This is a genomic window from Pseudonocardia kongjuensis (assembly GCF_039526905.1).
In the GTDB taxonomy this organism is placed as follows: Bacteria; Actinomycetota; Actinomycetes; order Mycobacteriales; family Pseudonocardiaceae; genus Pseudonocardia; species Pseudonocardia kongjuensis.
In genome coordinates this window covers 1-41,432 of the sequence record NZ_BAAAJK010000060.1, presented here as the reverse complement: position 1 = coordinate 41,432, position 41,432 = coordinate 1, and the positions used below count along the sequence as shown (strand labels likewise).

Sequence of the window (41,432 nt, the reverse complement as noted above, 5' to 3'; positions counted from 1 at the left end):
GCGGCCGCCGCACCGACGCCGAGCACCCGCGCGCCGCGCACGGCCCCCGCACCGAGGGCAACCGCGGCGGCGACGCACCGGCCCGGGCCGGCCGGCCGAACCGGCGGCGCCGCGGCAAGGGCTCCGGCGCGCCACAGCAGTCCCGCGGGCCGGCCGCCCCGGCGAGCACCACCGGCACCGCGGACGTCCAGTGGACGGCCCCCGAGTCGGGCATGCCGTCGTTCGCCGAGCTCGGTCTGCCCGAGTCCCTGGTGAAGGCGCTGGCCGCCGAGGGTTTCACCGCACCGTTCCCGGTGCAGGCGGCCACCCTGCCGGACACCCTGGCCGGGCGCGACCTGCTCGGCCGCGGCCAGACCGGCTCCGGCAAGACGCTCGCGTTCGGGCTGGCGCTGCTCGCCCGGCTGACCGGTGAGCGGGCCCGCTCGCGGGCCCCGCTCGGGCTGGTCCTGGTGCCGACCCGCGAGCTGGCCGCCCAGGTGGTCGACGTCCTGACCCCGCTGGCCGGGCCGGCGAACCTGCGGCTCGCCACGATCGTCGGCGGGCTGTCGATGTCCAAGCAGGTCGCCGAGCTGCGGCGCGGGGTCGATCTGCTGGTCGCCACCCCGGGCCGGCTCACCGACCATCTCCAGCAGGGCACCTGCGACCTGTCCGAGGTCACCGTCACCGCGCTCGACGAGGCGGACCGGATGGCCGACATGGGCTTCCTGCCGCAGGTCCGCTCGATCCTGGACCGCACCCCGTCCGACGGCCAGCGGCTGCTGTTCTCCGCGACCCTGGACGGCGACGTCGATGCGCTCGTCCGCCGCTACCTGACCGACCCGGTGACCCGCTCGGTCGCCCCGGCGACGGCGAGCGTCGACACGATGGAGCACCACGTGCTCGTCGTCGGTCCGGACGACCGGGCCCGGGTGATCGCCGAGATCGCCGCCCGGGAGGGCCGGACGATCCTGTTCGTGCGCACCAAGCACGGCGCCGACCGGATGGTGCGGGTGCTGCGCCGCCAGGGGGTCGCCGCCGGGCCGCTGCACGGCGGGCGCTCGCAGAACCAGCGCAACCGGGCGCTCGACGACTTCCGCTCCGGTGAGGTGCCGGTGCTGGTCGCCACCGACGTCGCCGCCCGCGGCATCCACATCGACGACGTCGGCCTGGTCGTGCACGTCGACCCGCCGGCCGACCCGAAGGCGTACCTGCACCGCGCCGGGCGCACCGCGCGGGCCGGCGAGGACGGCGTGGTCGTCACGCTGGCGACGCCGGAGCAGAAGGCCGAGGTCGACACCCTCACCCGGCAGGCCGGGGTGAAGCCCGAGGTGGCCCGGGTCGGGCCGGGGCATCCGGACCTGGTCCGGGTCACCGGGTCGCGGGAGCCGTCCGGCGAGCCGATCCCGACCCCGCGCAGCCAGCAGCCCGCACCGGCCAAGGGCCGCGGGCGCGGCCGTCGGCGCTGACACCCGGCCGGCGGACGATCGCCGGTGCCGCCGGGGCGGCCCGGGAGCCTAGTGCTTCCGGGCCTCCCGGCGGAGCTGCAGGATCCGCCCGGTCCCCGGGACCGCGACCAGCAGGATCCCGGCGATCGCCGCGAACAGCAGCGCCACCCCGGTCGGCAGGGTGCCGCTCAGCCACAGGAAGTTGATCACCACCGGCGTCGTGTTCTGCACGATGAAGATCAGCAGGAAGATCAGCACGACGGCGGAGAGGATCAGCGCCGCCCACAGCCCGCCGGTGCGGCTGTGCGGGATGGAGCGGCGCACCGTCGTGCTGTCGTCGCCGGCGGGCTGCGATCCGTCGGTGGGCACCGCGACCGTCGGTTGCTCGGACGGCTCCAGCTCGGTCGACGGCTCCGGGACCCGCAGCGCGGGATGCGTCGCCGGGTCCGCGGTGGGGTCCTCCGGCCCGACCCGGCCCCACGCGGGCCGCTCGCCCCGTCGCTCGTCGCTCATCCGAACTCCGCCCCTCCCGGTCGTGGTCACGCGGGAGTATCGCGCACGACGCACCGGCGCCGGTGCCGACGCGCGAGCATGATCGCGACCCGATCCGGCGGTGCGGCCGTTCGGGGCAGCGGCGGTCCCGGGTCGCTCAGCCCGCCGGACGCGGCCGGAGCCGGAGGTCCTGCATCCCGCCGTCGACGGCGAGCGCGGTCCCCGCGGTCGATCCCGAGCGCGGGGAGGCCAGGTAGGCGACCGCGCCGGCCACCTCGTCGGCGGTGACCAGCCTGCCGTGCGGCTGGCGGGCCTCCAGCGCGGCCCGCTCGGCGGCCGGGTCCTCGGCGGCGGCCAGCAGCCTGCCGATCCACGGGGTGTCGGCGGTGCCGGGATCGACGCAGTTCACCCGGATCCCCTCGCCGAGGTGGTCGGCGGCCATCGCCCGGGTGAGCGCCAGCACCGCGCCCTTGCTGGCGCTGTAGAGCGCGCGCTGCGGCAGGCCGGCGGTCGCCGCGATCGACGAGGTGTTCACCACCGCGGCCGCCGGTGACCGGCGCAGCGCGGGCAGCGCGGCGCGGGTGGTGCGCACGACGCCGAGCAGGTTGACGTCCAGGACCCGCAGCCACTCGTCGTCCGGGTTGTCGGCGACGGTGCCCTGCGCGCCGATCCCGGCGTTGTTCACCAGCACGTCGAGCCGGCCCCACCGGTCGACGACGGCGTCGACGGCGCGGCGCACCGAGCCGTCGTCGGTGACGTCGGCGGCGAACCCCACGGTCCCCGCGGGGACCTCGCCGACGTCCAGGTCGAGCACCGCCACCCGGGCGCCGTCGGCGGTGAGCCGCCGGGCCACGGCGGCCCCGATCCCGGACGCGCCGCCGGTCACCAGGGCCACCAGGCCGTCGAACTCGCCCACCTCAGGCCCGCGACCGGGCCATCGGGACGTGCGGGATCCCGTCCTCGACGAACGGCTCCCCCGCGACCTCGAACCCGTGCCGCCGGTAGAAGGCGGTCTGCGCCTGCTGGGCGTCGAGCACGCAGTGCCCGTCGCCGACCTCGGCCAGCGCGGCGTCCATCAGCCGGTGCCCGAGGCCGCGGCCGCGGGCGTCGGACCGGGTGCAGACCCGCCCGATCCGGTAGCCGCCGCCAGGCTCCTTCAGCAGTCGGAGGGTGGCGAGGATCTCGACGTCGTCGCCGCGCTCGGCGGCCAGCCAGTAGTGCCGGGTCCGCGGTTCCAGATCGCGGCCGTCGAGCTCCTGGTAGGGGCATTCCTGCTCGACGACGAACACCTCGGTGCGCAGCGCGAGCAGCGCGTAGAGGGTGCCGGTGTCGAGATCGGGCGCCCAGCTGCGGCGCACCGTGGCGCCCGGGGTGTGCACGGTCACCGCCCCTGGGTACCAGACCGCGGAGCCGCCACGGAAGCGGTTAGCCTCGCGGTGTGTCCCACCACGATCTGGTCGTCATCGGCACCGGCTCCGGCAACACCTTCCTGGACGAGCGGTTCGCCGGGCTGGACGTGGCGCTGGTCGAGCACGGGGTGTTCGGCGGCACCTGCCTCAACGTCGGCTGCATCCCGACCAAGATGTACGTCTACGCCGCCGACGTCGCCGAGACCGTCCGGCACGCGCACACCTACGGCGTCGACGCGAGCATCGACAAGATCCGCTGGACCGACATCCGGGACCGGGTGTTCGGCCGGATCGACCCGATCTCCGCCGGCGGCCGCGAGTACCGGGTCGAGCGCAGCCCGAACGTCACCGTGTACTTCGGGCACGCCCGGTTCACCGGGGAGCGCGAGCTCGCCGTCGACCGGACCGACGGCTCCGGCACCGAGGTCGTCACCGCCGACCGGGTGGTGATCGCCGCCGGCTCCCGGCCCAGCATCCCGCCGGTGGTCGCCGCCTCCGGGGTGCCGTTCGAGACCTCGGACACCGTGATGCGGATCGACGCCGTCCCGCGCCGGCTCGCGATCCTGGGCAGCGGCTTCATCGGCAGCGAGTTCGCGCACGTGTTCTCCGCGCTCGGCGCCGAGGTCACCGTGATCGCCCGCGGCCCGCGGCTGCTGCGCCATCTCGACGACACGATCTCCGAGCGCTTCACCGAGATCGCCGCCGCCCGCTGGGACGTTCGGCTCGGCCGCCAGGTCACCGCGCTGTCCGGCGACGGGACCGGCGGCGGCGGCGAGGTCACGATCACCCTCGACGACGGCTCGCAGGTCGTCGCCGACACCCTGCTGGTCGCCACCGGGCGGATCCCGAACGGGGACCGGATGGACCTGGACCGGGCCGGGATCACCGTGCACGCCGACGGCCGGGTCGCCGTCGACGAGTTCCAGCGCAGCGTCTCCGCCGAGAACGTGTGGGCGCTCGGCGACGTCAGCTCGCCGCACCAGCTCAAGCACGTCGCCAACCACGAGGCCAAGATCGTCGGGCACAACCTGGGCAACCCGGCCGAGCTGCGCGCGACCAACCACGATCTCGTCCCGTCCGCGGTGTTCACCGAGCCGCAGATCGCCGCCGTCGGGCTCACCGAGTCCGAGGCCCGCGAGCAGGGCCTGGACGTCACGGTGAAGGTGCAGAACTACGGCGACGTCGCCTACGGCTGGGCCATGGAGGACCGCACCGGGCTCTGCAAGATCGTCGCGGAGAAGGGCACCGGGCGGCTGCTCGGCGCGCACATCCTGGGGCCGCAGGCGTCCACCCTGATCCAGCAGCTGATCCAGGCCATGGTGTTCGGGCAGGACGCGCGGGCGCTGGCGACCCAGCAGTACTGGATCCACCCGGCGCTGCCGGAGGTCGTCGAGAACGCCCTGCTCGGCCTGGAGATCTAGCTGTCACCTCCGGCTCGTCTCACTCGACGAGGACGACGTCCATCTCGAGCGCCCGGTAGGTCACGGGTGCTCGGCGGTCGCGGGTCACCAGCGGGACGGACGCACGCAGTGCGCACATCCCGACCGGCGCGTCGTAGACCGCACCACCGGATATCCCGACCTCCGGCAGCCGGGTCATCGGATCGGACGCGGCCTCGCTGTCGAGGAACACCGTGTGCGGGACGTTGTGTGCCAGGAGGACGGAGACGGCTCGGCCGGTCCGACGGGTCGGCGGTGGCAGCCGGGTGAGCACGGAGAAGGTCTCGAACGCGGCGTGCCCGGAGAGCCCCAGTCGACGCCCCTCGACCGCGGCCCGGCACCCGGAGCGCGCCTGATGATCGGCGATACTGAGCGCCACGGCGACGCTGGTGTCGACGAGGAGTTCGGGGTCAGCGTCGGTCGGCGTCAGCTCGCCGCGCGCTCGGCCGGATCCACCGGCTCCCCCGGGGACCCGCCGCGCCCACCCAGCTCCGGGTCGTACGGGGTGGCCGGGCGGGTCTCGTCGCGCATCTGCTCGAGCAGCGTGGTGACCTCGTCCATGATCTTCCTGGTGGCGGCGTCCAGGGTGCTGCGGGTCAGCGGCTTCCCCTCGAACTCCGACAGGTCGACGGGCGGGCCGAGGGCGATGCCGATCCGCTTGCGCGGGCGGAAGCGCGGCCGCCCCTCGGCGGGCAGGAAGTCCTGGGTGCCCCAGTTGGCCATCGGGATCACCGGCGCGCCGGAGCGCAGCGCGATCCGGGCGACGCCGTTCTTGGGCTTCATCGGCCAGCCGTCCGGGTCGGCGGTGTAGGTGCCCTCCGGGTAGACGGCGACGATCTCGCCCCGCTCCAGGGCGTCGATCGCGCCGGCGAACGACTCGGCCGCCCGCTTCGACGCCCGGTACACCGGGATGTGCCCGCCCCCGCCGAGCACCCACTTCACCACCGGCACGCTCCACAGCTCCGACTTCGCCATGAACCGCGGCATCCGGCCGTGCGTGGTGCCGAAGGCGATGTCGAAGATCGGGTCGGAGAACGAGACGTGATTGGCGACCAGCAGCGCGCCGCCGGTCCGCGGCAGGTGCTCGCCGCCCCGCCAGCCCGGCCGGGTGCCCCACAGCACGAACGGCCAGATGACCGCGATCGCCAGGCCGAACCAGAATCCCGACCCGCGCCGCCGGCGGCGCAGCGTCGCCGCGATCCGCTGCCGCACCGTCAGCTCCGGTGGCATGCCCATCGTTGCGCTCCTCGCGTCCGGTGTCCCCGATCGGGCCGGGGACGCCCCACATCCTCGTCGCTCCCCGGTCGCCGGATCCACCGGGCCGGGTGATGATTCCGGCGGCGCACCACGGTCGCGGCGCCCCACCGGGGGTGATCCTGCGACCCGTCCGGCCGCGCCGCGTCCGTACTCCCACGGAACCGGTGCGGCCGCCGGGGACCGTGCCTCCCGCATCCCACCGAGTCACCGGGCCGCGGTCCACCACTGCCGGTGTGATGCCGGTCCCAACCACCGGGCCGTCGGCGGCCCGCCGGACGAACCACCCGTGACATCCGCACCCGGCCCCGAGAGGTGAACCGTGCCCGACCCGACGCCGCAGCTGGACACGGTGGGCCGGGCCCGCCCGGAACCGGCCGGGGTGCTGCTGGTCGCGCACGGCGGGCGGGCGCACTCGACGGCACCGGCCCGCCGGCGCGGCCTGGCGTACCGGCGGATGTCGCCGTTCGCCCGCGCCGTGGAGCGCGCCGGGCGGGGGTACCGCACCGCGCTGGGCACCGGGATCGCCACCCATCTGCTCCGCTACCGGGTGCGCGGCTGGAACGGCCCCGCGATGGACGCCCTCCAGGACGTCCGGTGGGCGGTCCGGGAGCTGACCGACCGCCATCCCGGACGCCCGGTCGTCCTGGTCGGGCACTCGATGGGCGGGCGGGCCGTGCTGCGGGCCGCCGGCGCCCCCGGCGTGGTCGCCGTCTGCGCGCTGGCGCCCTGGCTGGACGGCACCGACCCGGTCGCGCAGCTGGCCGGGCGGGCCGTGCTGATCGCGCACGGCGACCGGGAGCGGATGACCGATCCGGCCGCGTCGTACGCCTACGCGCTGCGGGCCCGCGAGGTCACCGGCCGGGTGGCGCGCTTCGACGTGCACGGCGACGGGCACGCGATGCTCCGCCGGGCCGCGGACTGGACGGCGCTGGTGCGCCGGTTCGTGCTCGGCGAGCTCGGGGCCGAACCCCCGGACCCGGTCGTCTCGAACGCCATGACGGAACCCGCGCCCGCCGGGCTGCGGGTCGCCCTCGGACCGGCGCACCGGTGAGCCGCCGGTGCCCGACACGGACAGGAGCGAGACGATGACCGGTCGCCCGACCGTCGCGGTGGTGGGCAGCGGGGTGTCCGGCCTGACCGCCGCGCACCTGCTCGCGGGAACCCACGACGTCACCCTGTACGAGGCCGACGACCGGCCCGGCGGGCACGCGCACACCCACGAGCTCACCACCTCCGACGGCGGGATCACCGCCGTCGACACCGGCTTCATCGTGCACAACGACCGGACCTACCCGAACCTGCTGCGGCTGTTCGGCGAGCTCGGCGTCGCCACCCAGGAGTCCGACATGTCGATGTCGGTCCGGTGCGACGGCTGCGGGCTGGAGTACGCCGGTGCCCGCCGGATCGGCGGGCTGTTCCCGCAGGCGTCGAACCTGGCCCGGCCGCAGTACCTGCGGATGCTCGCCGAGGTGACCCGCTTCCACCGGCACGCCCGGCGGGTGCTGCACGACGAGCTGGCCGGTGACGTCACGCTCGGCGCGTTCCTGGCGATCGGCGGCTACTCCCGCTACTTCGTCGACCACTTCATGATCCCGGTGGTGTCCTGCGTGTGGTCGGCGGGCGCGGCGCTCTCGCTGGACTACCCGGCCCGCTACCTGTTCACCTTCCTCGACCACCACGGGATGCTCGCGATCGGCGGCTCCCCGCGGTGGCGCACCGTGACCGGCGGCTCCCGGTCCTACGTGGACCGGATCGTCAAGCAGCTCCCGGCGGTGCGGACCGGGACCCCGGTGCGCGCCCTGCTGCGGACCCCGGCCGGAGTCGAGGTCACCGACGACGCCGGCGGTGTCGCCGGGTTCGACAAGGTCGTCGTCGCCACCCACCCGGACCAGGCGCTGCGGATCCTCGGCGCCGACGCCACCGCGGCCGAGCGGGACGTGCTCGGCGCGTTCACCTACTCGCGCAACGAGACCTGGCTGCACCACGACACCTCGCTGCTGCCCAGGACCGCGGGCGCGCGGGCGTCCTGGAACTACCTCAAGCCGGCCTGCTCCCCCGACCCGGACGCCCCGGTGCTGGTCAGCTACGACATGAACCGGCTGATGCGGCTCACCGACCCGGACGACTGGGTCGTCACCCTGGGCGCGGCGGGCCGGGTCGATCCGGCGGCCGTCGTCGCCCGGATGAGCTACCAGCATCCGGTGTACACACCGGACTCGGTCGCCGCGCAGCGCCGGCTGCCGGAGCTGAACACGCCGGTCACCGCATTCGCGGGCGCCTACCACGGCTGGGGCTTCCACGAGGACGGCTGCGCGTCCGGCGTGCGCGCCGCCGCCGCGCTCGGGGCCGGCTGGGACGCCCGGTGACCCCGGCGCCCGCCATCTACGACGCGCAGGTGCGGCACGCCCGGCACCGCGACCTGCGGACCGCGTTCGCGCACCCCACCCAGCTGTGGCTGGTCGACCTGGACGCGCTGCCCGAGCTGCCGTTCTGGCTGCGCCCGTTCGCCCGGTTCCGGGCCGAGGACCATCTCGGTGACCCGGCCCGCAGCATCCGGGAGAACGTCGACGAGCTGCTCGCCGGGCACGGCGTCGACCTGGCGGGCGGCCGGGTGCTGATGCTCGCGCACGCCCGCGAGCTGGGCCACGTGTTCAACCCGATCTCGGTGTTCTGGTGCCATCGCGCCGACGGCAGCCTCGCCTGCGTCGTCGCCGAGGTGCACAACACCTACGGCGGACGGCACTGCTACCTGCTGCGGCCGGACGAGCGGGGCCGGGCCGGCGCCGACAAGGACTTCTACGTCTCGCCGTTCCTGGAGGTGCGCGGCCACTACACGATGTCGCTCCCGCCGCCCGGCGAGCGGCTCGCCGTCGCGGTCACCCTGCACCAGGACGGGCGGCCCGCGCTGGCCGCGACGCTGACCGGCACCCGCCGTCCGGCCACCACCCGGGAGATCGTCCGCAGCGTGCTGCGCAGGCCGCTGGTCACCCGCCGCACCTCGCTGCTGATCCGGCTGCACGGCATCGCGCTGTGGCTGCGCAGGCTGCCGATCGTGCCGCGCCCCACCGGACCGCCGCAGAACCGTCCGGCGCCGCCCGCCGAACACCCTCCACACCAGATCGTCGACGAGGAAGGGATCACCCGATGACCATGCAGCACGACGTGCCGGTGACCGGACCGGCCCGGAACGGGCGGCGCCGCGCGCACGCCGTGCCGCGCCCCAACGAGGGGGTCTGGCCCGGCCTGGCGACACCGCCCTCGGCACCGGTGAAGGCGCGGATCGCCGAGTCGCTGTTCCGCAACGCGGTCCGGAGCCTGCCGGTGCGGGTGGTGCTGCCCGGCGGCGAGCGGCTCGGCGCGGGCGGACCGGACAGCCCGGTCATGCGGATCGAGCGGCCCGCCGCGTTCTTCGCCCGGCTCGGCGCGAACTCCAAGATCGGGTTCGGCGAGTCCTACATGGTCGGCGACTGGACGACCACCGACCTGCCCGGCCTGCTGACGCCGTTCGCGGCCCGGCTGTCCACGCTGGTCCCGCCCGCGCTGCAGCGGCTCGGGCGGCGCTTCGCCGAGGCCCGCCAGCCGCGCGAGGAGCGCAACTCGCTGGAGGGGTCCCGGGAGAACATCCACCGCCACTACGACCTGTCCAACGAGCTGTTCGCGCTGTTCCTCGACGAGACCATGTCGTACTCCTCGGGCTGGTTCGCCGACGGCTCCGACGACCTGGTGCTCGCCCAGCAGCGCAAGATGGACGGCATCCTGGACATGGCGGGCGTCCGGGACGGGATGCACGTGCTGGAGATCGGGACCGGCTGGGGCGGCCTCGCGACGCGCGCCGCGCAGCGCGGCGCCCGGGTGACCACGCTGACCATCTCCCAGGAGCAGAAGGACCTCGCCGAGCGGCGGATCGCCGAGGCCGGCGTCGCCGACCGGGTGCAGGTGCTGCTGCGCGACTACCGGGAGGCGCGCGGCAGCTACGACGCCGTCGTCTCGGTGGAGATGGTGGAGGCGGTCGGCGAGGACTACTGGCCCACCTACTTCGCCGCGCTGGACCGGCTGCTCGCCCCGGGCGGCCGGGTCGGCCTGCAGTCGATCACCATGCCGCACGAGCGGATGGTCGTCTCCAAGGACGACTACACCTGGATCCACAAGTACGTCTTCCCCGGCGGCCTGATCCCCTCGGTCACCTCGATCGAGCAGAACCTGGCCGCCGACACCGGCCTGCGGGTCACCGAGCGGCGCAGCCTCGGCTACGACTACGCCCGCACCCTGGGGCACTGGCGGCGGGACTTCCTGGACCGCTGGGAGGACGTCGCCGCGCTCGGCTTCGACGAGACCTTCCGCCGGATGTGGGAGTTCTACCTGGGCTACTGCGAGGCCGGCTTCCGGGTCGGCTACCTCGACGTCTTCCAGTTCTCGCTGCAGCGCCGCCCGGGGGTGTCCTCGTGAGCGCCACCGCCGCCGACCGGCTCGCCGCCCTGCTGGAGGACGTGCTGCGCGCCCCGCTGCCGGTCCGGCTGCGCGCCTGGGACGGCAGCGAGGCGGGCCACCGCGGCACGGCCGAGGACCCGGACCCGCCCACCGTGGTCGTCCACCGGCGGCGCGCGCTGCGCAGGCTGCTGTGGGCGCCCGGCGAGCTCGGCCTGGCCCGCGCCTTCGTCTCCGGCGACCTGTCCGTCGACGGCGACGTCGCGGACGGGCTGTCCCGGTTCTGGGCGCTCGCCCGGCCCGGCTCCGGCGCGGTGCGCCCGTCCGGCCGGCAGAAGCTGGCGGCGGTCCGGACCGCCGCCCGGCTCGGCGCCGTCGGGCCGCCGCCGCGGCCGCCCGCCTCGGAGGCGCGGATCGGCGGCCGGCTGCACACCCGCGGCCGGGACCGGGCCGCGATCAGCCACCACTACGACCTGTCCAACGAGTTCTACGCCTTCCTGCTCGACCCGCAGATGGCCTACTCCTGCGGCTACTGGACCCGCGAGGAGGGCCCCGACTACGGCCTCGTCGACGCCCAGCGCGACAAGCTCGACCTGATCTGCCGCAAGCTCGGCCTCGGGCCCGGGATGCGGCTGCTCGACGTCGGCTGCGGCTGGGCGTCGCTGCTGGTGCACGCCGCCGAGCACTACGGCGTGCACGCCACCGGCGTCACGCTGTCCGCGCAGCAGCGCGACTACGGCGTGGAGCGGGTCCGCCGGGCCGGCCTGTCCGAGCGGGTGGAGATCCGGCTGCAGGACTACCGGCAGATCCCGGCCGAGCAGTTCGACGCGGTCGCGTCGATCGAGATGGGCGAGCACGTCGGGCAGGACAACTACCCGGTCTACGCCGCGCAGCTGCACCGCATGCTGCGCCCGCAGGGACGGCTGCTGCTGCAGCAGATGTCGCGCGGCGCGGCCGGCGCGAACACCGCCCCGGGCGGCGGCGCCTTCATGGAGTCCTACGTGGCGCCGGACATGTACATGCGCCCGCTCGGCGAGACGCTCGGCTTCCTGGAGCGGGCCGGGCACGAGATCGTCGACGTGCACTCGCTGCGCGAGCACTACGTGTGGACCGTCCGGCCGTGGCTGGACACGCTGCAGCGGCACCGGGAGACCGCGACCCGGATGATCGGCGAGGAGCAGTGGCGGATCTGGCTGCTGTACCTGGCCGGGGCGGCGCTGGCGTTCGAGCAGAACCGGATGGGCGTGCACCAGATCCTCGCCGTGCGGCCCGGCCCGGACGGCGCGTCCGGGCTGCCGCGCAGCCGCACCGGCGTGCTCGGGCTCGATCCGGCCCTGGACGGCGCGGCCGCCGCGCCCGGGCAGGTCACCCTCCGGTGACGCCGTTCCCGTGGGCGGCCTGGGGCGCGAACCTGGCGATCACCGCGGTCGCGGTCCTGGTGCTGGCCGTGGCCGGGTACGCGATCGGCGTGCGGCGCGGGCGGCACGACGGCGCGGACGTCCTCTGGGGGCTCGGGTTCGTCCTGGTCGCGCTGGTCACCGCGGTGTCGGCGACGGTGCTGGATCCGGCGGGCCCGGCCTGGCGGCGCTGGCTGGTGGTGCTGCTCGTCGCGCTCTGGGGCGGCCGGCTGGCCTGGCACATCGCCCGCCGCAACCGCGGCCGCGGTGAGGACCGGCGCTACGTCGAGCTGCTCGCCCGGTCGCCGGGCAGCGCGTTCCGGAAGGTCTACCTGACCCAGTGCGCGGTGATGTGGCTGGTGTCGCTGCCCGTCCAGGTCGCCGCCTACGGCGCCGTCGGCGGCTGGGGGCTGGTCGTGACGGTGGCCGGCGTGCTCGTGTGGGCGGTCGGGTTCGGCTTCGAGACCGTCGGCGACGCCCAGCTCGCCCGGTTCACCGCCGATCCGGCGAACCGCGGTGCCGTGCTCGACACCGGGCTGTGGCGCTTCACCCGGCATCCGAACTACTTCGGCGACGCCTGCGTGTGGTGGGGGCTGGGCATCCTCGCGCTGCACCACCCGGCCGGGCTGGTCGGGCTGGTCGGCGTCGCCGCGATCACGGTGAACCTGGTGCGCGGCACCGGCGCGGCGCTGCTGGAGCGCGACATCGCCGGGCGGCGGCCCGGCTACGCCGACTACGTCCGCCGGACCAGCGGGTTCCTCCCGCTTCCTCCGCGGGCGCCGCACCGTGCGGGATGAGAAACTGATCATCATCGAACCGGAGCCCCGCGCCGGGACGAACACCGGGTGAGTCCCCATCCGCGACGAGGAGAGACCATGGCCGTCGGCGATCTCGCGACCGACTTCGAACTGCAGGACGAGACCGGCACCCCGCGCAGGCTGAGCAGCCTGCTCGCCGCCGGTCCGGTGGTGCTCTTCTTCTACCCCGCCGCGATGACCAGCGGCTGCACCCAGGAGGCGTGCCACTTCCGGGACCTGGCCGCGGAGTTCGCCGAGCTGGGCGCGCAGCCGGTCGGGATCTCCAGCGACCGGGTCGACAAGCAGGGCATGTTCGCCGCCGCCAACGCGCTGTCGTTCCCGCTGCTGTCCGACGCCGAGCACACCGTGGCGAAGTCGTTCGGCGCGTGGCGGGCCTGGCTGCCGGGCAACTTCCACACCCGGCGGCGGACGTTCGTGATCGACACCGACCGCCGGATCCTGGCCGAGATCGGCTCCGAGACCGCGATGACCCGGCACGCCGACGACGCGCTCGCCGTGCTCCGGGAGCGCCGCGCCGCCTGAGGCCGTCCGCACCCGCCGGCCCCGGTCCGCACCCCCCGCAGCAGGTGCGGACCGCGGCCGGCGGGTGCGGGCTCAGGGCAGGGTCAGGATCTCCGCGCCGTCGTCGGTGACGACGATGGTGTGCTCGAACTGGGCGACCCAGGACCTGTCCTTGGTGACGACGGTCCAGTCGTCGTCCCAGGTGTCGTGCTCGATCCCGCCGAGGGTGATCATCGGCTCGATGGTGAAGGTCATCCCCGGCTCGAGGACGGTGTGCACGTCGGGCTCGTCGTAGTGCAGCACGACCAGCCCGGAGTGGAACTCGTGGGCGATGCCGTGCCCGGTGAAGTCGCGGACGACGCCGTAGCCGAAGCGCTTGGCGTAGGACTCGATGACCCGGCCGACGACGTTCAGCTCGCGGCCCGGGCGGACCGCCTTGATCGCCCGCATGGTGGCCTCGCGGGTGCGCTCGACCAGCAGCCGCGGCTCCTCGGCGACGTCCCCGGCCAGGAACGTGGCGTTGGTGTCGCCGTGCACGCCGCCGACGAAGGCGGTGACGTCGACGTTCACGATGTCGCCGTCGTTGATCACGGTGGTGTCCGGGATGCCGTGGCAGATGACCTCGTTGAGGCTGGTGCAGCAGGACTTCGGGAAGCCGCGGTAGCCCAGCGTCGACGGGTAGGCGTCGGAGTCGATCAGGAACTCGTGCACCACGCGGTCGATCTCGTCGGTGGTGACGCCGGGGCGGACGGCCTCCCCGGCCAGCCGCAGCGCCTCGGCGGCGACCTTGCCGGCGTGCCGCATGAGCTCGATCGTCTCCGGCGTCTGCACGTCGCCGCGGCGGCTGCGCGCCGGGGACGGCTTGCCGACGTACTCCGGCCGCGGGATGTGGGCCGGCACCTCGCGGATCGGGGTCGGCGTGCCGGGGACGAGCAACGTGCGGGTGGCCATGCGTTCCATGGTATGCCTCGCCGCGCGGTGCCGACCGGGCCGCGGGGTGTGACCCCCGGGACGGGCCCGTCCCGGTCAGCCGTGGGACGGCTCCCGGGGGCCGCGCAGCCGGGCCACCACGCCGGACAGCCCGCGCCAGCCGAGCAGCAGCACCGCCAGCGACACCAGGGCGACGACCGCGAACGACAGCGGCAGCCGCCCGAGGAAGCCCAGCCGCAGCGCGAACCCGATGCCCGCGGTGCAGGCGAGCACCACGGACCCGGCCCACAGCGACGCCGGCGAGGCACGCACCCAGGGTGTCGCCCAGGCGACCCCGGCGCCGATCAGGAACGGCAGCGCGGTACCGGCGAGGCCGACGAGACTGTCCGACTCGGCATGGCTGATCCGGCCGACGGCGGCGAACACCACGACCGCGACGAGGTCGGCAGCGAGCGCCAGGGCGGGGATCCGGCTCGGGTGCACGCCGACCAGGGTAGGCGCCGGGGCAAGAGCGCTCCCCCCGGCCGTGATCGCGAATCGGGAACCGGGCCGGTCGCCCGGCGGACGTCCCGGTTCCGGATCGGTGATCAGCGGGGCACGTCGGCCAGGAACCGGGACGAGAGCTGGACGGCCGGGCCGGACGAGCCGCCGTCCACGATCAGCGTCGCGAACGCCAGGTCACCGCGGTAGCCGGTGAACCAGCCGTGTGCGCGGTTGGTGCCGTCCGGGCCCGCGTACTCGGCGGTGCCGGTCTTGCCGAACACCTCGCCCTGCCCGTTCGCCGCGGTCGCGGTGCCGGAGGTGACGACGGCCCGCATCATCGGCCGGAGCTGGTCGAGCACGGCCGGGTCCGGGGTGCCGGGGGCGATCGTCGCCTCGGTGGGCAGGCCGCGGATCAGCGCCGGGGTGACCGGTGCGCCGTGCGCGATCGTGGCCGACACCAGCGCCATCCCGAACGGGGAGGCCAGCACGTCGCCCTGCCCGATGCCGTCGACGGAACGCTGCAGGTCGTCGGTGGCGGCGTCGACCGAGCCGGTGATCGTCGTCATGCCGGGGATCGTCCAGTCCGCGCCGAAGCCGAGCTCCCGGCCCGCCTCGGGCAGGCCCTCGGGCGGCAGGCCGAGCGCGAGCCGGGAGAACGTCGTGTTGCAGGAGCGGGCGAACGCCTGCTGCAGCGGGACGGTGCCCAGCACGAACGAGTCCTCGTTGGGGATGGTGCGGCCGTCGATCACCGTGGTGCCGGGGCATTCCACCGGCGTCTGCGGGGTCAGGTTCTCGGCCGGCATCGCCGCGTAGGCGGTCACCATCTTGAAGGTGGAGCCCGGCGGGTAGCGGCCGGTCAGCGCGAGCGTGCCGTCCCGGTCGGCAGCGGCGTTCTGGGCGACCGCGAGCACCGCCCCGGTCGACGGCCGGACCGCGACGATCATCGCCTGCCGCGACTCGCCGTCCACGGCGTCCTGCGCGGCGTCCTGCACGGTGCGGTCCAGTTCCAGGGTGACCGGCTGCCCGGGTGCGGGCGGCGCTCCGGTCAGCGACGACGCGGTGGCACCGTCGGCCCCGACCGCGTCGACCGACCAGCCCGGGGTCCCCCCGGCGGCCCGGTCGATCTCGGTGCGCGCACCCTGGATCACCTGGCCGGCGAACCCGGAGTCCGGCGGCAGCAGCCGGGTGGAGCGGACGAACCGCACCCCGGGCAGGTCCTCGATCCGGTCGCGGACCCGGTCGTAGTCGGGTTCGCGCAGCACGACGACGGTGTACGCCTGGTCCTCCGGGGTGTTGTTCGCGCCGTCGGTGATGCTGCGCGCGGTGATCGCCGGGTCGACGTCGCCGAGTGCCGCGCCGAGCGTCGACGCCGTCCGCGCGAGATCGCCCTGCCTGCGGTCGAGGGTGACCGACACGACCGGGACGGGCGCCAGCAGGGTCGCCCCGGAGGCGTCGAGCACCGGGGCGGGTTCGGCGTTCACGGTGCGGGCGACCGGGCGCTGCCCGTCGCCGAGGCCCGGCGCGAACGCGGCGGGCGACCAGTCGACGGCCCAGCCGGTGTCGTTCGCCGCCGTCCCCGGCGCGGCGAGGAGCGGCAGCTCCAGGGTGTAGGCCCAGCGGCGGCCCTGCCCCAGGTCCCAGTCGACGTCCACGGTCGAGGTGGCCCGGCCGTCGTCGGTGCGGGTGCCGGTGACCCGGGCCGTCATCGACGTCGCGTCCAGGTCGGTGCGGGCCCGCTCCAGGTAGGCCCCGGCGGCCTCCGGGTCGCTGGTCAGCCCCGCCGCGGCGGGGGCGTCGCCGGCCGCCCACGCGGTGACGTAGCGCTCCGCGGCGCTGCCCGCGCCGTCCCAGGGGCGCCACAGTGCGACGACCACCCCGGCCGTCGCCAGGACGGCGATCACCACGGCGAGCACGACCGGTCGGTTCCGCAGGGAGCGCAGCACGGTCGCCGAGTATGACGGGCCGGGGATCACACCGGCCGGACGGCACCGCTCACCGCGGCGCCGCGGCTCACTCCTCGACGGCGGCGAGGTGCTCCCGCACGGTCCGCAGCATCGCGACGAGCTCGGCGGACCGCCGATCGTCCAGCCCGGTCGACGAGGGCGCGTTGAACGCCTCCACCAGGGGCCACGCCCGATCCAGCGCCGCGGAACCCGCGGCGGTCAGCACCAGCCCGGTCCGGCGCCCCCGGCCCGCAGGCCCGTCCCGCCGGATCAGCTCGCGCCCGACGAGATCGGTGACCAGCTCGCCGACGCTCTGCGGCCGCAGCAGCACCACCCGCGCCAGCTCGGCCTGCGACGGCGACGGGGCGCCCGTGCGCTCCCGGTCGCGCAGTTCGGCGAGCACCCCGAACTGGGTCGGGGTCAGCCCGGCCGCCGCGAACACCCGGTGGAAACCGCGGGAGACGACGTGGGCGGTGCGGATCAGCTCCCAGAGCGGGATGTCGGCATCGTGCACCGGCCGAAACTATCAGGTACCTTATTTTTATCAGGCTCCTGATACCGGAGGTGCGGGATGCGGGTCGTGGTGGCGGGCGGCGGGATCGGCGGGCTCGCGCTCGCCCAGGGACTGCACCACAACGGGATCGAGGTGGTGGTGCACGATCGCGATCCGCGCCCGGAGTGCACCGGCGGCTACCGGCTCCATCTCGACGACGGTGCCCGGTCCGCGCTGGCCCGGCTGCTCCCGCCACCCGTGCTGCAGGCGGTCCTGGCCTCCGCGGGCGGCGGCACGGCGTTCCACCGGTTCACCGTCACCGACCACCGGCTGCGGGCACTCACCACGCAGACCCTCCCGGCCGGCGACCGGTTGATGATCGGGCGGATCCCGCTGCGCACCCTGCTGGCACACGATCTCGACGTCCGGTGGGGGTCGTCGTACACCGGGCACACGACGATCCCGGACGGCCGGGTGCGGGCGGAGTTCATCGGCGGCCCGGAGATCGGCGACGTGCTCGTCGGCGCCGACGGCGCCGGATCGGCGCTCGCCCGCGCGCTCGCCGGGCGTCCGCTGTCGGCACCGACCGGGATCGAGGGCCTCGCCGGCCGGATCCCGCTCGACGACGACCTGCGCGGGCTGCTCCCGGACGCCCTGCGGCACGGTCCGCTGCTGGCGCTCGGGCCGGGCGGGCTCGGACTGTTCCTGAGCGTGCACGACCCGGCGAGCAGCCCGGTCGCGGCGTCGTCGTGCACCGCGCCGCCGGCGATGGTGGAGCCGGCCTCGCTGGTGTGCGGCCCGATGCTCCCGGCCGCGCGCTTCCCCGTCGATCCGCGCGGATCGGACGGGCCCGATCTCGTCGCGCTGACCGGCGAGCTCCTGCGCGGCTGGCATCCGGACCTGTGCGAACTCGCCGGACACATCGACCCGGCGAGCACCGCGCACTTCCGGTTCCTGGCCGCCGACCCGGACGCCGATCCCACGCCGTGGCCGGTCGGCCGGGTCACCGCCCTCGGCGACGCGGTGCACGCGATGCCGCCGACCGGCGGCCGGGGCGCGGCCACCGCGATCCGGGACGCCGACGTGCTGGCCCGCGAGCTCGTCCGGGCGCGGGACGGGGCGACGACCGTGCCGCTCGCTCTGCTCACCTACCAGCGCGAGATGGCGGCCTACGGCCCGGCGGCGGTCGGCGAGTCGCTGGTGCCGCTGACCTGGCTGCGCCGGCTGGCCGGCCGCACCGGCACCGCGGCGCTGCACGCGGCGGGCGCCGCCGCCGGTCTCCGTGCCCGGGCGTGCCGCCCGTGGCGGGACGGTGCGCCGCCGCGGCTCAGAACAGGACGGTCGCGAACTGCGCGACCTGCGTGAACCCCACCCGCCGGTAGGCGGCGCGGGCGGGCGAGTTGAACGCGTTGACGTACAGGCTGGCGCAGCGCCCCATCGCCCCCAGCGCCACCGCGACCGACGCGGTGCCCGAGGTGCCGAGCCCGTGCCCGCGCCACGCCGGGTGCACCCAGACCCCCTGGATCTGCCCGACCTGCCGGGACAGCGCGCCGATCTCGGCCTTGAACACGACCTCGCCGTCCTGGAACCGGGCGAACGCCCGGCCGGAGGTGATCAGCTCGGCGACCCGGGCGCGGTAGCCGGCGCCGCCGTCGCCGTCCCGCGGGTCGACGCCGACCTCCTCGGTGAACATCGCGACCGCGGCGGGCAGGTAGCGGTCCAGCTCCTCGATCCGGACCGGCCGCACCTGCGGGTCCGGCGGGACGGCGGGCATGCCGGTCAGCGTCATCAGCGGCTGGTCCGGGCGGACCTCGCGGGCGGGCCCCCAGACCGAGGACAGCTCGTCCCACATCGGCAGCACCAGCTCGGCCCGGCCGACCAGCGACGAGCAGGCCCGGCCGGCGCGCCGGGCCCGGTCGGCGAACGCGCGCAGCGCGGACCGCTCACCGCGCAGCGGCACCAGGTTCGCCCCGGAGAAGCAGAGCCCCTCGGCCGGGCCGCCGTGCGACCACAGCTCCCCGCCCAGCCGCCACGGGTCCAGACCGACCGCCTCGACCCGCGCCGCGACCATGCAGGAGGCGACGGGGTCGGCGTCCAGCACGTCGTGCACCCCGGAGCGGTGACGATCGTCGAGAAGCCGTGCACCGGCCACCCTCAGCACGTGACTCATGATGCCACGCCGTACAACGATCAGCCGACCGTCACCTGTGGTTCGCCCGGGACGGTCTCGCCCATGTCCTCGGCGAGCCGCATGGCCTCCTCGATCAGGGTCTCCACGATCTTGTGCTCGGGGACGGTCTTGATGACCTCGCCCTTGACGAAGATCTGGCCCTTGCCGTTGCCGGAGGCGACCCCGAGGTCGGCCTCGCGGGCCTCCCCCGGCCCGTTCACGACGCAGCCCATGACGGCCACCCGCAGCGGCACCTCCATGCCGGTCAGACCGGCGGTGACCTCGTCGGCGAGCTTGTAGACGTCGACCTGGGCGCGCCCGCAGGACGGGCAGGAGACGATCTCCAGCCGGCGCGGGCGCAGGTTCAGCGACTCCAGGATCTGCTGGCCGACCTTGATCTCCTCGACCGGCGGGGCGGACAGCGACACCCGGATCGTGTCGCCGATCCCCTGGCGCAGCAGCGCGCCGAACGCGACCGCCGACTTGATGGTGCCCTGGAACGCCGGCCCGGCCTCGGTGACGCCCAGGTGCAGCGGGTAGTCGCACTGCTCGGCGAGCAGCTCGTAGGCGCGCACCATGACGACCGGGTCGTTGTGCTTCACCGAGATCTTGATGTCGTGGAAGTCGTGCTCGGCGAACAGGCCCGCCTCCCACAGCGCGGACTCGGCGAGCGCCTCCGGGGTGGCCTTGCCGTACTTGTCCATCAGCCGCTTGTCCAGCGAACCGGCGTTGACCCCGATCCGGATCGGGGTGCCGTGGTCCTTGGCCGCCTGGGCGATCTCCTTGACCTGGTCGTCGAACTTGCGGATGTTGCCCGGATTGACCCGGACGGCCGCGCAGCCGGCCTCGATCGCGGCGAACACGTACTTCGGCTGGAAGTGGATGTCGGCGATCACCGGGATCTGCGACTTCTTGGCGATCGCGGGCAGCGCCTCGGCGTCGTCGGCGGACGGGCAGGCCACCCGCACGATGTCGCAGCCGGACGCGGTCAGCTCGGCGATCTGCTGCAGCGTCGCGTTGATGTCGGAGGTCAGGGTGGTCGTCATCGACTGCACGGAGATCGGGTGCTCGGAACCGACACCGACCGGGCCGACCTGCAGCTGACGGGTCCTGCGCCGCGGGGCGAGGGTCGGGGCTGGCGCGGACGGCATACCCAGGGAGACGCTCACGACCACCACTATCCCATCGCCGCGGGCGGGCCGCCGTTCCCGGTGAGCGGACGCACCCCGGTCAGGTGCGGCCGTGCTTCTCCTGGGCGTCCTGCAGGGTCGACGAGTGCGGCAGCCAGGTGGCCAGCTCGACCGGCCAGCCGTCGTCGGCCAGCACCCGCACGACGGCCGGGTCGTCGTCGATGATCATCGCGATCTCCCGGTCCCGCGCGAGCCGGCGCAGCACCTCGCGCTTGACGTAGCGGGCCGGGCGGTGGTCGTCGTCGGGCCGCATGTACAGCGGCCCGGTGGCCAGGCCGAACCCGGCCAGCCAGTCCTCGGTGAGCCGCCGGTTCCGCTCCGGGCGCCCGGTCAGGTAGACGACGTCGTAGCGCTCCAGCGCCGCCGCCAGCCGCTGGGCACCCTCCTCCAGCAGCGGATCGGCGTGCGCGGCGGCGAAGAACTTCTCCCACCGGTGCACGTCGAGGAAGTGCAGCCGGTGCGAGACGTCGGCCAGCACGCCGTCGATGTCGAACACCGCCAGCGGGCGGAGGTCGTGCTCCGGGCTCATCCGAAGATCCGCACCGGGTTGACGATGTCGGCGACCGCGACCATCAGGCTGAAGCCCAGGAACACGAGGACGAACACGTAGGCGAAGGGCAGCAGTCTCGCCGCGTCCACCGGCCCGGGATCGGGTCTGCCGAGCGCCTGCGCGGTGTTGCGTTTGATCGACTCCCAGATCGCCGGGACGATCTGGCCGCCGTCCAGCGGCGGGATCGGCAGCAGGTTGAGCAGGAACAACGAGATGTTGACCGCGGCCAGCATGCTGAGGAACAGCCCGAGATTGTCCTGCCAGGGCACGCCCTCCTGGGACAGGATCTCGCCGCCGATCCTTGACACCCCGACCACGCCCATCGGGCTGTCCTGGGCCCGCTCCTCGCCGAGGAACGCCGCGCCGAACAGCGCGGGCACCCGGGCCGGGATCTGGGTGATCGCCTCGGCGGTGCCGGTGATCATCTCGCCGACCCGTTCGACGACCTGGTCCGGCCCGAGCCGGTAGTAGCCCTGGCTCAGCTCCACGCCGAGGAAGCCGGCGGTCACCGTCTGGCCGCGGTTGCGCGGGTTCAGGTCGGCGAGGGTGTTGTCGATGACGTCGACGGTCAGGTTCAGCTGCTGCCCACCGCGCTCGACGGTGATCGGCATCGGCCCGGACGACGCCCGGATCGACTCCTGCAGGCCGGGCCCGGCGTTCTCGGCGACCGGACGGCCGTCGAAGGCGACGATCCGGTCACCCGGCTGGATGCCGGCGGCCAGCGCCGGGGTGGGCGGGGCACCGGCCGGGCACTCGGCCGGCGGCGCCTCCTGCTCGGCGACGACCGCCGCAGGCACCACGCACTCGTTGACCGCCGCCACCTGGGTGCCGACCTGGAACGTCCCGACGCCCATCAGCACCGTCGCGAACAGGGCGACCGCGAGGATCAGGTTCATGAACGGCCCGGCGAACATGACGACGATCCGCTTCCACGGCGAGCGGGTCCAGAACTGCCGGTCGGCGTCCTCGGGCCGCACGTCCATCTGGGACTGGGCCCTGGCGTCGTCCATCAGGCCCTGGAACGGCCCGGTGCGCCGGCTGCGGCCGAGCCGGCCACGGCCCGGCGCCGGGGGCAGCATCCCGATCATCCGGACGTAGCCGCCGAGCGGGATCGCCTTGATCCCGTACTCGGTCTCGCCGCGGCGGACCGACCAGACCGTCCGGCCGAAGCCGACCATGAACTCGGGCACCTTGATGCCGAACCAGCGGGCGGTCGCGAAGTGCCCGAGCTCGTGCCAGGCGATCGAGATCAGCAACCCGACGAAGAAGATCGCGATCCCGACGATCGTCCAGAAGATGGTCACGAACCCGCCTTCTCCCTCGCATGGGCGCGGGCCCATTCCTCCGCCGCCAGCACGTCCGCAACGGTAGCCGGGTCACCCGTCCAGGCGTCGGCCGCCTCCAGGACCTCGGCGAGCAGGTCGGTGATCCCGAGATAGCCGATCCGGCCGCGCACGAACGCCTCGACGAGCTCCTCGTTCGCGGCGTTCAGCACGGCGGGCAGGCAGCCCCCGGCGCTCCCGGCGGCGCGGGCCAGCCGGACGCCGGGGAACGCGTCGTCGTCGAGCGGCTCGAAGGTCCAGCTCTGCGCCCGGCTGAAGTCGCAGGGGGTGGACGCGCCGGGCAGCCGGTCCGGCCAGCCCAGCGCCAGCGCGATCGGCAGCCGCATGTCCGGCGGGGACGCCTGGGCCATCGTCGAGCCGTCGGCGAAGGTGACCATCGAGTGCACGATCGACTGCGGGTGCACGGTGACGTCGATCCGGTCGTAGCCGATACCGAACAGCAGGTGCGCCTCGATCACCTCCAGGCCCTTGTTGACCAGGGTCGCCGAGTTGATCGTGATGACCGGGCCCATCGCCCAGGTCGGGTGCTGCAGCGCCTGCTCGACGGTGACGTCGGCGAGCGAGGCCCGGGTGCGGCCGCGGAACGGCCCGCCGGACGCGGTCAGCACGAGCCGGTCCACCTCGGTGGCCCGCTCGCCGCGCAGGCACTGGGCCAGCGCCGAGTGCTCGGAGTCGACCGGCACGATCTGCCCGGGCTGCGCCGCCGCCAGCACCAGCGGCCCACCGGCGACCAGCGACTCCTTGTTCGCCAGCGCCAGCCGGGCGCCGGTCGCCAGCGCGGCCAGGGTCGGGCCGAGCCCGCGGGACCCGGTGACCCCGTTCAGCACGACGTCGGCGCCGCAGGCGGTGACCAGCTCGGTGGCGGCCTCCGGGCCGTCGAGCACCTCGACGCCGGGCAGCGCGGCCCGCAGCTGCGCAGCGGCCCCGCGCGAGGACACCGCGACCCGGGGCACGTCGTGCGCACGCACCTGGGCGACCAGCGCGGGCACGTCGGACCCGCCCGCGGCCAGCCCGGAGACGGTGAACCCGCCGGCGCGGGTGATCACATCGAGGGCCTGGGTGCCGATCGAACCGGTGCTGCCCACCACGACGAGTGACTTCATCACTGCCCATCATCCCCGGTGCGGTCGCTGTGCGACGATGGCCCCGGTCTGCGGCGGGACGTAACGGGAGGAAGCACGTGGCGAGCAACACACGCGAGGTCGCGGTCCGGTCGGGCGTCGATCCCGAGGCGGAGCCCTCGGTCGACTGGGGCTGGCACCAGAACTTCACCAAGGGCCTGCCGATCGCGGCCGGTCTCGTCGGGATCACGCTGCTGCTGTTCACGATCGGGCACCCGATCAGCTGGACCGAGTTCCTCTTCATGGGTGTCCCGGCCCTGGTCTGCCTGGTCGGCGCCGTCGCACACCCGATCTACAAGCGGCGCAGCTGGCGCCACTGATCCCGCCGTGGCCACCGATGCGGGTGCGCCGGTCGAGCTGACGATCGGCGACCGCGTCGTGCGGCTGTCCAGCCCGGACCGGGTCTACTTCCCGGCCCGCGGCGAGACGAAGCGGGACCTGGCCGCGTACTACACCGCGGTCGGCGACGGCGTGGTCCGCGCCCTGCGCGACCGGCCGTGCATGCTGCACCGCTTCCCCACCGGCGTCACCGGGGAGAAGGTGCACCAGAAGCGGCTGCCGCGCGGCGCGCCGGACTGGGTGCGCACCGTGCGCGTGCACTTCCCGCGCTACCACCGCACCGCCGACGAGCTGTGCGTCGCGCACCTGGCCGACGTGATCTGGGCGGTCCAGATGTCCACCGTCGAGTTCCACCCGTGGAACTCCCGCGCCGCCGACGTCGAGTCCCCCGACGAGTGGCGGATCGACCTGGACCCGATGCCGTCGTCGTCCTGGGCGGACGTCCGGCGGGTCGCCGGTGTGGTGCACGAGGTGCTCGACGAGCTGGGCGCGACCGGCTACCCGAAGACCTCCGGCGGCGCCGGACTGCACGTGTACGTGCGGATCCCGGCCGATCACGGGTTCGCCGACGTCCGCCGGGCCGCGCACGCGTTCGCCCGCGAGGTGGGCCGGCGCTGCGATCGCGTCGACCTGTCCTGGTGGCGCAAGGACCGGGACCCGTCGAAGATCTTCGTCGACTACAACCAGAACGCCCGCGACCACACGATCGCCTGTGCCTACTCGGTGCGCGGCACCCCGGACGCGCGGGTCTCGGCGCCGGTCCGCTGGGACGAGATCGACGCCTGCGAGCCCGGCGACTTCACGATCGCGACGATGCCGGCCCGCTACGCCGAGCTCGGTGACCTGCACTCCGGTATCGACGACTCCGCGTTCCCGATCGACCCGCTGCTGGAGTGGGCCGACCGGGACGCCCGCGACGGCCCGCCCGACCTGCCCGACCTCGACGATCCGGGCACGTAGGGCCGGGCCGTGGAGGAGAACCCGGGGATCGCGTGGGGCGTGGCGTTCGGGCTGCTCGCCGGGGGCGCGCTCGCGGTGCTGTCCGGCAACTGGTGGCTGTTCCCCGGGCTCGGTCTGCTGGCCGGGCTCCTGATCGGGATGATGGTCGACCGGCGCGGCTCCGCCTGATCCGCACCGCGAACGGGAGGGGACAGCGGATGGACGACGAGCACCGCCGCAACCAGCTGCACCGGCTCGGCTACGGCATCGGCGGCGGGCTGGTGGTCGGCGCCGTCGTCTGGACGCTGACCGACACCTGGTGGTGGGTGCCGGTGTTCCTGGTCGTCGGGTTCGGCGTGGGGCTGTTCCTGCGCGCGACGACGCCGCCTGCCTCCTAGCCGCGCGCGCCGGACCCCGGCTCCCCGGCGCGCCCGCGCAGCCTGCCGAACTCGGCGGCCATCGCCGCGCGGCTCCAGTGCGCGTTCAGCCCGGACGGGTTGGGCAGCACCCACACCCCGGTGTCCCCGAGCCGGTCGGGCTGCTCCCCCACCCGGGCGTCGCGGCGCCCGAACGCGGTCCGGTAGGCGCCGATCCCGACCACCGCGAGCCATCCCGGCCGGTGCCGCGCGACCAGCTCGCGCAGCCGCCTGCCACCGGCGACCAGCTCGTCGTCGGTGAGCTCGTCGGCGCGGGCGGTGGCCCGCGGCGCCATGTTCGTGATCCCCAGGCCGAGCCCGGCCAGCTCGCCCTGCTCGCCGGGACGCAGCAGCCGCGGGGTGAACCCGGAGTCGTGCAGCACCGGCCAGAAGCGGTTCCCGGGCCGCGCGAAGTGGTGGCCGGTGGCGGCCGAGAGCAGGCCCGGGTTGATCCCGCAGAACAGCACCCGCAGCGGCGGGTCGCCGGGGCCGGGGAGCACGTCGGGGATCGTCCGGTCGCGGGCCCGCTCGAGCTCGGCCCGGGACGGCCCCGGATCGTGACCGTCGGCGCGTCCCATCGGGGCAGTCCAGCACGCCGCCGATCAGTTCGCGCCGCCGGGCCGGTCCACCCGGGTGGGTGCGCCGTCGTGCCGTCGCGCCCGACCGAGAGGAGACTGCCCGCCGTGGACCTGCCCGTGATGCCCCCGGTGAAGCCGATGCTGGCCAAGCCCGCGCCGTCGATCCCGGACGGCCGGCTCTACGAACCCAAGTGGGACGGCTTCCGCTCGATCGTCTTCCGGGACGGCGACGAGGTCGAGATCGGCTCCCGCAACGAGCGACCGATGACCCGCTACTTCCCCGAGGTCGTCGAGGCGGTGCTGGCGAACTTCCCGCCGCGCGCGGTGATCGACGGGGAGATCGTGGTCGCCGACCGGGCGAACAACACCCTCGACTTCGAGGCGCTGCAGCAGCGGATCCATCCCGCCGCCAGCCGGGTCACGCTGCTCTCGAACGAGACACCGGCGTCGTTCGTCGCGTTCGACCTGCTCGCGCTCGGCGACGAGGACCTCACCGGGCTGCCGTTCGCGCAGCGCCGGGCCCGGCTGGAGGAGGCGCTCGCCGACGCCGCCCCGCCGGTGCACCTCACCCCGATCACCGACGACACCGGCACCGCGCGACGCTGGTTCGAGCGCTTCGAGGGCGCCGGCCTGGACGGGCTGATCGCGAAGGACCCGCAGGGCACCTACCAGCCGGACAAGCGGGTGATGACGAAGGTCAAGCACGAGCGCACAGCGGACTGCGTGCTCGCCGGGTACCGGGTGCACAAGTCCGGGCCGGACGCCGTCGGGTCGCTGCTGCTCGGCCTGTACGACGAGCGCGGCGTGCTGGCGTCGGTCGGCGTGGTCGGCGCGTTCCCGATGGCGCGGCGGCGCGAGCTGATGACCGAGCTGGCACCGCTGGTCACCGACTTCGACTCGCACCCGTGGGCCTGGGCGAAGCAGCTGGAGGGCGAGCGCACGCCGCGCAAGTCGGAGGGCAGCCGGTGGAACGCGGGCAAGGACCTGTCGTTCGTGCCGCTGCGCCCGGAGCGGGTGGTCGAGGTGCGCTACGACTACATGGAGGGGGCCCGGTTCCGGCACACCACCCAGTTCGTGCGGTGGCGCCCGGACCGGGAGCCGGGGTCGTGCACCTACGAGCAGCTGGAACGCCCGGTGCGCTTCGACCTGGACGAGGTGCTGGCCGGCCGCGGCTGACCCCGGGCCCGTCGCTCCGGCGAACCCGTTCCGCCGATCCCGCCCGCCCCGCGACGCCGCGCTGCGCGGATCACGCTCCAGGACTCCCGGAACAGGGATCATGGTCGGGCCGGGGTCCCGCTCAGGACCGGCAGCCGCAGGACTCGCGGTGCACGAACCGGGTCGGCAGCCGCACCGACCGCGGCTCGGCGTCGGGCTCGGCCATCCGGCGCAGCAGCAGCCGCACCGCCTCCCGGCCGATCCGGGCGAACGGCTGCGCGACCACGGTCAGCCGCGGGCTGAACGCGTCCGCCCACGGGAAGTCGTCGAACGCGGCGAGTGCGATGTCGCCGGGGATGCGCAGGCCGACGTCGTGCGCGGCCTGCACCGCGCCGATCGTCATCGCGTTGTTCCCGGTGACCAGCGCGGCCGGGCGGTCCGGCCGGTCCAGCAGCCCGCGGACCGCCCGGCGGGCCGGTTCCGCCTCCGAGTGGCCCTCCACGACCAGCGAGTACGTCAGTCCGGCGCGCTGCAGCCCGAGCCGGTACCCGGCCAGCCGCTCGACCGTGGTGGCCAGCCCGGCGTGCCCGGCGACGTAGCCGATCCGGCTGTTGCCGGCCGCCGCGAGGTGCTCCACCAGCCCGGCCACCGGCTCGACGTTCTCGGTGCCGACCTCGTCGTGCCCGCCGCCGAGCATCCGGTCCACGAGCACCGTCGGCACCTTCTGCGCGGCGAGCGCGGCCAGGGTGCCGGCCGAGTCCGCGGACGGCGCGAGCAGCACCCCGTCGACCCGGCTGCGCAGCCGGGCGACGGCGGTCGCCTCGTAGCCGGGGTCGTCGTGCGGGTCGGCGAGCAGCAGCGTGTATCCGGCCGCGGCGGACTCGTCCTCCACCGCGTGCAGCAGCTCCCCCAGGTACGGGTTGGAGATCGCGGACAGCGCGAGCCCGAGCGTGCGGGTGCGGGCGGTGGCCAGCGACCGGGCCGCCGCGTTCGGCGTGTACTGCACCTTCTCCATCGCCGCCAGCACCTGCCTGCGGGTGTCCTCCCGGACCGGGCGGGTGCCGTTCAGGACGTGCGAGACGGTCGCGGTGGACACCCCGGCGAGCCGGGCGACCTCGGCCATGGTCGCGATGGTGCACCTCCGGTCACGGTTCGACCGCCCAATGCAGGCAAGCGCTTGCGCAAGCGGTTACTTCGCGCATACCGTACACGAGTCCGCCGAATGGACGTGTGCAGAATCACAGTGTTTACCAGAAGATCACACCCCTCGACGACGAGGAGAGCGCCGTGAGGAACGGCCGAGCCGAACGGAACCAGTCGCCGTGACCCCCGGGACCACAACCCGCCGCCGCCGACGGCCCGCCGTCGCCGCCGCCCTGCTCGCCGCCCTCTCACTGGTCCTCTCCGCGTGCGCCGGCGCCGGTGCGCTGGGCCTGCCGGAGGGCGCCCGGGTGGTGACCATCGCGATCGTCTCCAACCCGCAGATGGAGGACGCGATCGCGCTCACCCCGCGCTTCGAGGCCGAGAACCCGGACATCCGGCTGCGCTTCGTGAGCCTGTCCGAGAACGAGGCCCGCGCGAAGATCACCGCGTCGGTCGCCACCGGCGGCGACGAGTTCGACGCCGTGATGATCTCGAACTACGAGACCCCGCAGTGGGCCGAGAACGGCTGGCTGGTCGATCTCGACCCGCTGATGGCCGACACCCCGGGCTACGACCAGGACGACTTCACCCCCAGCATCCGGGACGCGCTCTCCGGCCCCGACGGCCACATGTACTCGGTGCCGTTCTACGGCGAGTCCTCGTTCCTGATGTACCGCACGGACCTGTTCGCCGAGGCCGGGCTGACCATGCCCGAGCAGCCGACCTGGCCGCAGGTCGCCGAGTTCGCCGACCGGCTCACCGACCGGGACCAGAACCGCTCCGGGATCTGCCTGCGCGGGCTGCCCGGCTGGGGCGAGGTGATGGCCCCGCTGGACACCGTGATCAACGCCTTCGGCGGCCGCTGGTACGACGAGCAGTGGAACGCCCAGCTGACCTCGCCCGAGGTCCGCGAGGCCGTCCAGTTCTACGTCGACCTGGTGCGCGAGAACGGCATCCCCGGCTCGGCGCAGGCCGGCTTCTCCGAGTGCGGCACCCAGTTCAGCCAGGGCAACGCCGCGATGTGGTACGACGCCACCGTCGCCGCAGGCCTGGTGGAGAACCCCGAGGAGTCCCAGGTCGTCGGGAACGTCGGCTACGCCCCGGCCCCGGTCGGCGACGACGGCCGCCCGTCCGGCTGGCTGTACTCGTGGGCGCTGGCCATCCCGCAGACCACCGCGGACAAGGGGCCCGAGCAGGTCGACGCGACCTGGAAGTTCCTGTCCTGGATGACGTCGAAGCCCTATCAGCAGCTCGTCGGCGAGGAGTTCGGCTGGACCTCGGTGCCCCCGGGGGCCCGCCGGTCGACCTACGAGATCCCCGAGTACATCGAGGCGTCGGCGGCCTACGCGCCGCAGACCCAGCGGGCGATCACCGACGCCGACCAGGAGAACCCGACCCGGGACCCGGTCCCCTACACCGGCGTGCAGTTCCTCGCGATCCCGGAGTTCCAGGACCTCGGCACCCGGGTCAGCCAGCAGATCTCGGCCGCGATCGCCGGTCAGCAGACCGTCGATGAGGCCCTCGAACAGGCCCAGAACTACGCCGAGACCGTCGGCGAGAGCTATCAGGAGCAGGAGGGGGTGAACCCGTGAGCACCTCGGAGACGAGCACCCCGCGCAGCGGCACGGCCGATGTCGCCGAACCCGCGCCGTCGAAGCCCGGGCGGCCCGCGGCCGGTCCCGGCTCGCGCCGGGACGGCTGGATCCGGCGCGGGCCGCTGCTGCCCGCGCTGATCTTCACGATCGTCGTCACGCAGCTGCCGTTCCTGTTCACGATCTACTACTCGACGCAGTCCTGGAACCTGGTCAACCCGGGCAGCCAGCGGTTCGTCGGCTTCGACAACTACGTGACGGTCTTCACCGACTCGCAGTTCCGCGGCGTGGCGCTGAACTCGATCGTGCTCACGCTCGGCTCGGTGCTGATCGCGATGGTCCTCGGGCTGGCGATCGCGCTGCTGCTCAACCGGAGCTTCCCGGGGCGCGGCCTGATCCGGACGCTGATCATCACGCCGTTCCTGATCACCCCGGTGGCCGGCGCGCTGATCTGGCAGACGGTCATGTTCGACCCGACCTACGGCCTGGTGAACTTCGTCCTCGGGCCGTTCGGGGCCGGCACCACCGACTGGATCTCCAGCTACCCGCGGGCCGCGGTGATCGTCGCGCTGGTGTGGCAGTGGACGCCGTTCATGATGCTGCTGCTGCTCGCCGGGCTCGGCTCGCAGCCGCCCGAGGTGGTCGAGGCCGCCCGGATGGACGGGGCAGGCGGCTTCGCGGTGTTCCGCGAGGTCACCCTGCCGCACCTGCGCCGGTTCATCGAGCTGGGCGTCGTGCTCGGCGCGATCTACCTGGTGAACACGTTCGACACGATCTACATGATGACCCAGGGCGGCCCGGGGACGGCGAGCGCGAACCTGCCGTTCTACATCTACCAGCGCGCCTTCCTGGGCTTCGACATCGGCGAGTCGGCCGCGATGGGCGTGGTGACCGTGGTCGCGACGATCATCGTCGCCACCCTGGCCCTGCGCCTGATCTTCCGTAGCTTCTCCACCGAGGAGGCGTGATGACCGCGGTCTCCGACGACGCCCGGGACACCCGCACGACGCCGGGCGCGGGCACCCCCGCCCGGCCGACCGGCCGCGCCACCGGCACCCTGCTGACGGTGCTGGCCTGGGTCGTCGGCATCGGCTTCTTCTTCCCGGTGCTGTGGATGGTGCTCACCGCGTTCAAGCAGGAGCGCGACGCCTACACCGACCCGCCGACCCTGTTCTTCACCCCGACGCTGGACCAGTTCGCCGGGGTGTTCGGCGGCGGCGTCACCCCGTACCTGCTGAACTCGCTGTTCGCGACGCTCATGTCGACCGCGCTGGTGCTGCTGCTCGGCACGCCGGCGGCGTTCGCGCTGAGCCTGCGCCGGGTCAAGCGCACCCAGGACGTGCTGTTCTTCTTCATCTCGACGAAGATGCTGCCGATCGTCGCGGCGATCGTGCCGATCTACGTCGCGGTGAACTTCATCGGCGCGCTGGACAACATCTGGACCCTGGTCGTGCTCTACACCGCGATGAACCTGCCGATCGCGGTCTGGATGATGCGCTCGTTCTTCCTGGAGGTCCCCAAGGAGCTCCTGGAGGCCGCCAGCATGGACGGCGCCTCGCTGTGGCGGTCGCTGCGCGAGGTCGTGCTGCCGATCATCTCGCCCGGCATGGCCGCCACCGCGCTGATCTGCATGATCTTCAGCTGGAACGAGTTCTTCTTCGCGGTGAACCTGACCGCGTCCCAGGCCGCGACCGTCCCGGTCTACCTGGTCGGCTTCATCACCTCCGAGGGCCTGTACTTCGCGAGCCTGTGCGCCGCGGCCACGGTGGCCGCGCTGCCGGTCGTCATCATCGGCTGGATCGCGCAGAACAAGCTGGTGCAGGGCCTGTCCTTCGGGGCCGTCAAGTGAGCCCCCGTCCCGTTCAGAGAGGAACCCGCCGTGGCTGACGTGGTGTTCGACCAGGCGAGCCGGATCTACACCCCGGGCGCCAAGCCGGCGGTCGACCGGCTGGACCTGACCGTGGAGGACGGCGAGTTCGTCGTCCTGGTGGGGCCGTCCGGCTCCGGCAAGTCGACCGCGCTGCGGATGCTGGCCGGGCTCGAGGAGATCGACGGCGGCGCCATCCGGATCGACGGCGAGAACATGGTCGGCGTGCCGTCGAAGGACCGGGACATCGCGATGGTGTTCCAGAACTATGCGCTCTACCCGAACAAGACGGTCGGCGAGAACATGGCGTTCCCGCTGAAGATGGCCGGCCTGGACAAGGACGCGCGGGCGACGAAGGTCCGCGAGGCGGCCGAGATCCTCGGGCTCACCGACTTCCTCGACCGCAAGCCGCGGGCGCTGTCCGGTGGGCAGCGGCAGCGGGTCGCGATGGGCCGGGCGATCGTCCGCGAGCCGCGGGTCTTCCTGATGGACGAGCCGCTGTCCAACCTGGACGCCAAGATGCGGGTGTCGACGCGCACCGAGATCGCCGCGCTGCAGCGCAGGCTCGGGGTGACCACCGTCTACGTCACGCACGACCAGGTCGAGGCGATGACGATGGGTGACCGGGTCGCGCTGCTCGCGGACGGCAAGCTGCAGCAGTTCGCCACCCCGGCCGATCTCTACGACCGGCCGGACAACGCCTTCGTCGCGGGCTTCATCGGCTCGCCGTCGATGAACCTGTTCACCGTGCCCGTCACCGAGCGCGGCGTGCGGCTGGCCGGGCACGAGATCGGCCTGCCGCAGGACGTGCGGTCGACGATCGGCGCCCAGCAGCTCACCACGGTGACCCTCGGCATCCGGCCCGAGCAGTGGAGCGTCGGCTCCGACGGCGGCGAGGGCATCCCGGCCCGGGTGGACGTCGTCGAGGAGCTGGGATCGGACGCCTACCTCTACGGCACCCTCGCCGAGTCGTCCGGGGACCTGTCCGCGACCGCGTCGCTGACCGGCTCGAAGGACGACGCGGTCGTGGTCCGGACCGGCGGCCGGTCCGGGGCGCGCCGCGGGGACCGGGTGGCGCTGACGCCGTCGGTGGAGGGGCTGCACCTGTTCCACCCGGAGACCGGCGCCCGCCTGTGAGCACGCCCGCCCGGCGGCGCGAGGGGGCCGCCGGGCGGTGCCGTCACCGGTCGTTGATCACGCCGATCGCGATCGCCAGGATCGCGGCGTTGTAGAGGAACGCCAGCACGCTGTGCGCCAGCAGCCGGAACCGGACGGCCGAGCCGTTGGTCTGCACGTCGGAGACGTTGAACGAGGTGCCGACGCCGAACGAGAAGTAGGCGAAGTCGACCAGCGTCGGCCGGTCGGTGCCGGGGAAGACCAGGATCCGCTCCGGCAGCGCCGCGTAGTAGTCGCGGGCGTACCGCTCGGCGTAGCCGAAGTGCAGGATCGCCCAGGCCAGCAGCACCGCGGGCACGGCGGCGAGCTGACCGGCGAGCTCCAGGTCCGGGTCCGGGTCGCCGATCACGATCATCAGTCCGGCGGTGATGCCGGCCAGGCTGGTGATGGTGGTGAGCAGGAACCCGCTGCGCCCGCCGAGCGCGGACCGCAGCCAGCCGCCGTCGGTCCCGCCGCGGTCGCGGGCGCTGCGGACCAGCCGCCGCACCCGGATCGTCAGGTAGAGCACGGCGAGCAGGTCCCAGAGCAGCAGGATCGCCAGGTTCTCGTCGATGAACACGGCGACGCCGAGCAGCACCAGTGCGAACTCGATCACCCGGGAGGTGATCAGGGACAGCCGTGCGCTCACGGACCGTTCCTCGTCGGGTGCCGCACCGGACCAACCTAGCCCGGCGACGGCCGCCGGTCGCCGGGGATCACCCGGCCGGGTGCGAGGCGGCGAGCTGGCCGCAGGCGGCGTCGATCTCCTGGCCGCGGGTGTCCCGCACGGTGCAGGCGACGCCTGCGGCCCGCACCCGGCGCACGAACTCCTCCTCGACCGGTTTCGGCGAGGCGTCCCACTCGCTGCCCGGGGTCGGGTTGAGCGGGATCAGGTTGACGTGCACCCGGGAGGTGCCGATCCGCTGCCGGAGCAGCTTCCCGAGCAGGTCGGCGCGCCACGGCTGGTCGTTGACGTCCCGGATGAGCGCGTACTCGATCGAGACGCGGCGGCCGGTGGTGGTGGCGTAGCGGCGGGCGGCGTCGAGCACCTCGCCGACCTTCCACCGGTTGTTGACCGGCACCAGGGTGTCGCGCAGCTCGTCGTCCGGGCAGTGCAGGGAGACCGCCAGGGTGACCGGGATGCCCTCCTCGCGGAGCCGGTCGATCGCCGGGACCAGCCCGACCGTGGAGACGGTGACGCCGCGGGCGGAGATGCCGAACCCGTCCGGGGCGGGCGAGGTGATCCGGCGGACGGCGGCGACCACCCGCTTGTAGTTCGCCAGCGGCTCGCCCATGCCCATGAACACCACGTTCGACAGCCGGGTGGGCTCGTCCAGCACGCCGTCCCGGGCGTCGGCGGCGGCCCGGCGCACCTGGTCGACGATCTCGGCCGTCGACAGGTTGCGCTGCAGACCGCCCTGGCCGGTCGCGCAGAACGGGCAGGCCATCCCGCAGCCGGCCTGGCTGGAGATGCAGACGGTGGCCCGGTCCGGGTAGCGCATCAGCACCATCTCGGCGAGCACGCCGTCGTGACCGCGCCACAGCGTCTTGCGGGTGGCGCCGCCGTCGCAGGCCTGCTCGGTGAGCGGGGTGACCAGCGGCGGCAGCAGCGCACCGAGCTTGCCGCGGGCGTCGGCGTTGAGATCGGTCATCGCCTCGACGTCGGCGGTCAGCCGGCCGAAGTAGTGCCGGGACAGCTGGTCCAGGCGGAACTTCGGCACCCCGAGGTCGGCGGCGGCGGCCGCCCGTTCCGCCGGGTCGAGATCGGCGAGATGGCGGGGCGGCGTGCCGCGGCGGGGGGCGTCGAAGACGAGCGGGAGGCTGGACATGGCACCCACCAGTGTGCCAGCCCGGCGCCGGGCTACCGCAGGCCGGGGATCCGCAGGTTGTAGCGCCGTGCGAGGTCCTCCAGGATCCCGAGCCTGCGCAGCGCCGCCACCCACAGCACGATGCCGGCGCCGAGCCCGATCACCGGCTGCGACGAGCCGGTGCCCTGGCCGGTCCAGGTCAGCGCGAGGAACGCGCCGAACGCGGCGATCAGCAGCACCAGGGCGCCGGTGGCGACCAGGCTGCGCTCCTCCAGCACGGTGGACGCCTGGATGAGCAGCACCCCGACCAGCGCGGCGGACACCGCGATCGAGATCTCCCGGTAGCCGACCAGCCCCAGGATCGCGGGCAGCAGCACGAGGCCGGCGACACCGATCAGGATCAGCCGCTGCATCCGGCGCTTGCGCTCCGGGTGCAGGGTGACGGCCATCGCGGCGTTGCGCCGCCGGACGACCCACATGTAGGCGGCGAGGAACAGGCCGAGCGCGACGAGCACGGTGCCGAACCCGCTGGCCAGACCGCCGGCGCCGACCGTCCAGGCCAGCGTGCCGAGGACGATCTCCAGGCTCGGGGCCGGCACACCGAGCGAGGGCTGACGCGTGGTGTACGGCATGGGTCCACGGTAGCGAGACCGGTCGCCCGTTCGCCGCCACTCCCCCGCCGCCGGTGAGCGGTCGGGCTTGACGCCCACCCCACCGGAAATCGGACATCGTGGGACGCTGACCGCTCGGGTGGGCCCCGAACCCCGCCCGGCACACCACCACCGACGCCGGACCGGTCCGGCGCACGTCGAGGAGCACGATGACCCACCCCGAGAAGGCACGACCGGTGACCGACGACGCCCCCCGCGCGACCCGGCCCGGAGTCGGCAGGCGCACCGTGTTCGCCGGCGCCGGCGCGGCGGTCGCGATCGGCGCGGTCGCGGCCTGTGGCGGCGGCACCACGACCACCGACGACGGCGGCGGCCAGCAGCAGACCGGCGACGTCCCCGACGGCGCGCCGGGCACCGAGCTCGGCCCGGCCTCGGAGGTCCCGGTCGGCGGCGGCACCATCTACTCCGACGAGCAGATCGTGGTCACCCAGCCGACCGAGGGCGAGTTCACCGGCCTGTCCGCGGTCTGCCCGCACCAGGGCTGCGCGGTCGGCTCGGTGGCCGGCGGGGTGATCGTGTGCCCGTGCCACGACAGCCGGTTCGGCCTGGACGGTGCGGTGCTGCAGGGCCCGGCCCGGCAGCCGCTGGAGTCGCGGCCGGTGACCGTCGCCGACGGGACGATCACCCTCGCCTGAGCCCGCCCGGGCCCGGCGTCAGGGCAGGATCAGCCCGGCCGGGCCGGTCGTGGCCCGGCGCCGGGTGTGCACCCGGTAGCCGACCCGGAGGGTCAGCCCGGCGACGTCGTCGATGGCGCGGCGGGCGGTGCGCTTCGAGAACTCGATGCGCAGCACCTCCTCCAGGTCGGAGCGCTGCTCGAAGCGCCAGGTCGCGACGACCCGGCGCAGCGCGAACCCGTGCCGGGCGAAGAACCGGTCCACCGCGGGCGGGTCGTAGCGGGGCAGCTCGGCCCGCAGCCAGGTGCCGTACGGCCGGGACGTGAAGTCCAGGTCGACGACGGCGAGCACGCCGCCGGGGCGCAGCACCCGCTGCGCCTCGGCCAGGCCCGGCTCGCAGCCCGGCCCGAAGAAGTACGCGGTGCGGGCGTGCACCAGGTCGGCGGAGGCGTCCGGCAGCGGCAGCGCCTCCGCCCCGCCCTCGAGCACGGTGATCCGGTCGTCGCCGGCGCACCGGCGGCGGGCCCGCTGCACCAGCGGCGGATGCGGTTCGACGCCGGTGACGGTGGCCGCGTCGTCGGCGAACCGGGGCAGGTGGAACCCGTCACCGCAGCCGACGTCGACGACGTCCCGCCCGGCCCAGCCGCCGGTCTCCTCGCGCAGGGCGGACCAGAGGGTGCCGTCGGCGTCCTGCGCGCGGTTCTCGATCTCGTAGATCTCGGGCCAGTTCCAGATGTTCGGGCTCGGGATGGCCGGGCCCGGCCGCGGCTGCCCGCCGAAGCCGGCGTAGCTCCGGCTCACGCGACCGGGACGACGAGCCCGAGCACCGCCCAGGCGACGAACGCGGTGGGCAGCAACGAGTCCAGCCGGTCCATCAGGCCGCCGTGGCCCGGCAGCAGGGTGCCCATGTCCTTGATCCCGAGGTCGCGCTTGACCAGCGACTCCACCAGGTCGCCGAGGGTCGCGGTGGCGACCAGCAGGGCGCCGACCAGGATCCCCCAGTACCAGGGGACGCCGAAGAACAGCGCCACGCACAGCGACCCGGCGATCATGCCCGCGACCAGCGAACCGGCGAAGCCCTCCCAGGACTTCTTCGGGCTGATCGTCGGCGCCATCGGGTGCCGGCCGGCGACCACCCCGGCGGCGTACCCGCCGACGTCGGAGGCGATCACGCAGAGCAGGAAGGTCAGCACCCGGCCGACGCCCTGCGGGGCGACCGTCAGCTGGACCGCGAAGGCGACCAGCAGCGGCACGTAGACCGCGACGAACAGCGACGCCCCGATGTCCCGGACGAAGTGGGCGGCGCCCTCGCGCATCCGCCAGATCAGGCAGCCGAGGACGGTCGCGGTGAGCGCGATCGCGGCGCCGCGCACACCGAACGGCCAGGACAGCCAGACGACGGCCTGCCCACCGGCCAGCAGCACCGGCAGCGAGACCCGGATCCCGGCGCCGCGGCGCAGCGCGCCGGCCAGCTCCCAGGTGCCGATCGCGGTGACCGCGGCGAGCACGACGACGAAGCCCTCGGGCACGATCAGCAGGCTGAGCAGGATGATCGCGCCCAGCCCGACACCGACGGCGATCGCCGCGATCAGGTTGCGGCCCAGCCGGGACCGCTTGTAGCCCTTCATCCCGCGGACCAGCTGGGGCTCGCCGGCCGTGGCCGCGGCGCCCGCCGGTGCCTCACCGGGCAGGTCGGACGTCACGGGGACGGCGGCGTCGGGAGAAGGGGTCACCGGGCGTCAGACCTCGAGGAGCTCGGATTCCTTGTTCTTCACCAGCTCGTCGACCTGGGCGACGTACCGGTCGGTGAGGTTCTGCAGCTCCTTCTCGGCGCGCACGACCTCGTCCTCGCCGGCCTCGCCGTCCCGCTGGATGCGGTGCAGCTCGTCCATCGCCTTACGGCGCAGACCACGGACGACGACCCGGGCGTCCTCGCCCTTGCCGCGGGCGACCTTGACCATGTCGCGGCGGCGTTCCTCGGACAGCGCGGGGATGATCACCCGGATGATCTGTCCGTCGTTGCTGGGGTTGACGCCGAGATCGGACTCGGCGATCGCCTTCTCCATCGCCTTGAGCTGGCTGGCGTCGTAGGGCTTGATGACGGCCATCCGGGCCTCCGGGATGGAGACCGACGCGAGCTGGTTCAGCGGGGTCGCGGCGCCGTAGTAGTCGACGACGATCCGGGAGAACATGTTCGGCGTCGCCCGGCCGGTGCGTACGGACGTCAGGTCGTCCCGCGCGACGGTGACGGCCTTCTCCATCTTCTCCTCGACGTCGAAGAGGGTTTCGTCGATCACGGTTGCTTCACCCCGGCCTGTCGTACTCGCTGTTCCCACACCGATCCTCTCACCCTCCGCCCGGGCGGCGCGTACCGCACCGCCCGGGCGGGGTGAGACCGGATCAGTCCTGGCCGACCTCGAAGCGGACGAAGTCCTTGACCGTCAGGCCGGCCTCGTCGGCGACCGCCTTGACGGACTTCTTCGGGTCGAGCACGGACGCCTGCTCCAGCAGCACGATGTCCTTGAAGAAGCCGTTCACCCGGCCCTCGACGATCCGCGGCAGCACCTGCTCGGGCTTGCCCTCCTCGCGGGCGGTGGCCTCGGCGATGCGCTTCTCGTTCTCGACGAGATCGCCGGGGACCTGCTCGCGGGTGGTGTACTGCGGGCGCGCGGCGGCGACGTGCATCGCCAGGCTGCGGGCCGCCTCGTCGTCGCCGCCCTCGTAGGACAGCACGACGCCGATGCCCGGGGGCAGGTCGGTCGAACGCTTGTGCAGGTAGACGGCGGTCGGGCCGTCGACGTTCACGTAGCGCTTGAGCTCGAACTTCTCGCCGATCCGGGCGGACAGCTCCTGGACGGCCTCGCCGACGGTCTTGTCGTCGAGCTTCGCCTCGGCCAGCCCGGCCAGGTCGGCGGGCTTCTGCTCGACGGCGGCCTTCAGGATCTTCTCGGCCAGCACGATGAAGTCGTCGGACTTGGCGACGAAGTCGGTCTCGCAGTCCAGCTCGACCATGATGCCGCCCTCGGCGACGACCAGGCCGTTGGCCGTGGCGCGCTCGGCGCGCTTGCCGACGTCCTTCGCGCCCTTGATGCGCAGGAGCTCGACGGCCTTGTCGAAGTCGCCCTCGGACTCCTCCAGGGCCTTCTTGCAGTCCATCATCCCGGAGCCGGTCAGCTCCCGGAGCCGCTTGACGTCGGCGGCGGTGTAGTTCGCCATCAGGTGTCTCTCGTCCTCTGGGTCGTGACGGGAATGGGTCGCCCGGGAATCACCGGCAACGGCACCGGGGATCGGGCCCGGTGGTCACCGGGCCCGATCCCCGGACGGTCAGTTCTGGGTGCCGTTGCTGGAGGTGGCGGGCGCGGTCGCGGCGGAGGCGCCGTCGCCGCCGGTCGCGGCGGCACCGTCGCTGCCCGCGGCGGCGATGGCGGCACCGTCGGTGGCGACCTCGGTGCCGGCCAGCACGTCCTGCTCCCACTCGGCCAGCGGCTGCTCGGTGGCGGCCTCGCCCTCGCCGCGGCGGGCACCGCGGGCGACCAGGCCGTCGGCCGCCGCCTTCGCGATCACCTTGGTGAGCAGCGCGGCGGAGCGGATCGCGTCGTCGTTGCCCGGGATCGGGAAGTCGACCTCGTCCGGGTCGCAGTTGGTGTCCAGGATGGAGACGACCGGGATGTTCAGCTTCCGGGCCTCGCCGACGGCGATGTGCTCCTTCTTGGTGTCCACGATCCAGACGGCGGACGGGACCTTGGACATGTCGCGAATACCGCCGAGGGTCTTCTCGAGCTTGTCCTTCTCACGGGTCAGCGTGAGGATCTCGCGCTTGGTGCGACCCTCGAACCCGCCGGTCTGCTCCATCGCCTCGAGCTCCTTGAGGCGCTGCAGCCGCTTGTGCACGGTCTGGAAGTTGGTGAGCATGCCGCCCAGCCAGCGCTGGTTCACGTACGGCATGTTGACCCGGCCGGCCTCGTCGGCGATGGCCTCCTGGGCCTGCTTCTTGGTGCCGACGAACATGATCGTCCCGCCGTGCGCGACGGTCTCGCGCACGAACTCGTAGGCGCGGTCGATGTACGACAGCGTCTGCTGGAGGTCGATGATGTAGATGCCGTTGCGCTCGGTGAGGATGTAGCGCTTCATCTTCGGGTTCCAGCGACGGGTCTGGTGCCCGAAGTGCACGCCGCTGTCGAGCAGCTGCTTCATGGTGACGACGGCCATGGCCTGCGTTCACCTCTCTTCTCGGGCGCGGCGGACGCCGCGCGTGCGGTTCACTGCGGGACCCCCGGTGGGGTGGACCGCCCTGGCGCCCGCGGCGGGACCGGACCCGGTTCCCCGATCATCGAGACGAGCTCGACGACCGGATCCGCGGGACCGCCCGGCCTCCGCTCCCGGCGCCGTACCCTGCAGGGACACTGCAACGACGGCGACGCGGGCACGCGGGCGCGCGAAGTCACCACACAGAGCGTGGTGCGGGTACCAGTGTACGCCCGGCCCGTCCGGGCGATCGCGGCGGAGCCCGTTCGGCGCCACACGGTCCCCGCGGGGGTGTGTCCACAGGTGCGGGATCCGTCCACAGCTGCGCGGTCCGCCGGTCGCAGGGGCCGCGGTGGCCGCAGGCTCGTGGGGTGGATCCGGCACCGCTGACCTCGCGTCCTGCGCCCGGCCCGCCGGGGCGGGCCCGGGTGGGCGGGGTGTGCCGTGGGTCCGGGCCGGGTGCGGGCGGAGGGCTGCCCGGGTGGTCGCGGTCGGGGTGGCCGTGGTGGTCACGCTGGCGGCCGCGGCGGGGCCGTGGTCCGCACACGCCGGTTCGTGGTCCGCGCCGTCCGCGCACGCCGGCTCGCGGTCCGCGCACGCGGGGCCGTGGTCAGCACACGCGGGCCCGCTCCGGGATCGCGGCTCGGCGGCCCCGGCCGGACCGGTTGCGCCGGTTCCTCCGGCCGGCTCCGCCACCCCGGCTCCCCCGGCTCCCCCGGCCGGCTCCGCCACCTCGGCTCCCCCCGCTCCCCCGGCCGACTCGGCCACCTCGGCTCCCCCCGCTCCCCCGCTCGGCTCCGCCATCCCGGCTCCCCCCGCTCCCCCGGCCGGCTCCGCCATCCCGGCTTCCCCGGCTCCCCCTGATCCCGCTGCCGGCTCGGAGCTCCCTGCCGGCCCGGTTCCACGCCCCGGTCCGGCGCTCCCGGACGCTGCGGGGACGGCGGTCACCTCCGTCGCCCCGCCCGCACCGCCGCGCCCGGCGGGTGCCGGGATCCCGGCTCCCGGCGCGCGGTACGCCTGGCCACTGCATCCGCCCCCGGTGGTGACCGGGGCGTTCCGGGCTCCCACGTTCCGCTACGGGCCGGGGCACCGCGGCGCCGATCTCGCGGGCGGGCCGGGACAGGCCGTGCTCGCCGCGAGGGAGGGGACCGTCGTCTTCGCCGGGCCGGTCGCGGGGCGCGGTGTCGTGTCGGTCGACCACCCGGACGGCCTGCGCAGCACCTACGAGCCGGTGACGGCGACCGTGGCCGCGGGCACCGTCGTCGCACCGGGGGATCCGCTCGGGGTGCTGGAGGCCGGCCACCCCGGGTGCCCGGTCGCGGCCTGCCTGCACTGGGGTGTGCGACGCGACCGGCTCGACCATCTGGATCCGCTGGTGCTGCTGCGCCCGCCGCGGGTCCGGCTGCTGCCCTGGGCGGGCGCGGCGCCCGGGTGACGCGGGGGCCGGGCAGGTCAGGCGCACGGACAGGGGCCGGCGGCCCGGCGCGGCGCGGCGCGGCGCGGCGCGGCGCGGCGCGGCGCGGCG

The 41,432-nt window shown here is 74.1% G+C and carries 45 protein-coding genes; 21 read left to right on the top strand and 24 right to left on the bottom strand.

Annotation, left to right across the window (positions count from 1 at the left end; all coding sequences use genetic code 11):
* Window positions 1-1,445, top strand: a 1,445-nt coding sequence (locus ABD160_RS32420; protein WP_425563702.1) for a DEAD/DEAH box helicase, incomplete at its 5' end; no start/stop codon positions are given.
* Between the two features lie 48 nt (window positions 1,446-1,493).
* Here ABD160_RS32420 and ABD160_RS32415 read toward each other — a convergent pair.
* The 3 genes from ABD160_RS32415 to ABD160_RS32405 all read right to left on the bottom strand — a co-directional run bounded on the left by ABD160_RS32415 (window position 1,494) and on the right by ABD160_RS32405 (window position 3,301).
* Window positions 1,494-1,937 (bottom strand): LapA family protein, encoded by a 444-nt coding sequence (locus ABD160_RS32415; RefSeq protein ID WP_344030301.1) that lies wholly within the window; start codon window positions 1,935-1,937, stop codon window positions 1,494-1,496.
* A gap of 136 nt (window positions 1,938-2,073) precedes the next feature.
* Window positions 2,074-2,832 carry an SDR family NAD(P)-dependent oxidoreductase gene (locus ABD160_RS32410; RefSeq protein WP_344030298.1) on the bottom strand — a complete coding sequence of 253 codons (759 nt, stop codon included), beginning with the start codon at window positions 2,830-2,832 and terminating at the stop codon, window positions 2,074-2,076.
* Between the two features lies 1 nt (window position 2,833).
* Window positions 2,834-3,301 carry a GNAT family N-acetyltransferase gene (locus ABD160_RS32405; protein WP_344030295.1) on the bottom strand — a complete coding sequence of 156 codons (468 nt, stop codon included), beginning with the start codon at window positions 3,299-3,301 and terminating at the stop codon, window positions 2,834-2,836.
* Between the two features lie 53 nt (window positions 3,302-3,354).
* On the opposite strand from ABD160_RS32405, the gene ABD160_RS32400 reads away from it, so the two are divergent.
* The gene (locus ABD160_RS32400; RefSeq protein WP_344030292.1) at window positions 3,355-4,746 is read left to right on the top strand and encodes a mycothione reductase; all 1,392 of its coding nucleotides are present in this window, start codon (window positions 3,355-3,357) and stop codon (window positions 4,744-4,746) included.
* 19 nt (window positions 4,747-4,765) lie between these two features.
* On the opposite strand, the gene ABD160_RS32395 is transcribed toward ABD160_RS32400, so the two are convergent.
* On the bottom strand, window positions 4,766-5,194 hold the full coding sequence (locus ABD160_RS32395) for a type II toxin-antitoxin system VapC family toxin (protein WP_344030309.1): 429 nt from the start codon (window positions 5,192-5,194) through the stop codon (window positions 4,766-4,768).
* Window positions 5,191-6,000, bottom strand: coding sequence for a lysophospholipid acyltransferase family protein (locus ABD160_RS32390; protein ID WP_344030289.1), 810 nt, complete (start codon window positions 5,998-6,000; stop codon window positions 5,191-5,193). The genes ABD160_RS32395 and ABD160_RS32390 overlap by 4 nt, the downstream gene beginning before the upstream one ends.
* Before the next feature lie 340 nt (window positions 6,001-6,340).
* Here ABD160_RS32390 and ABD160_RS32385 point away from each other — a divergent pair, with 340 nt between their 5' ends.
* From ABD160_RS32385 to ABD160_RS32355, 7 genes are all read left to right on the top strand, one after another.
* Window positions 6,341-7,072, top strand: coding sequence for an alpha/beta hydrolase (locus ABD160_RS32385; protein WP_344030286.1), 732 nt, complete (start codon window positions 6,341-6,343; stop codon window positions 7,070-7,072).
* Between the two features lie 34 nt (window positions 7,073-7,106).
* Window positions 7,107-8,387 carry an NAD(P)/FAD-dependent oxidoreductase gene (locus ABD160_RS32380; RefSeq protein WP_344030284.1) on the top strand — a complete coding sequence of 427 codons (1,281 nt, stop codon included), beginning with the start codon at window positions 7,107-7,109 and terminating at the stop codon, window positions 8,385-8,387.
* On the top strand, window positions 8,384-9,169 hold the full coding sequence (locus ABD160_RS32375) for a DUF1365 domain-containing protein (protein ID WP_344030281.1): 786 nt from the start codon (window positions 8,384-8,386) through the stop codon (window positions 9,167-9,169). The genes ABD160_RS32380 and ABD160_RS32375 overlap by 4 nt, the downstream gene beginning before the upstream one ends.
* A 2-nt stretch (window positions 9,170-9,171) precedes the next feature.
* Window positions 9,172-10,467: a class I SAM-dependent methyltransferase gene (locus ABD160_RS32370; RefSeq protein WP_344030306.1), complete on the top strand. Its 1,296-nt coding sequence runs from the start codon at window positions 9,172-9,174 to the stop codon at window positions 10,465-10,467.
* Window positions 10,464-11,825 carry a class I SAM-dependent methyltransferase gene (locus ABD160_RS32365; protein ID WP_344030278.1) on the top strand — a complete coding sequence of 454 codons (1,362 nt, stop codon included), beginning with the start codon at window positions 10,464-10,466 and terminating at the stop codon, window positions 11,823-11,825. Before ABD160_RS32370 ends, ABD160_RS32365 begins: the two co-directional genes overlap by 4 nt.
* On the top strand, window positions 11,822-12,640 hold the full coding sequence (locus ABD160_RS32360; RefSeq protein WP_344030275.1) for a DUF1295 domain-containing protein: 819 nt from the start codon (window positions 11,822-11,824) through the stop codon (window positions 12,638-12,640). The genes ABD160_RS32365 and ABD160_RS32360 overlap by 4 nt, the downstream gene beginning before the upstream one ends.
* 78 nt (window positions 12,641-12,718) lie before the next feature.
* Window positions 12,719-13,183, top strand: coding sequence for a peroxiredoxin (locus ABD160_RS32355; protein WP_344030272.1), 465 nt, complete (start codon window positions 12,719-12,721; stop codon window positions 13,181-13,183).
* A gap of 72 nt (window positions 13,184-13,255) precedes the next feature.
* Here ABD160_RS32355 and map read toward each other — a convergent pair whose 3' ends face one another.
* From map to ABD160_RS32335, 4 genes are all read right to left on the bottom strand, one after another.
* Window positions 13,256-14,113, bottom strand: coding sequence for a type I methionyl aminopeptidase (map, locus tag ABD160_RS32350; protein WP_344030269.1), 858 nt, complete (start codon window positions 14,111-14,113; stop codon window positions 13,256-13,258).
* Between the two features lie 75 nt (window positions 14,114-14,188).
* Window positions 14,189-14,575 carry a DUF3054 domain-containing protein gene (locus ABD160_RS32345; protein WP_344030266.1) on the bottom strand — a complete coding sequence of 129 codons (387 nt, stop codon included), beginning with the start codon at window positions 14,573-14,575 and terminating at the stop codon, window positions 14,189-14,191.
* Window positions 14,576-14,679: 104 nt separating this feature from the next.
* Entirely contained in the window at window positions 14,680-16,518 is a 1,839-nt protein-coding gene (locus tag ABD160_RS32340) for a penicillin-binding transpeptidase domain-containing protein (RefSeq protein ID WP_344030263.1), read from the bottom strand.
* Between the two features lie 67 nt (window positions 16,519-16,585).
* On the bottom strand, window positions 16,586-17,032 hold the full coding sequence (locus ABD160_RS32335; protein WP_344030260.1) for a MarR family winged helix-turn-helix transcriptional regulator: 447 nt from the start codon (window positions 17,030-17,032) through the stop codon (window positions 16,586-16,588).
* 57 nt (window positions 17,033-17,089) lie between these two features.
* Here ABD160_RS32335 and ABD160_RS32330 point away from each other — a divergent pair, with 57 nt between their 5' ends.
* Window positions 17,090-18,376, top strand: a complete 1,287-nt coding sequence (locus ABD160_RS32330; protein ID WP_344030258.1) for an FAD-dependent oxidoreductase — start codon at window positions 17,090-17,092, stop codon at window positions 18,374-18,376.
* Here ABD160_RS32330 and ABD160_RS32325 read toward each other — a convergent pair.
* From ABD160_RS32325 to dxr, 5 genes are all read right to left on the bottom strand, one after another.
* Window positions 18,339-19,172: a GNAT family N-acetyltransferase gene (locus tag ABD160_RS32325; protein ID WP_344030255.1), complete on the bottom strand. Its 834-nt coding sequence runs from the start codon at window positions 19,170-19,172 to the stop codon at window positions 18,339-18,341. The two genes, ABD160_RS32330 and ABD160_RS32325, sit on opposite strands and share 38 nt — an antisense overlap.
* Before the next feature lie 29 nt (window positions 19,173-19,201).
* The gene (ispG, locus tag ABD160_RS32320; protein WP_344030252.1) at window positions 19,202-20,350 is read right to left on the bottom strand and encodes a flavodoxin-dependent (E)-4-hydroxy-3-methylbut-2-enyl-diphosphate synthase; all 1,149 of its coding nucleotides are present in this window, start codon (window positions 20,348-20,350) and stop codon (window positions 19,202-19,204) included.
* A 61-nt stretch (window positions 20,351-20,411) separates the two neighbouring features.
* Window positions 20,412-20,900 (bottom strand): phosphatase domain-containing protein, encoded by a 489-nt coding sequence (locus ABD160_RS32315; protein ID WP_344030249.1) that lies wholly within the window; start codon window positions 20,898-20,900, stop codon window positions 20,412-20,414.
* Window positions 20,897-22,225 (bottom strand): M50 family metallopeptidase, encoded by a 1,329-nt coding sequence (locus ABD160_RS32310; protein WP_344030246.1) that lies wholly within the window; start codon window positions 22,223-22,225, stop codon window positions 20,897-20,899. Before ABD160_RS32310 ends, ABD160_RS32315 begins: the two co-directional genes overlap by 4 nt.
* Entirely contained in the window at window positions 22,222-23,367 is a 1,146-nt protein-coding gene (dxr, locus tag ABD160_RS32305) for a 1-deoxy-D-xylulose-5-phosphate reductoisomerase (RefSeq protein WP_344030243.1), read from the bottom strand. Before dxr ends, ABD160_RS32310 begins: the two co-directional genes overlap by 4 nt.
* Window positions 23,368-23,444: 77 nt before the next feature.
* Here dxr and ABD160_RS32300 point away from each other — a divergent pair, with 77 nt between their 5' ends.
* The 4 genes from ABD160_RS32300 to ABD160_RS32285 are packed head-to-tail and all read left to right on the top strand — an operon-like array spanning window position 23,445 to window position 25,061.
* Window positions 23,445-23,705, top strand: a complete 261-nt coding sequence (locus ABD160_RS32300; RefSeq protein ID WP_344030240.1) for a DUF2631 domain-containing protein — start codon at window positions 23,445-23,447, stop codon at window positions 23,703-23,705.
* Window positions 23,706-23,712: 7 nt separating this feature from the next.
* On the top strand, window positions 23,713-24,684 hold the full coding sequence (gene ligD, locus ABD160_RS32295) for a non-homologous end-joining DNA ligase (protein ID WP_344030237.1): 972 nt from the start codon (window positions 23,713-23,715) through the stop codon (window positions 24,682-24,684).
* Between the two features lie 9 nt (window positions 24,685-24,693).
* Window positions 24,694-24,852 (top strand): hypothetical protein, encoded by a 159-nt coding sequence (locus ABD160_RS32290; protein ID WP_344030234.1) that lies wholly within the window; start codon window positions 24,694-24,696, stop codon window positions 24,850-24,852.
* A 29-nt stretch (window positions 24,853-24,881) separates the two neighbouring features.
* Window positions 24,882-25,061 (top strand): hypothetical protein, encoded by a 180-nt coding sequence (locus ABD160_RS32285; RefSeq protein WP_344030231.1) that lies wholly within the window; start codon window positions 24,882-24,884, stop codon window positions 25,059-25,061.
* On the opposite strand, the gene mug is transcribed toward ABD160_RS32285, so the two are convergent.
* Entirely contained in the window at window positions 25,058-25,657 is a 600-nt protein-coding gene (gene mug, locus ABD160_RS32280) for a G/U mismatch-specific DNA glycosylase (protein WP_344030228.1), read from the bottom strand. The genes ABD160_RS32285 and mug overlap by 4 nt on opposite strands.
* A gap of 105 nt (window positions 25,658-25,762) precedes the next feature.
* Here mug and ABD160_RS32275 point away from each other — a divergent pair, with 105 nt between their 5' ends.
* The gene (locus ABD160_RS32275) at window positions 25,763-26,833 is read left to right on the top strand and encodes an ATP-dependent DNA ligase (RefSeq protein ID WP_344030226.1); all 1,071 of its coding nucleotides are present in this window, start codon (window positions 25,763-25,765) and stop codon (window positions 26,831-26,833) included.
* Window positions 26,834-26,954: 121 nt separating this feature from the next.
* Here the strand turns inward: ABD160_RS32275 and ABD160_RS32270 are convergent, their stop codons facing one another.
* A complete protein-coding gene (locus ABD160_RS32270; RefSeq protein WP_344030224.1) occupies window positions 26,955-27,935 on the bottom strand; it encodes a LacI family DNA-binding transcriptional regulator in 981 nt (326 codons plus the stop codon).
* A gap of 199 nt (window positions 27,936-28,134) precedes the next feature.
* Between ABD160_RS32270 and ABD160_RS32265 the strand changes: the two genes are divergently transcribed.
* Genes ABD160_RS32265 through ABD160_RS32250 form a run of 4 tightly spaced genes read left to right on the top strand, consistent with a single transcriptional unit; the run spans window position 28,135 to window position 32,551 of the window.
* Complete coding sequence (locus tag ABD160_RS32265; protein ID WP_344030221.1) at window positions 28,135-29,547, top strand: ABC transporter substrate-binding protein; 1,413 nt, start codon at window positions 28,135-28,137, stop codon at window positions 29,545-29,547.
* Window positions 29,544-30,515 (top strand): carbohydrate ABC transporter permease, encoded by a 972-nt coding sequence (locus tag ABD160_RS32260; RefSeq protein ID WP_425563701.1) that lies wholly within the window; start codon window positions 29,544-29,546, stop codon window positions 30,513-30,515. Before ABD160_RS32265 ends, ABD160_RS32260 begins: the two co-directional genes overlap by 4 nt.
* Window positions 30,515-31,396, top strand: a complete 882-nt coding sequence (locus ABD160_RS32255; RefSeq protein ID WP_344030219.1) for a carbohydrate ABC transporter permease — start codon at window positions 30,515-30,517, stop codon at window positions 31,394-31,396. Before ABD160_RS32260 ends, ABD160_RS32255 begins: the two co-directional genes overlap by 1 nt.
* 30 nt (window positions 31,397-31,426) lie before the next feature.
* Window positions 31,427-32,551 carry an ABC transporter ATP-binding protein gene (locus tag ABD160_RS32250; protein ID WP_344030216.1) on the top strand — a complete coding sequence of 375 codons (1,125 nt, stop codon included), beginning with the start codon at window positions 31,427-31,429 and terminating at the stop codon, window positions 32,549-32,551.
* Between the two features lie 43 nt (window positions 32,552-32,594).
* Here ABD160_RS32250 and ABD160_RS32245 read toward each other — a convergent pair whose 3' ends face one another.
* The 3 genes from ABD160_RS32245 to ABD160_RS32235 form a co-directional block, all read right to left on the bottom strand.
* The gene (locus ABD160_RS32245; protein WP_344030213.1) at window positions 32,595-33,218 is read right to left on the bottom strand and encodes a DUF1345 domain-containing protein; all 624 of its coding nucleotides are present in this window, start codon (window positions 33,216-33,218) and stop codon (window positions 32,595-32,597) included.
* A gap of 67 nt (window positions 33,219-33,285) precedes the next feature.
* On the bottom strand, window positions 33,286-34,398 hold the full coding sequence (gene rlmN / locus ABD160_RS32240; protein ID WP_344030210.1) for a dual-specificity RNA methyltransferase RlmN: 1,113 nt from the start codon (window positions 34,396-34,398) through the stop codon (window positions 33,286-33,288).
* A gap of 32 nt (window positions 34,399-34,430) precedes the next feature.
* Window positions 34,431-35,009 (bottom strand): hypothetical protein, encoded by a 579-nt coding sequence (locus tag ABD160_RS32235; protein WP_344030207.1) that lies wholly within the window; start codon window positions 35,007-35,009, stop codon window positions 34,431-34,433.
* 188 nt (window positions 35,010-35,197) lie between these two features.
* Between ABD160_RS32235 and ABD160_RS32230 the strand changes: the two genes are divergently transcribed.
* A complete protein-coding gene (locus ABD160_RS32230; RefSeq protein ID WP_344030204.1) occupies window positions 35,198-35,683 on the top strand; it encodes a Rieske (2Fe-2S) protein in 486 nt (161 codons plus the stop codon).
* 18 nt (window positions 35,684-35,701) lie between these two features.
* On the opposite strand, the gene ABD160_RS32225 is transcribed toward ABD160_RS32230, so the two are convergent.
* The 5 genes from ABD160_RS32225 to rpsB all read right to left on the bottom strand — a co-directional run bounded on the left by ABD160_RS32225 (window position 35,702) and on the right by rpsB (window position 39,871).
* The gene (locus ABD160_RS32225) at window positions 35,702-36,463 is read right to left on the bottom strand and encodes a class I SAM-dependent methyltransferase (RefSeq protein ID WP_344030201.1); all 762 of its coding nucleotides are present in this window, start codon (window positions 36,461-36,463) and stop codon (window positions 35,702-35,704) included.
* Complete coding sequence (locus ABD160_RS32220; protein WP_344030198.1) at window positions 36,460-37,395, bottom strand: phosphatidate cytidylyltransferase; 936 nt, start codon at window positions 37,393-37,395, stop codon at window positions 36,460-36,462. Before ABD160_RS32220 ends, ABD160_RS32225 begins: the two co-directional genes overlap by 4 nt.
* Before the next feature lie 6 nt (window positions 37,396-37,401).
* On the bottom strand, window positions 37,402-37,959 hold the full coding sequence (gene frr / locus ABD160_RS32215; protein WP_344030195.1) for a ribosome recycling factor: 558 nt from the start codon (window positions 37,957-37,959) through the stop codon (window positions 37,402-37,404).
* Between the two features lie 103 nt (window positions 37,960-38,062).
* Window positions 38,063-38,878, bottom strand: a complete 816-nt coding sequence (gene tsf / locus ABD160_RS32210; RefSeq protein ID WP_344030193.1) for a translation elongation factor Ts — start codon at window positions 38,876-38,878, stop codon at window positions 38,063-38,065.
* A gap of 108 nt (window positions 38,879-38,986) precedes the next feature.
* Window positions 38,987-39,871 carry a 30S ribosomal protein S2 gene (gene rpsB, locus ABD160_RS32205; protein ID WP_344030190.1) on the bottom strand — a complete coding sequence of 295 codons (885 nt, stop codon included), beginning with the start codon at window positions 39,869-39,871 and terminating at the stop codon, window positions 38,987-38,989.
* Between the two features lie 1,075 nt (window positions 39,872-40,946).
* Between rpsB and ABD160_RS32200 the strand changes: the two genes are divergently transcribed.
* Window positions 40,947-41,342 carry a M23 family metallopeptidase gene (locus ABD160_RS32200; protein ID WP_344030187.1) on the top strand — a complete coding sequence of 132 codons (396 nt, stop codon included), beginning with the start codon at window positions 40,947-40,949 and terminating at the stop codon, window positions 41,340-41,342.
* Window positions 41,343-41,432: the final 90 nt, after the last annotated feature.

Excerpts from the sequence above, each read along its gene's own strand:
- ABD160_RS32415 (WP_344030301.1), bottom strand. The coding sequence starts at position 1,937 with ATGAGCGACGAGCGACGGGGCGAGCGGCCCGCGTGGGGCCGGGTCGGG.
- ABD160_RS32390 (WP_344030289.1), bottom strand. The coding sequence starts at position 6,000 with ATGGGCATGCCACCGGAGCTGACGGTGCGGCAGCGGATCGCGGCGACG.
- ABD160_RS32380 (WP_344030284.1), top strand. The coding sequence starts at position 7,107 with ATGACCGGTCGCCCGACCGTCGCGGTGGTGGGCAGCGGGGTGTCCGGC.
- ABD160_RS32370 (WP_344030306.1), top strand. The coding sequence starts at position 9,172 with ATGCAGCACGACGTGCCGGTGACCGGACCGGCCCGGAACGGGCGGCGC.
- ABD160_RS32355 (WP_344030272.1), top strand. The coding sequence starts at position 12,719 with ATGGCCGTCGGCGATCTCGCGACCGACTTCGAACTGCAGGACGAGACC.
- map (WP_344030269.1), bottom strand. The coding sequence starts at position 14,113 with ATGGCCACCCGCACGTTGCTCGTCCCCGGCACGCCGACCCCGATCCGC.
- ABD160_RS32330 (WP_344030258.1), top strand. The coding sequence starts at position 17,090 with ATGCGGGTCGTGGTGGCGGGCGGCGGGATCGGCGGGCTCGCGCTCGCC.
- ABD160_RS32315 (WP_344030249.1), bottom strand. The coding sequence starts at position 20,900 with ATGAGCCCGGAGCACGACCTCCGCCCGCTGGCGGTGTTCGACATCGAC.
- dxr (WP_344030243.1), bottom strand. The coding sequence starts at position 23,367 with ATGAAGTCACTCGTCGTGGTGGGCAGCACCGGTTCGATCGGCACCCAG.
- ABD160_RS32285 (WP_344030231.1), top strand. The coding sequence starts at position 24,882 with ATGGACGACGAGCACCGCCGCAACCAGCTGCACCGGCTCGGCTACGGC.
- mug (WP_344030228.1), bottom strand. The coding sequence starts at position 25,657 with ATGGGACGCGCCGACGGTCACGATCCGGGGCCGTCCCGGGCCGAGCTC.
- ABD160_RS32270 (WP_344030224.1), bottom strand. The coding sequence starts at position 27,935 with ATGGCCGAGGTCGCCCGGCTCGCCGGGGTGTCCACCGCGACCGTCTCG.
- ABD160_RS32255 (WP_344030219.1), top strand. The coding sequence starts at position 30,515 with ATGACCGCGGTCTCCGACGACGCCCGGGACACCCGCACGACGCCGGGC.
- rlmN (WP_344030210.1), bottom strand. The coding sequence starts at position 34,398 with ATGTCCAGCCTCCCGCTCGTCTTCGACGCCCCCCGCCGCGGCACGCCG.
- ABD160_RS32235 (WP_344030207.1), bottom strand. The coding sequence starts at position 35,009 with ATGCCGTACACCACGCGTCAGCCCTCGCTCGGTGTGCCGGCCCCGAGC.
- ABD160_RS32230 (WP_344030204.1), top strand. The coding sequence starts at position 35,198 with ATGACCCACCCCGAGAAGGCACGACCGGTGACCGACGACGCCCCCCGC.
- tsf (WP_344030193.1), bottom strand. The coding sequence starts at position 38,878 with ATGGCGAACTACACCGCCGCCGACGTCAAGCGGCTCCGGGAGCTGACC.
- rpsB (WP_344030190.1), bottom strand. The coding sequence starts at position 39,871 with ATGGCCGTCGTCACCATGAAGCAGCTGCTCGACAGCGGCGTGCACTTC.